48 protein-coding genes (1 of these 48 cut by a window edge) are annotated in these 57,671 nt (G+C 73.0%); 28 read left to right on the top strand and 20 right to left on the bottom strand.

All coding sequences use genetic code 11. From position 1 onward, the window contains the following. On the bottom strand, positions 1-1,092 hold a 1,092-nt coding region (locus ACZ42X_RS00800), incomplete at its 3' end, for a M28 family peptidase (RefSeq protein WP_468282607.1). Positions 1,093-1,153: 61 nt separating this feature from the next. Here ACZ42X_RS00800 and ACZ42X_RS00805 point away from each other — a divergent pair. The 4 genes from ACZ42X_RS00805 (at position 1,154) to ACZ42X_RS00820 (ending at position 6,460) form a co-directional block, all read left to right on the top strand. Beyond that, entirely contained in the window at positions 1,154-1,894 is a 741-nt protein-coding gene (locus ACZ42X_RS00805; RefSeq protein ID WP_468284080.1) for a PP2C family protein-serine/threonine phosphatase, read from the top strand. A 234-nt stretch (positions 1,895-2,128) separates the two neighbouring features. Then, a complete protein-coding gene (gene pgm, locus ACZ42X_RS00810) occupies positions 2,129-3,769 on the top strand; it encodes a phosphoglucomutase (alpha-D-glucose-1,6-bisphosphate-dependent) (RefSeq protein ID WP_468282610.1) in 1,641 nt (546 codons plus the stop codon). A gap of 148 nt (positions 3,770-3,917) precedes the next feature. Continuing rightward, positions 3,918-4,715, top strand: coding sequence for a VOC family protein (locus ACZ42X_RS00815; protein ID WP_468282613.1), 798 nt, complete (start codon positions 3,918-3,920; stop codon positions 4,713-4,715). A 122-nt stretch (positions 4,716-4,837) separates the two neighbouring features. Beyond that, the gene (locus ACZ42X_RS00820; protein ID WP_468282616.1) at positions 4,838-6,460 is read left to right on the top strand and encodes an adenosine deaminase family protein; all 1,623 of its coding nucleotides are present in this window, start codon (positions 4,838-4,840) and stop codon (positions 6,458-6,460) included. A 48-nt stretch (positions 6,461-6,508) separates the two neighbouring features. Here the strand turns inward: ACZ42X_RS00820 and ACZ42X_RS00825 are convergent, their stop codons facing one another. Further along, on the bottom strand, positions 6,509-7,438 hold the full coding sequence (locus tag ACZ42X_RS00825) for an anti-sigma factor RsbA family regulatory protein (protein WP_468282619.1): 930 nt from the start codon (positions 7,436-7,438) through the stop codon (positions 6,509-6,511). Next, entirely contained in the window at positions 7,435-7,800 is a 366-nt protein-coding gene (locus ACZ42X_RS00830; RefSeq protein WP_468282622.1) for an STAS domain-containing protein, read from the bottom strand. The genes ACZ42X_RS00825 and ACZ42X_RS00830 overlap by 4 nt, the downstream gene beginning before the upstream one ends. A gap of 148 nt (positions 7,801-7,948) precedes the next feature. Here ACZ42X_RS00830 and ACZ42X_RS00835 point away from each other — a divergent pair, with 148 nt between their 5' ends. Continuing rightward, complete coding sequence (locus tag ACZ42X_RS00835; protein ID WP_468282625.1) at positions 7,949-9,211, top strand: cytochrome P450; 1,263 nt, start codon at positions 7,949-7,951, stop codon at positions 9,209-9,211. A 12-nt stretch (positions 9,212-9,223) separates the two neighbouring features. Here the strand turns inward: ACZ42X_RS00835 and ACZ42X_RS00840 are convergent, their stop codons facing one another. The 5 genes from ACZ42X_RS00840 to ACZ42X_RS00860 all read right to left on the bottom strand — a co-directional run bounded on the left by ACZ42X_RS00840 (position 9,224) and on the right by ACZ42X_RS00860 (position 16,635). Next, on the bottom strand, positions 9,224-9,895 hold the full coding sequence (locus tag ACZ42X_RS00840; RefSeq protein WP_468282628.1) for a four-helix bundle copper-binding protein: 672 nt from the start codon (positions 9,893-9,895) through the stop codon (positions 9,224-9,226). Positions 9,896-10,022: 127 nt separating this feature from the next. Then, positions 10,023-10,610 (bottom strand): hemerythrin domain-containing protein, encoded by a 588-nt coding sequence (locus ACZ42X_RS00845; RefSeq protein WP_468282631.1) that lies wholly within the window; start codon positions 10,608-10,610, stop codon positions 10,023-10,025. A 10-nt stretch (positions 10,611-10,620) separates the two neighbouring features. Then, positions 10,621-11,820, bottom strand: coding sequence for a hypothetical protein (locus ACZ42X_RS00850; RefSeq protein WP_468282634.1), 1,200 nt, complete (start codon positions 11,818-11,820; stop codon positions 10,621-10,623). A gap of 283 nt (positions 11,821-12,103) precedes the next feature. Then, complete coding sequence (locus tag ACZ42X_RS00855; protein WP_468282637.1) at positions 12,104-13,243, bottom strand: lytic polysaccharide monooxygenase auxiliary activity family 9 protein; 1,140 nt, start codon at positions 13,241-13,243, stop codon at positions 12,104-12,106. Positions 13,244-13,380: 137 nt separating this feature from the next. After that, positions 13,381-16,635, bottom strand: a complete 3,255-nt coding sequence (locus tag ACZ42X_RS00860; protein ID WP_468282640.1) for an amidohydrolase family protein — start codon at positions 16,633-16,635, stop codon at positions 13,381-13,383. Between the two features lie 207 nt (positions 16,636-16,842). On the opposite strand from ACZ42X_RS00860, the gene ACZ42X_RS00865 reads away from it, so the two are divergent. Both ACZ42X_RS00865 and ACZ42X_RS00870 read left to right on the top strand, forming a co-directional pair. After that, a complete protein-coding gene (locus ACZ42X_RS00865) occupies positions 16,843-18,105 on the top strand; it encodes a cytochrome P450 (RefSeq protein WP_468282643.1) in 1,263 nt (420 codons plus the stop codon). Positions 18,106-18,261: 156 nt separating this feature from the next. Beyond that, positions 18,262-19,164, top strand: coding sequence for an NUDIX hydrolase (locus tag ACZ42X_RS00870; protein ID WP_468282646.1), 903 nt, complete (start codon positions 18,262-18,264; stop codon positions 19,162-19,164). A gap of 68 nt (positions 19,165-19,232) precedes the next feature. On the opposite strand, the gene ACZ42X_RS00875 is transcribed toward ACZ42X_RS00870, so the two are convergent. Further along, positions 19,233-19,682: a hypothetical protein gene (locus ACZ42X_RS00875; protein WP_468282649.1), complete on the bottom strand. Its 450-nt coding sequence runs from the start codon at positions 19,680-19,682 to the stop codon at positions 19,233-19,235. A 64-nt stretch (positions 19,683-19,746) separates the two neighbouring features. Between ACZ42X_RS00875 and ACZ42X_RS00880 the strand changes: the two genes are divergently transcribed. Beyond that, positions 19,747-22,596, top strand: coding sequence for a helix-turn-helix transcriptional regulator (locus tag ACZ42X_RS00880; protein WP_468284082.1), 2,850 nt, complete (start codon positions 19,747-19,749; stop codon positions 22,594-22,596). Positions 22,597-22,698: 102 nt separating this feature from the next. Next, positions 22,699-23,118 carry a DsrE family protein gene (locus tag ACZ42X_RS00885; protein ID WP_468282652.1) on the top strand — a complete coding sequence of 140 codons (420 nt, stop codon included), beginning with the start codon at positions 22,699-22,701 and terminating at the stop codon, positions 23,116-23,118. A gap of 15 nt (positions 23,119-23,133) precedes the next feature. Here the strand turns inward: ACZ42X_RS00885 and ACZ42X_RS00890 are convergent, their stop codons facing one another. Next, positions 23,134-23,925: an ABC transporter ATP-binding protein gene (locus ACZ42X_RS00890; protein ID WP_468282655.1), complete on the bottom strand. Its 792-nt coding sequence runs from the start codon at positions 23,923-23,925 to the stop codon at positions 23,134-23,136. A gap of 153 nt (positions 23,926-24,078) precedes the next feature. Here ACZ42X_RS00890 and ACZ42X_RS00895 point away from each other — a divergent pair, with 153 nt between their 5' ends. Further along, positions 24,079-24,429 carry a cupin domain-containing protein gene (locus ACZ42X_RS00895; RefSeq protein WP_468282658.1) on the top strand — a complete coding sequence of 117 codons (351 nt, stop codon included), beginning with the start codon at positions 24,079-24,081 and terminating at the stop codon, positions 24,427-24,429. Between the two features lie 52 nt (positions 24,430-24,481). Here the strand turns inward: ACZ42X_RS00895 and ACZ42X_RS00900 are convergent, their stop codons facing one another. Then, positions 24,482-25,456: a Rieske (2Fe-2S) protein gene (locus tag ACZ42X_RS00900; RefSeq protein WP_468284084.1), complete on the bottom strand. Its 975-nt coding sequence runs from the start codon at positions 25,454-25,456 to the stop codon at positions 24,482-24,484. 124 nt (positions 25,457-25,580) lie between these two features. On the opposite strand from ACZ42X_RS00900, the gene ACZ42X_RS00905 reads away from it, so the two are divergent. The 5 genes from ACZ42X_RS00905 (at position 25,581) to ACZ42X_RS00925 (ending at position 31,019) form a co-directional block, all read left to right on the top strand. Then, entirely contained in the window at positions 25,581-26,249 is a 669-nt protein-coding gene (locus ACZ42X_RS00905; RefSeq protein WP_468282661.1) for a PadR family transcriptional regulator, read from the top strand. Between the two features lie 62 nt (positions 26,250-26,311). Continuing rightward, on the top strand, positions 26,312-28,033 hold the full coding sequence (locus ACZ42X_RS00910; RefSeq protein ID WP_468282664.1) for an acyl-CoA dehydrogenase family protein: 1,722 nt from the start codon (positions 26,312-26,314) through the stop codon (positions 28,031-28,033). 346 nt (positions 28,034-28,379) lie between these two features. After that, positions 28,380-28,712 (top strand): alpha-amylase, encoded by a 333-nt coding sequence (locus ACZ42X_RS00915; RefSeq protein ID WP_468282667.1) that lies wholly within the window; start codon positions 28,380-28,382, stop codon positions 28,710-28,712. Positions 28,713-28,760: 48 nt separating this feature from the next. Then, complete coding sequence (locus ACZ42X_RS00920) at positions 28,761-29,126, top strand: MmcQ/YjbR family DNA-binding protein (protein WP_468282670.1); 366 nt, start codon at positions 28,761-28,763, stop codon at positions 29,124-29,126. Positions 29,127-29,351: 225 nt separating this feature from the next. After that, positions 29,352-31,019 carry a carboxylesterase/lipase family protein gene (locus ACZ42X_RS00925; RefSeq protein ID WP_468282673.1) on the top strand — a complete coding sequence of 556 codons (1,668 nt, stop codon included), beginning with the start codon at positions 29,352-29,354 and terminating at the stop codon, positions 31,017-31,019. On the opposite strand, the gene ACZ42X_RS00930 is transcribed toward ACZ42X_RS00925, so the two are convergent. Then, the gene (locus ACZ42X_RS00930) at positions 30,942-31,703 is read right to left on the bottom strand and encodes an alpha/beta fold hydrolase (protein WP_468282676.1); all 762 of its coding nucleotides are present in this window, start codon (positions 31,701-31,703) and stop codon (positions 30,942-30,944) included. The genes ACZ42X_RS00925 and ACZ42X_RS00930 overlap by 78 nt on opposite strands. A 36-nt stretch (positions 31,704-31,739) precedes the next feature. Beyond that, positions 31,740-32,672, bottom strand: coding sequence for an NADP-dependent oxidoreductase (locus ACZ42X_RS00935; protein ID WP_468282679.1), 933 nt, complete (start codon positions 32,670-32,672; stop codon positions 31,740-31,742). 115 nt (positions 32,673-32,787) lie between these two features. Between ACZ42X_RS00935 and ACZ42X_RS00940 the strand changes: the two genes are divergently transcribed. Then, positions 32,788-33,768 (top strand): GlxA family transcriptional regulator, encoded by a 981-nt coding sequence (locus ACZ42X_RS00940; protein WP_468282682.1) that lies wholly within the window; start codon positions 32,788-32,790, stop codon positions 33,766-33,768. A gap of 21 nt (positions 33,769-33,789) precedes the next feature. Here ACZ42X_RS00940 and ACZ42X_RS00945 read toward each other — a convergent pair whose 3' ends face one another. Beyond that, the gene (locus ACZ42X_RS00945; RefSeq protein ID WP_468282685.1) at positions 33,790-38,931 is read right to left on the bottom strand and encodes a tetratricopeptide repeat protein; all 5,142 of its coding nucleotides are present in this window, start codon (positions 38,929-38,931) and stop codon (positions 33,790-33,792) included. After that, positions 38,928-39,431, bottom strand: coding sequence for a hypothetical protein (locus tag ACZ42X_RS00950; RefSeq protein ID WP_468282688.1), 504 nt, complete (start codon positions 39,429-39,431; stop codon positions 38,928-38,930). Before ACZ42X_RS00950 ends, ACZ42X_RS00945 begins: the two co-directional genes overlap by 4 nt. Before the next feature lie 398 nt (positions 39,432-39,829). On the opposite strand from ACZ42X_RS00950, the gene ACZ42X_RS00955 reads away from it, so the two are divergent. From ACZ42X_RS00955 to ACZ42X_RS00975, 5 genes are all read left to right on the top strand, one after another. Continuing rightward, complete coding sequence (locus ACZ42X_RS00955) at positions 39,830-40,456, top strand: hypothetical protein (RefSeq protein ID WP_468282691.1); 627 nt, start codon at positions 39,830-39,832, stop codon at positions 40,454-40,456. Between the two features lie 316 nt (positions 40,457-40,772). Then, positions 40,773-41,489, top strand: a complete 717-nt coding sequence (gene uppS / locus ACZ42X_RS00960) for a polyprenyl diphosphate synthase (RefSeq protein WP_468282694.1) — start codon at positions 40,773-40,775, stop codon at positions 41,487-41,489. Continuing rightward, a complete protein-coding gene (locus ACZ42X_RS00965) occupies positions 41,490-42,353 on the top strand; it encodes a phytoene/squalene synthase family protein (protein ID WP_468282697.1) in 864 nt (287 codons plus the stop codon). It begins immediately after the preceding gene. Further along, complete coding sequence (locus ACZ42X_RS00970) at positions 42,350-43,870, top strand: oxygenase MpaB family protein (RefSeq protein ID WP_468282700.1); 1,521 nt, start codon at positions 42,350-42,352, stop codon at positions 43,868-43,870. The genes ACZ42X_RS00965 and ACZ42X_RS00970 overlap by 4 nt, the downstream gene beginning before the upstream one ends. Before the next feature lie 35 nt (positions 43,871-43,905). Then, the gene (locus tag ACZ42X_RS00975) at positions 43,906-45,417 is read left to right on the top strand and encodes an ABC1 kinase family protein (RefSeq protein ID WP_468282703.1); all 1,512 of its coding nucleotides are present in this window, start codon (positions 43,906-43,908) and stop codon (positions 45,415-45,417) included. Here ACZ42X_RS00975 and ACZ42X_RS00980 read toward each other — a convergent pair. From ACZ42X_RS00980 to ACZ42X_RS01000, 5 genes are all read right to left on the bottom strand, one after another. Further along, positions 45,414-46,049 carry a hypothetical protein gene (locus ACZ42X_RS00980; RefSeq protein ID WP_468282706.1) on the bottom strand — a complete coding sequence of 212 codons (636 nt, stop codon included), beginning with the start codon at positions 46,047-46,049 and terminating at the stop codon, positions 45,414-45,416. The genes ACZ42X_RS00975 and ACZ42X_RS00980 overlap by 4 nt on opposite strands. 575 nt (positions 46,050-46,624) lie before the next feature. Beyond that, positions 46,625-47,302: a restriction endonuclease gene (locus ACZ42X_RS00985; protein WP_468282709.1), complete on the bottom strand. Its 678-nt coding sequence runs from the start codon at positions 47,300-47,302 to the stop codon at positions 46,625-46,627. A gap of 47 nt (positions 47,303-47,349) precedes the next feature. Further along, complete coding sequence (locus ACZ42X_RS00990) at positions 47,350-47,559, bottom strand: hypothetical protein (RefSeq protein WP_468282712.1); 210 nt, start codon at positions 47,557-47,559, stop codon at positions 47,350-47,352. An 834-nt stretch (positions 47,560-48,393) separates the two neighbouring features. Beyond that, the gene (locus tag ACZ42X_RS00995) at positions 48,394-49,770 is read right to left on the bottom strand and encodes a S41 family peptidase (RefSeq protein ID WP_468282715.1); all 1,377 of its coding nucleotides are present in this window, start codon (positions 49,768-49,770) and stop codon (positions 48,394-48,396) included. 381 nt (positions 49,771-50,151) lie between these two features. After that, complete coding sequence (locus ACZ42X_RS01000) at positions 50,152-51,066, bottom strand: LysR family transcriptional regulator (protein WP_468282718.1); 915 nt, start codon at positions 51,064-51,066, stop codon at positions 50,152-50,154. A gap of 127 nt (positions 51,067-51,193) precedes the next feature. On the opposite strand from ACZ42X_RS01000, the gene ACZ42X_RS01005 reads away from it, so the two are divergent. The 7 genes from ACZ42X_RS01005 to ACZ42X_RS01035 all read left to right on the top strand — a co-directional run. Beyond that, positions 51,194-52,192: a fumarylacetoacetate hydrolase family protein gene (locus ACZ42X_RS01005; protein WP_468282721.1), complete on the top strand. Its 999-nt coding sequence runs from the start codon at positions 51,194-51,196 to the stop codon at positions 52,190-52,192. After that, on the top strand, positions 52,171-53,145 hold the full coding sequence (locus ACZ42X_RS01010; RefSeq protein ID WP_468282724.1) for a cyclase family protein: 975 nt from the start codon (positions 52,171-52,173) through the stop codon (positions 53,143-53,145). Before ACZ42X_RS01005 ends, ACZ42X_RS01010 begins: the two co-directional genes overlap by 22 nt. Positions 53,146-53,185: 40 nt before the next feature. Continuing rightward, positions 53,186-54,319 carry an FAD-dependent oxidoreductase gene (locus ACZ42X_RS01015; RefSeq protein ID WP_468282728.1) on the top strand — a complete coding sequence of 378 codons (1,134 nt, stop codon included), beginning with the start codon at positions 53,186-53,188 and terminating at the stop codon, positions 54,317-54,319. Beyond that, a complete protein-coding gene (locus tag ACZ42X_RS01020; protein WP_468282731.1) occupies positions 54,319-55,320 on the top strand; it encodes an amidohydrolase family protein in 1,002 nt (333 codons plus the stop codon). Before ACZ42X_RS01015 ends, ACZ42X_RS01020 begins: the two co-directional genes overlap by 1 nt. An 11-nt stretch (positions 55,321-55,331) precedes the next feature. Then, complete coding sequence (locus tag ACZ42X_RS01025; protein ID WP_468282734.1) at positions 55,332-56,273, top strand: VOC family protein; 942 nt, start codon at positions 55,332-55,334, stop codon at positions 56,271-56,273. A 37-nt stretch (positions 56,274-56,310) separates the two neighbouring features. Beyond that, complete coding sequence (locus tag ACZ42X_RS01030) at positions 56,311-57,285, top strand: fumarylacetoacetate hydrolase family protein (RefSeq protein ID WP_468282736.1); 975 nt, start codon at positions 56,311-56,313, stop codon at positions 57,283-57,285. Positions 57,286-57,363: 78 nt separating this feature from the next. Further along, on the top strand, positions 57,364-57,671 hold the 5' end (the start) of the coding sequence (locus ACZ42X_RS01035; protein ID WP_468282739.1) for an NAD(P)-dependent oxidoreductase. 574 nt of this gene lie beyond the right edge of the window; only the first 308 of its 882 coding nucleotides appear in the window; the start codon lies at positions 57,364-57,366; its stop codon lies off the right edge, out of view.

A 57,671-nucleotide genomic window follows, 5' to 3' on the forward strand; every position in this document is an offset into this window, starting at 1 on the left:
TGGGGGCAGGTGAATAGCAAGTCCGTGGGAGGGAAGTGGAGCCGAGCGTTCGGGGGGGGGGAGGGGCCGGGACGTGGGGGTGTGGATGTTCTCGGTGCCCCCCCCCGCCAGGCGCGGGTAGTCGAGGGTGTCCGGGGTGTCGGTGGGCTGGTGGTAGTGGGGGTTACGGAAGTTCGCCGTACCGGTGAGCATCAGGGCCGGGATGCCGACGTTCCAGAAGGCCGCGTGGTCGCTGCGGTCGAGGTGGGCCAGCGGGGGCACCGCGAGCCCGGCGAGCGCGCCCAGCGGGCCGAGCGGCCGCGGGTCGCGCAGGGTGACGCAGGGCAGCGGCGGCCGCGCGGCCCCGGCCGCCTGGCGCCACAGCCGGGCCGCCGCGTCCGTCGCGCGGCGGTGCACCACGAGCGTGAAGTCGCCGCGCAGCCCGCCCGCACGGACCTCGGCGGCCACATCGGGGAACGCCGCCTCGAAGCCCAGCGGCATCAGCTGGCTGCCCGGCTCGTCCGTGAAGTACCCGACCGACTCCAGGCACATCATGCCGACGGCCCGGCGGCCGCGCCGCAGCCGCCGGGCCGCGTACCGGGCGCCGATCAGCCCGAGCTCCTCCATGTCGAGGACCGCGAGCGTGACCGGGGGCGGCTGCGGCAGCCCGGCGAGCAGCCGTGCGGTCTCCAGCAGTACGGCGACGCCGGAGGCGTTGTCGTCGGCGCCCGGGCTCGCCTCGACGGTGTCCAGGTGGGCGCCGACGACCACGGTCCCGCGGCTCGGGGCGCCCGGCAGCCGGGCCAGCAGATTGGCACCGGCCAGCCGCCGGTGCAGCCGGAACTCGAGCGGCAGCGCCTGGTGGCCCCGGCGGTCGGTGGAGCCCAGGCGGCACCGGACGTCGAACGGCTGCCGCTCGGTGCGCCAGCCCGCGGCGGCGAGCCGGCCCGCCACGTACGCCTCGGCCCGCCGCATGGCCTCCGGCGCGCGCGTCCGGCTGCGCGGCCCCTCGGCGAGGACCTCCACGTCGTGCCGCAGGCGCGCCGGGTCAGCCCGCGCGCCGAGCTCCCGTACGAGCCCGGCGACGTCCGCGGCCGCGGAGGTACCGCCCATGGCACCACGGTGCTCCCGTTCGCGCGGCGCCACAATGGGAGGGGAAGGGAGGGTGATGCCGGTGGCGTACGCGGCGGTGACCGCCCTGAGCCATGTCGGGCTGGTCCGGGAGCACAACGAGGACAGCCTGGTCGTCGGGCCGTGGACGCTGTGCGGCACGGTGACGGAGAGCCCCCAGACGCTGGTCTTCCCGCTCGGCACGCCGCTCGTCGTCGCGGTCGCCGACGGCCTCGGCGGCCAGCCGGCCGGCGAGGTCGCGAGCGCCCTGGTGGTGCGGCGGCTCTCCGCGCTCGGGCCCACGCTGGCCGGCGAGGACGCCGTCCGCGACGCCGTGGGCCACTGCAACCGCGCGGTGTACGCGGCGGCCGGCGCCGACCCGGAGCTGCTGACCATGGGCACCACGGTGGCGGGCGCCGTCGTGCTGGCGGAGTCGCTGCTGGTGTTCAACGTCGGTGACAGCAAGGTGTACGCCGTGTCCGGGGACGGTCTGCGCCAGGTCAGCGTCGACGACAGCCCGCCCCCGCCACCGGGGCGGCGCACCACGTCGGCCGTCACCCAGACGCTCGGCGGCGGCACCGCGTTCACCGCCGTCACCCCGCATGTGACGGCCTGCGCCCTCTCCCCCGGCGACCGGTTCCTGATCTGCAGCGACGGCCTGACCGACCCCGTACCGGACGACGACCTCGCGGCCCTGCTGCGCGTGCACGACGACGGCCGGGCCGCCTTCGAGCTGTGGAAGGCCGCCATCGACGCGGGCGGCCCCGACAACATCACCCTCGCCCTCCTCCGCGTCGGCGCGTGACCCGCGGGGGCCCAAAGTCCCGCTTGCCGGTGCGCGGGCCGGGGAACCCTCCCGCGGGCGGCGGACTTCCCGGAATCGTCCCGCGCCGCGCGGGCCCGTACCCGCCTCCGGTGCGCCTGATGGCACCGTCCGGGGGGAACGTCCGTACGGGGGGGGGATCCGCCCCCGAAGAGGACAGACAGCGATCATGGTCCGTGTACTGCTCACACGGGACCGATGCGGAGGAGTGGACAGATGCCGAACGAGCGCGCGGGACAGCAGGCGCGGCCGGAGGAGCTCGTCGACGTGGCCCGGCTGGTGACCGCGTACTACACCGTGCACCCCGATCCGGCGGAGGCGGCCCAGCGGGTGGCCTTCGGTACGTCGGGGCATCGCGGGTCGTCCCTCGCGGCGGCGTTCAACGAGGACCACATCGCGGCGACGAGCCAGGCGATCTGCGAGTACCGGGCCCGGCAGGGCACCGACGGGCCGCTGTTCCTGGGGGCGGACACCCACGCCCTGTCGGAGCCCGCGCGGGTGACGGCCGTCGAGGTGTTCGCGGCCAACGGCGTGACCGTGCTCATCGACGCGGGCGACGGCTACACCCCGACGCCCGCGGTGTCGCACGCGATCCTCACCCACAACCGCGGGCGGGCCTCGGGCCTGGCCGACGGTGTGGTGGTCACCCCCTCGCACAACCCCCCGGCGGACGGCGGGTTCAAGTACAACCCGCCGAGCGGCGGCCCGGCCGGCTCCGAGGCGACCGGGTGGATCCAGGAGCGGGCCAACGAGATCATCACCGGCGGGCTGAAGGAGGTGCGCCGGCTGCCCTACGCCCGCGCGCTGGCGGCGTCCACCACGGGCCGGTACGACTTCCTCGGCGCGTACGTGCGCGACCTGCCGTCGGTCCTGGACCTGGACGCCGTGCGCGCCGCGGGCGTACGGATCGGCGCGGACCCGCTCGGCGGGGCGTCGGTGGCGTACTGGGGGCGGATCGCCGAGGAGCACCGGCTCGACCTGACGGTGGTGAACCCGCACACGGATCCGACGTGGCGGTTCATGACGCTGGACTGGGACGGCAAGATCCGGATGGACTGCTCGTCGCCGTACGCCATGGCGTCGCTGATCGAGGGCCGCGACCGGTTCGCCATCGCCACCGGCAACGACGCGGACGCCGACCGGCACGGCATCGTGACCCCGGACGGCGGGCTGATGAACCCGAACCACTACCTGGCCGCGGCGATCGACCACCTCTTCCGCCACCGCGAGCGGTGGCCGGCGGGCGCGCGGGTCGGCAAGACGCTGGTGTCGTCCGGCATGATCGACCGCGTCGCCGCCGACCTCGGCCGCGAGCTGGTCGAAGTACCGGTCGGCTTCAAGTGGTTCGTCGACGGGCTGGCCGACGGCTCGCTGGGCTTCGGCGGCGAGGAGTCCGCCGGGGCGTCGTTCCTGCGCCGTGACGGCTCGGTGTGGACCACCGACAAGGACGGCATCGTGCTCGCGCTGCTCGCCTCCGAGATGCTGGCGGTGACGGGCCGCACGCCCAGCGAGCGGTACGCCGCGCTGACGGCCCGGTTCGGCGAACCGGCGTACGCGCGCGTCGACGCGCCCGCCACCCGCGAGGAGAAGGCCGCGCTGGGCCGCCTCTCCCCCGCCCAGGTGACCGCCGGCACCCTCGCCGGCGAGCCGATCACCGCCGTCCTCACCGAGGCCCCCGGCAACGGCGCGCCCATCGGCGGCATCAAGGTGTGCACCGCCAACGCCTGGTTCGCCGCACGCCCTTCGGGCACCGAGGACGTCTACAAGGTGTACGCCGAGTCGTTCCAGGGCCCCGAGCACCTGGCGCGCGTGCAGGAGGAGGCCCAGGCCGTCGTGTCGGCGGCCCTGCGGGGCTGACGGACGCCGCGCCGTCCCGCGTCACCGGTTCGCCTCTCCCGGCGGGCGCGGGACGGCCCGCGGTGTCACGCTGCTGCGGTAAGCCTGCGGTAGACCGGCGGTGGGCCCGCGGTAGGGGTACGCCGCACCAGCGACGCGAGGAATCACCGTGATCACCACTGACTTCGTCCAGGGCTCCCCCTGCTGGATCGACCTCGGCGCACCCGATGTCGCGGCGGCGGCCGACTTCTACGGTTCCGTGTTCGGCTGGGAGTACCAGCCGATGGCGGCCGACGAGCCGGACTTCGGCTTCTTGGTGCTGGACGGCAAGAGGATCGGCGGTCTCGGCCGGCTCACCGAGGAAGGCGCCCGCTCCGCCTGGATGATCTACTTCCTCACGGAGGACGTCGACGCCACGACCGAGGCGGTGCGGCGGTCGTCCGGCAAGGTGCGGGTCGCCCCCATGGACGCCGACGGGGAGGGCCGGATGGCCCAGTACACCGACCCGCAGGGCGGGCAGTTCGCCGTCTGGCAGCCCAGCACGTTCAAGGGCATGGAGGCCGTGGACGAGGTGGGGGCCCTGTGCTGGACGGAGCTGATGACGACGGACGCGCCCGCGGCCAAGGAGTTCTACGGGAGCCTGTTCGGCTGGCGGACGCAGGACATGGACCTGCCCGGGGGCGGCGGGACGTACTCGCTGATCACCCCGTCGGGCCAGCCGGAGGAGCGCATGCACGGCGGGCTCATGCAGCTCCCGGCCGAGCACCTGTCGTTGAACGGTGGTCGTGCCTACTGGCACCCCGTCTTCGGGTCCGAGGACTGCGACGCGACCGTCGCGAGGGTCACCTCGAAGGGGGGCACCGTGCAGATGGGGCCGGAGGACGCGGAGGGCGTCGGACGGCTGGCGGTCTGCGTCGACCCGGCGGGCGCGGACTTCGTGGTGCTCACCCCGGTCGAGATGAGCTGACGAGCCGGCACAGCACCTCCGTGCCGTCCCTTCCCCGCTCCGTTCACCCGGACGGGTGACCGTCGGTGTGAACACCGCCGGACGGGCCGTACGCCCCGCCCTCCGGTGGCGATCATGCAACGGTGATCAACCAACGCCACCACGCCGGCCGCCGACGGGCCCTCCTCGCGGCCGGTCTCGCCGTGCTCAGCCTGTTGTCGGCGCAGTCCGCGCTGCCCGCCGCCGCCCAGGGCGCGAGCGCCCCGCCGACGCCGTCCTCGCACGCCGCCCACCCGCGCCTCGTGACCCCGGCGGAGGCGCGCGTCGACGCCCTTCTGGCGACCATCCGCCACCGGCCCGCCCGGCTCCGGGAGTTCTTCCGGAACCTGCCCAAGGGCGGTGACCTGCACAACCACCTCTCCGGCGCGGTCTCCACGGAGTATCTGATCCGGCTCGCCGGAGAGGACGGCCTGTGCGTCGACGAGTCGACGATGACCGCCGTGGAGCCGCCGTGCGGGCCGGGCAGGCGTCCGGCCGCCGACGCCGCGAGCGACCCCGCGTTCCACCGTGCGCTGGTGCGGGCGTGGTCCATGGAGGGCTTCCCCGAAGGGGAGCCGGGCCATGACCACTTCTTCGCCACCTTCGGCCGGTTCGGCGCGGTGACCTGGCGCCACCGCGGCAAGCTGCTGGCCGAGGTCGCCGACTCCGCGGCCGCGCAGAACCAGTCGTACCTGGAGACGATGGTGAGCCCCGCCTCCGACGGGGCGAAGCAGCTCGCGACGGAGGTCGGCTGGGACGCGGACCTCGCCAGGCTGCACGGCAAGCTGCTGGCGGGCGGGAAGCTCGACCGGCTGGTCGCCGAGGCGCGCGCGGAGGCCGACGAGGCGGACCGCGAGTTCCGTGAGACGGCGCGCTGCGGCACCGCGCGGTCCGCCCCGGGGTGCCGGCTGACGGTCCGCTGGATTTCGCAGGTGTCGCGGGGCAGCGCGCCGGAGCGGGTCTTCACGCAGATGGCCCTGGGGCTGCGGCTGGCGGAGCGCGACCCGCGGTTCGTGGCGGTCAACCTGGTCCAGCCGGAGGACTGGGAGAGCTCCCTGCGCGACTACCGCCTGCAGATGCGGATGCTCGCCCATCTGCACCGCGTCTACCCCCGGGCCCACATCACCCTGCACGCGGGTGAGCTGTGGCCGGGGCTGGTCAAGCCGGAGCACCTGACCTTCCACATCGGCGAGGCGGTGAACGTCGCCGGCGCCGAGCGCATCGGCCACGGCGTCGACCTGGTCCACGAGGACGACTGGCGGCGGATCGCCCGCACGATGGCCGCCCGGGAGGTGGCGGTGGAGGTGCCGTTCACCAGCAACGCCCAGATCCTCGGCGTGAAGGGCGCGGACCACCCGTTCTCCACCTACCGGGAGTACGGCGTGCCGGTCGTGCTCTCCACCGACGACCCCGGTGTCTCGCGCATCGACATCAGCCACGAGTACCAGTACGCCGCCACCACGTACGGCCTCGGCTACCCGGAGCTGAAGGACCTGGCGCGGGCGTCCCTGGAGTACGCCTTCCTGCCGGGCCGGAGCCTGTGGCGGGGCAACCCCACCCGGGAAGGCTACCGGCCCGTCGCGGAGTGCCGTCCGGAACCGTCCACGCTCCGGGCGCCGGGGTCCGCTTGCCAGGAGCTGCTGGCCACCAGCCCGAAGGCGGCCGTCCAGTGGCGGCAGGAGGTGGCCTTCGCCGCCTTCGAGCGGAGGTTCCGCGCCGGGGCGTGAGCCCCCCTGGCACAGCGGGGGCCACGACGGCAGAGGTTGAGCCCGGGTTCAGCTCAGGTAGAAGCGGATCGTGGTGCCCGTGTCGCCGGTGTGGAGCCGTACGAGGTCCGACAGGTGGTGGACGAGGAGGAGCCCGCGCCCGCCCGGCTGGTGCGGCGGCGGGGGGCGCCGCCCGGCCAGCGGGTCGGTCAGCCGCCCGCCGTCGTGGACCTCGCAGACGACCTGTCCGCCCTCGGCCCAGATCCGCAGGACCCCCTCCCCGGCGCCGTGCACCACGCTGTTGGTGGTGAGCTCGGCGACGGCGAGGGCCAGGTCCTGCGACCGCGGCTCGGTGAGGCCGAGCCGCCGGCCCTGCTCGACGGCGAAGTGCCGTACGCCGGGCAGTAGGCCGGCGGCGAAGGCGTACGACGCGGCGCCGGGCGGGGCGGGCAGCGCCGTGTTGTAGCGGGCGATGACCCGCTCGGGGTCGTAGGCGGCCGAGACCGCCTCACCGGAGTCGTCGAGGACGACGGGGTGGGTCTCCAGCGCGTCGGCCAGCACCTGGGGGTCCAGTCCGTCCGCGTCGTACGGACACAGGATCGTCACGTCACGTCCGGCGAACGCGTGGTTGATCAGCGCCTCGTGCTGCACGCAGGCCGGGTACTCCACCTCCGTGCGGCCCGGCCAGATCGGCTCCCCGATGATGCGGATCCGTCCCGGTCCCCGGCTGTCGGCGAACGCCCGCAGCACGCCCGGGATGATGCGGCCGGGATTGCGGCCCGCCTGGGTCATGTCGACGAAGTGGACCTCGCTCGCGCGGTCGCCCAGCTCCGCCTGGATCAGCTCCAGGCGGGCTGGAGGGGCTGCGACGGCCACGGGTTCGCCGCCGGCCAGCCCGTCCAGGATGAAGGGGACCGTGCCCGCCACGTACTGCGCTGCGCCACGGTAGAACAGCGCCGGATGCACGAAGGGGTCCCCGACGGTGACCTCGCTCGTCACGATGCCACCTCGATCTCGGTCACTTCCGGCCAGAAGAGCTCCAGTATGCGGGGCAATTGTGGCGGAGGGCTGTGCAGGACGATCCTTCGCCCCCGCGGCATCGCCTGGGCGGTGAGTACCAGATCGGTGGCGCCGGCGACGTCGATGAACGACACCTGCGCCAGATCGGCATGACAGGCGTCCCCTGGCTGCCGCACTAGCTCCTCCAGCACCGTGCGCCAAGCCAAGCGCGTGGTCACACTGATCTCCCCGTTCACCCGCAGGCCGGACAGGTCCCCCAACGGATACGCCTCGAGGGAAGGCTCTTCCCCCGGGTCCGCGTCGAAGCCCGCCCGGCCGCCAGGTCGGCCCTTCATGCTCATTTTCCGTACCGTACCCGCCGCGGCCGTCGGCATGTCACCTCGGGGCGGCCGGAACAGACGACAGCGGTTGGCGTACGAGCTCCGCGGCGAGGGGCCCCGCCCGCCCGGCGCGGTTTCCGTTCGTGCGGTATGGGGCATTTGTGGGGCTATGTCTGCACACCGAACTCCCCTCGCCGACCGGACCGCGTCCCTGTTCCTGAAGGGCTACGCCTGGCTGCCCAACCGGATGCGGCGCGCCCCGGACGGCGTCGTCCGGGTCCGGCTGCTCGGGCGGCACGCGGTGGCTCTCCGGGGGCCCGACGCCGTGCGGTTCTTCTACGACGAGGCCAACGTCCGCCGCGGCGGGGTCCTTCCGGAACCGGTACGCGCCACCCTCTTCGGTGACGGCGCGGTGCACACGCTTGACGGGGAGGGCCACCGGGTCCGCAAGGCGATGTTCCTCTCCCTGCTGACACCCCCGGCGCGCGTCGCGGACCTGGTGGAGCTCGTCGGCGACGCGTGGGACGGTGCCGTGCGGCAGTGGGGCCGGCAGCCGGAGGTCGTGCTGTTCGACGAGGCGGCGGAGGTGCTGACGGCGGGGGTGTGCCGCTGGGCCGGGGTGCCCCTGGAGGTCGCGCGCACCGGCGCGGTGGCGCGCGACATGGTGGCGATGGTCGACGGTTTCGCCACCCCGGGACCGCGCCACTGGCGCGCCCGCGCGGCACGCCGCCGGTGCGAGGCCTGGCTGGGCGGGCTGGTGGAGGACGTACGCGCCGGGGCGGTGGAGGTGCCGGAGGGTTCGGTCGTCGACGTGGTGGCCCGGCACCGCGACTCCGACGGGCGGGCCCTGGACGCGCGCACCGCCGCCGTGGAGCTGCTCAACGTCATCCGGCCGACGGTCGCGGTGGCCTGGTTCGTCGCCTTCGCCGCGCACGCCCTGCACCGTTGGCCGGAGCACCGCAAGCGGCTCCAGGACGACGACGCGGCGTACGCGGCGGCGTTCGCGCACGAGGTCCGCCGCTTCTACCCCTTCGCGCCGTTCCTCGCGGGCCGGGCGGCCAACGACCTGGACTGGCGGGGCCACCCGGTCCCCCGGGGCGCGCTCGTCGTGCTGGACGTGTACGGCCAGAACCACGACGCCGCGCTGTGGGGCGATCCGTACACCTTCCGCCCCGAACGCTTCCTGCAGCACCCGGTGGACCGGGACGAGCTCGTCCCGCAGGGCGGGGGCGACCCGTCCACGGGGCACCGGTGCCCCGGCGAGGCCGTCACGATCGCGCTGCTGGAGGCCCTCTCCATCCGGCTGGCGCGGCTGCGGTACGACGTGCCCGACCAGAACCTCGCCATTCCCCTGGAGCGCATCCCCACCCGGCCGCGGGACGGCCTGCGGATCGCGGCCGTACGGCACGACGCCGACGGGAACGCCGGGTGACCGTTCGGGCCGTCAGCCGCCGACGCCGCTGATCGCGTCGACGAGCTCCCGCTTGCGCAGGGAGCTGACCCTGCCGACTCCGCGCTCGCGGGCGAGACCGCGCAGCTCCTCCATGTGCATGCGTTCCAGCTCCTCCATGGAGGTGCCGGACCGCTGCTGCTTTGCCTTCTTGCTCCGGCCGCCTCCGCCGCCGGCGCCGGCTCCGCCGCGTGCCGCGCCCGCCGGGGTGGTGGCGCTCGGCGGGGACTCGGGGTAGTCGCCGGATCCACCGGTGGCCCGGATCCGCTCCATCATCTTGTCGAGGAGCTTCTCCGTCTCACGGCAGGCCCGGGCGGACAGCTCGCAGTACTTCGCGTCCCCGAGCTCCTCGCACGCCTGGCCGCTGGCCCGCAGGACGGTGCGGGTGGCGTCGAGGACGGCCATCGTCGTCGGCGCGTCGTAGCCGGTCTGCCGGGTCAGGACCCGGGCGGCGACGGTGCACAGGTCCGCGCAGTCGTTGCTGCTGCGCATGCACTTCACGGCCATCGCGATCTTCTCCGGGTCCTGCTCCGCGGCGGCGGAGTCCGCACAGGACAGACACGCGGCAGCGCACTCGTACAGCTTGTCCACCGCCTGGGAGAGGACCTTGGGCGGCAGCCCCGTCTCCGCCGGGTAGGCGTCGAGCAGCTTCTCGGCCAACGACATGACGTCCTCCTGCCTGGTCACCACAGCCCATTACCGCCCTTCCACCGTCGCACGCGACCGCCGCCCCCGCCAGCGCGTCCGGCGGGGGCGGAAGGGGGTGTACGGCGGCCGACGCCCGGCGGTCCGGTCAGTGACCCATGGCCTTGCGCACGGCGTCCTTGGTGCGGTCCATCAGCGCGGCGACCGGGCCCAGCGCGACGTTGGCCGCGGCCGACTCGACACCGGGGTGCGGCCGGGTCGGGGCCATGGCCTCGGCGGCCTTGACGCCCCGCGCCATCGCCGCGAGCCGCGCGCCGTCCGTGCTGCGCCGGATGTGGGTGAACTCGTAGCGCTCCTCGGCTCGGGCGTGCGCCTGTACGTCGGCGCGCAGCGCGAGCAGCTGCGGCATGAACTCGGGGTCGTCGGTGTCCATGCCGTCGAGGGCGGCCAGCGCCTTCTTGGCGGCGTGCTCCTCGGCGAGACGGTCCTCGACCACGTCGTCGCCGCCCGGCATCGAACGGCGGGCGAAGGGGTGGACGACCTCCTCCTCCGCCGTCTCGTGGACGGCGAGGAGGCGCACCAGGCGGCGGAACGCCTCCCGGCGCTCGTCTCCGGTGCACCGCTCGACCTCGTCGAAGAGGTTGCGGATGTCTCCGTGCTGGCGCATCAGCAGCGAGACGACGTCGTCGTCCGGGGCGTTGTCGTCGCCGGCGTGCGGGGTGTCGATCGGGGACACGGCGGGCCTCCTACTTCTCCTGCAGGGCGGGGTCGGGGTGCGGTCCTTCGGTCTCGACGCGGTACTCGCGGCCGAACATGTCCTGGTGCTGGGCCATGACGCGCTCGCTGGGCGGCTCCTCGCCGCCGTTGATCGCGGCCTGCATCTTCTCGAACCGCTCGTGGGCCTCGCGTACGTAGCCGGCGCCCAGGGTGGTGAGGTCGATCTGGGTGGCGAGCAGGTCGCGTACGTACGCCTTGTTGGGCTCGAAGGTGAGCACGTTGGGCAGCTCGGGCGCGAGCACCGACTCGGGGTCGCGGCCGTCGTGCCGCCGCATCAGGTCGCACGCGATGCGCAGGTGCTCCAGCTCCATGTTGAGGTGCAGCTCCCAGACGGCCTTGACCTTGGGGTCGCTCTCCTGCTCCATGAAGGAGTAGTACAGGTAGCACTCGTTGTACTCATGGTTCACGAGCTGCTCCCACCACGTCTCGCCCGGGTCGACCAGCGACTCGTAGTGGGTGACGTGCTCCTCCTCGATGAGCCCGATCTCCTGGTAGAGCTGGCGGGCGATGGGCTCCATGTAGGTGGAGCCGGTGTTCATGTAGAAGTTCATCGTCTGCTGCTCCGCCGACATGACGGTCAGGGCGTGCAGCTTCGACAGCGGGTTGGTCTGCTCGCGGTCGTAGGGGTCGCGGACGTTGTCGGCGGGGTGGCGGTGGTGGTACTTCGTCGGGCGGCCCGGGATGATCTCGGTGAGGTTGTCGACGATCGACTCCGCCTTGCGGTGCTCGATCATCTCGTACAGGTTCGCGTACCGGTACAGGTGGTCGAAGTCCTCCAGGACGCCGAACTGGTACGCCTGCTTCAGGTACGGGTCGGGCTCCATGCGGGCCACCCAGGCGGTGAGGTCGACGGCGACCTGCTCGTACGCGATCGTCGTCTCCAGGACCGACGAGACGCCGGGCAGCAGCCAGTTCACCACCTTCTGCTGCTGGGCCTCGATGTAGCGGGTCTCGGCCAGCTGCCGCTTCACCTCGGGGTCGATGGTGTTCCGGGCGAGCTGGTGGCTGAAGAGGATCGCCTCGACCTCGATGCCGTTCATCGTGATGATGCGGCAGCGGGTGTACGGGTCGCAGTGGTCGGGGTCGATGGGCTCGACGTTCAGCTCGCGCCAGTTCCTGAGCTGACGGTCCAGCGGGATTCCGCGTTGCTCCAGCGGGTTGAAGGACATGGGGCCTCCTGTGGGCGGTGGCAGTCGACTGCACGGCTGGGTACCCCGAAAGGCACACGGGGAACGATGCGTTTCGGCCGGGGCGAGAGACATGCTTAACCGCTTCCGGATTCCGCCTACCGCCCGCGCCCTCGCGCGTTGCTCCCTCCGGGGTAATCACCGGGGCCATCGGCCCGCACTTCCTTGACCTCGCGGTGGACACCGCACTCGGGGCGACGTCGATCACGCATGCGTCCCCCGCCGGGCGCGCGGGGCTCGGCGGGGGACGGGGAGAGCGACGGGCCTACGGGGTGACGCAGCCGATCATGCCGACCGGGTAATCGTTGCCCGTCGAGGTGGCGGTGAAGCCGAAGGTGACGCTGCTGTCGGCGCCGATCGTCCGGTTGTAGTCCACGTTCCGCACGGTGACCGTGCCGTCCGCGCCGTTCGTCAGGGCTCCGCCCCAGATGCTGCTGATCTTCGTGCCGGTGCCGGGCTTCCAGCTGACGCCCCAGCCACTGGTCGGCGTGGTGCTGTGGTTCATCACCTCCACGGAGGCCTGGAAGCCGCCGCTCCAGGAGTTGACCACGTTGTAGACCGCCATGCAGGAGCCGGTGTGGGGGTCGGTCGGCGTGGGGGTGGGCGTAGGTGTCGGTGTCGGGGTCGGGGTGGGCGTCGGCGTCGGCGTCGGCGTCGGCGTCGGCGTCGGGGTGGGCGTCGGCGTCGGGTTCGAGCCGCGGATGCCGGTGACCTCGCCGTTGCCGCCGTCGAAGACCACGTCGGAGCAGGAGAAGAAGTTCTCCTGGCTGTCGGAACGCACCCACTGGATGAAGATCATCGCGTCGCCGGAGCGGCCGGAGGGCAGCTTCAGATCCCAGTGGTAGTGGCCGCCGTTGGAGCCCGCGGAGCCCTGCTGGGGCGGGTTGGTCACCGTCTGGATCAGGTCGAGGTCGCCCCAGGCCAGCGGCTTCGTGGGCGACCAGCCGGGCTTGGTGAGGTAGACCCGGAAGTCACCCGGGTGCGCCGCCCAGTTGCTGTACTTCACCCGCATCGTCGCCCCGGACGTCAGGTGCGTCTTGGGCCAGTCGGCGCGGGCCGCGTTGTAGGCGGAGAAGTTGTACGGGGAGCGGTCGCCGGCGCTGCACAGCTTGCCGTCCGGGACGTAGCCGGCGCCTCGTCCGCCGGCGTTGGAGTCGAGCACGGCGAACCAGTTGTACAGGGCGCTGCCGCCGCTCTGCGCGAGCGCGTCCTTGCACGCCGGGTTGGTGGGGTCCAGCCCGCCGGTGCCCGTGACGGCGTCCAGCTGGCACAGGTACGTACGCGAGCCGGGCATCATGGCGACGCCGTGCGCCTGCGCCGTGTTCTGCCCGAGGAGCAGCAGCCCTAACGCGGACAGGAGCGTGGCGAAGGCGGTCGCCAGGGAGTACGTCTTACGTCGTGACACAAGGCCTCACCCTTCGAGCCTTTCGAGTGGCAATGGTGATCGATGCATGACAATGCTGTGCCCCGCCACTTGGGAGCGCTCCCACCGCTACGGTACCCAGACGTAAAGAGCGTGTAAACGGGACCGCGCCCAGAAGCTCAGCCGAGCCCGCCGTCCGCGCCGCAACAGCCGTCCCGCCGCAGCTGCCGCCCGACGGCCGACCAGTCCGCCTCGGAAGGCTCTGGGGAGCGCCCGGTACCGGTGCCCCTACCGGTGTCCGCGAACGCGGCGACGAGCGCCGCCTGTTCGTACAGCACCCCGCCCCGCAGCACCGAGACCGTACGCACCAGCGTGTCGAAGTCCGCGAACGGATCCCCGTCCACCACCGTCACGTCCGCCACCTTGCCGACCTCCAGGGTCCCCAGGTCGCGCTCGGCCCCGAAGGCACGGGCGGGCAGCAGGGTCGCCGTGCGCAGGGCCTCGGCCGGGGACAGGCCGCCCAGGCGGTGCAGCGCCCGCAGGTTCATGTGCAGCGAGAGGCCCACCGGCACGATCGGCGCGTCGGTGCCCAGGGCGACCAGTCCGCCCGCCGCGAGCACCCGCCGGTACAGCCCCGTCTCGGTGCGCAGCGCGGCCAGTTGCGCTGCGCTCGGCGGGCGCGCGGCCAGCTCCCGTACGGCTGCGGTGTCCCAGGGCGCCATGACGGCCGTGACGCGGGGATCGCGGGCGAGCCCGGGGTCGGCGCCCACCAGGCTCATCGCCGAGAAGGGCGTGGCGATCAGCGTGAAGTCCACGCCCCGCGCGGTGTAGATCTCCTCGACGTCCTGGTAGGACCGCCCGGACGCCGTCGTCGCGTGCCCGAACTCGGCGCGCTGCGTCGCCTGGAGATGGGTGGTCAGGTCCTGCCCGGTCTGTACGCCCGGCGAGCAGAAGTGGCTGCCCGCGGGGACGCCGAGCCGCTCGTGGGCGAAGCGGGCGGCCTCCTCCATCACCCAGGCCGGGGCGCGTACGTACGTCTTGACGACGTCCCAGTCGAGCGCGGCCCCGCGCTCCAGGGACCGCCGCAGGCCAGCACGCGTGTGGTGCGCCCTGCCCATGCTGTACGCCACGCGGGTGCCGTCGAGCAGTTCGCCGCAGGTCAGCAGGCGCGGCCCGGCCAGCTGCCCGGCGGTGATCGCCTCGCGGAGGCGGGCCTGTTCGTAGGCGAACCCGCCGAGCGAGACGGCCGTGGTGATGCCGTACGACAGCTGGGCGGCCGTCTGACGGCCGCCGTAGGTGCTCTGCCAGGGGTGGGTGTGCGTGTCCCACAGCCCGGGCAGCACCGTGCCGTGCCCGGCGTCGACACGCCGCAGCGCCGGCCGGGCGCGGGCCGGCCGGTGCGGCTCGATCGACGCGACGCGTCCGCGGCGTACGACGATGTCGACGTCCTCCCGTACCGAGGTGTCGCCGCCCGTGCCGTCCCACAGCCGGCCCGCGTGTACGACCGTGTCGGCCGGTGCCGGGCGCCGGTGGTCCAGGGGGACGCGTACGGTGCGGGGCCGGCCGTCGTCCCGGCCGGTGAGCCGCAGCAGCTTCAGCCGGTCCCCGGAGAGGTACAGCAGGGTGCGGGAGTCGCCCGACCAGGAGGGGTGGTCGGCCGCTTCGTCGCCGAGCCGGCGCAGCGGGCCGCGGGGCGTGCCGTCCGGCGCCACCGGCAGCAGGCACAGCGCCGATTCGACGATCAGCGCCATCCAGCGTCCGTCGGGCGACCAGACCGGGCCGGAGTCGTAGCGGTCGGAGATGGAGGCGTGCGGCTGGACGGCGTGCAGGCGGGTGGCGCCGGTTTCGGTGTCGGCGACCCGGATGAGGTTGTAGCCCTCGCGGAAGCGCCGGTTGAGCCGGTTGCGGTCGCACCACGCGAGATGGCGGCCGTCCGGGGACCAGCTCGGCCGGCCCGGCAGCCCTCCGCCGCCGAGGGGCGCGGCGAGGACGCGTTCGGCTCCCGTGGACAGGTCGCGGAGGATGACGTTGCCCGCCATGTCGAGGCAGGCCAGCCGGGTGCCGTCGGGCGACGGGGCCGGGAGGACCCGGCCGCCGGTGGCGAGCGCCGTCCGCGTACCGGAGCCGAGGTCGAGCCGGTACACGCCCAGCAGGCCGTCGCTGTCGTCGCAGTACACCAGGGACCGGCCGTCCGGCGCCCAGACGGGTCCGAGGACATAGCGGGTGGCGTCGGCGCGCAGCAGCCGGCGGGGTGGCCGGCCGCCGGTCGTGCCGGCCACCCAGAGGGAGTTGAGCGCGGCGAAGGCGACGCTCCGGCCGTCGGGTGACAGCGCCGGGAGGTGGATTCCGCGCACCGGGCGCAGCCGGTCGCCGTCGAAGTCGTGCTCCTTGGCGCGGTAGCGCGGCCGTTCCACGGGCAGCGCCGCCCGGAACGGGACCGGTTCGGCGCTGTGGGGCGCCTCGGGGCGTACGAGCGTGAAGCGGCCGTCGACGGTGAGCAGCAGCTCTCCGGCGGCCGTCCAGCGCGGCGGTACGGGCGCGATGTCGCCGTCGACCGCCACCGGCGCGCCGTCGACCACGAGGGTGCAGGAGCCCTGGGGCGCGGGCGTGGTCCGGAGGTACGCCAGCCGCTCCCCGTCCGGTGCGACGGCCGGGGCCATGACCTGGGCGGTGGCGCGCTCGGTGTGTACGACGTCGACCGCGCCCCTCCCGTCGGCGGGCACGGCCGCCACCGTCCGGGCCTCCAGGGTCACCGTGCCGGTGGGGCTCGTCAGGGCCCGGGCCCGTACGAACAGGATCCGTTCGCCGTCCGGGGACCAGGTGGGGTCGAAGTCCTCCCAGGCGCCGTCCTGCGACGGGCCGTCCTGGCCGGGCAGTCCGGTCACCCGGGTGAGCGCTCCGCCCCTCAGGTCGAGTACCCAGATCCGGTACGGCGCGCCCGTCACCGGATCGCCGCCGCGCTCGGACGCGAACGCGATCCGGGTGCCGTCCGGGGACCAGGCCGGACCCCGGTCGTCCCAGGGCCCTTCGGTGCGCCGGCGGAGCTCCGATCCGTCGGGGCGCACGGTCCACACGTGGAACCCGCCGTCCCGGTACGCGCAGAAGGCGACGAGCGCGCCGTCGGGCGAGACGGCCGGCCGGTTCGGCTCCAGGTCGGGTGGGGTGAGCGGGACGGCCCGGCCACCCGCGCGGGGCACCGACCACAGGGTGTGCTGCACCTCGGCGATGAGCCGGTCGCCCGCGGGCAGGAGGTCGGCGGAGCCGTTGGTGGCGGCGGTGAACTCCAGGCGCGGGCCGGCGGGCCGCGGCGGGGCCTTGGCGTTGGCGGCGTCGGCGGTTCCGGCCCCGGTCCCCGTGGCGACGAGCACGGTGCCGGCCGCCGCCCCGGCTCCCGCGAGGAATCCGCGGCGGGAGAGTCCCTCAGCCCCGGACATCGGCTGCCCTGCGTCCAACGGTCCTCCCGGTCGAAGCGCTCGGCGGATCACCACGCGCCCGCGCGCGCAGGAGCATCCTTCCGCGCGGGCCCCTCACGTATGCACGGCCTCGCCGGTGCCGCCCGGGTGCCGCGTTTGCGCCAGGCGCACGCATGAGCCGCGGCGAGGTCCACGCGGCACACGTACCGGCGGGGCAGGATCTCCGGCATGCCGACTCCCTCCCTCGAGCAGTTCAGCCTCTACGACGAGCGCTTCCAGGACGGCCGCTACGAGATCTACGACGCGCTCCGCACCAGAGAGCCGGTGTTCTGGCACGAGGAGACCCGGTCCTGGTTCATCACGCGCTACGCGGACGTCTCCGCCCACCTGGTGGGGGACGATTTCCTCACCGGTCCGCTGGTGAGGAACAAGATGAGGAACGTTCCACCGGGCGAGGAGGGGCGGTTCCAGGACATCGTCGACATCGTCTCGGCCTGGATGGTCTACAACGACCGTCCGGTCCACACCCGGCTGCGGAGCCACATGAACCGCGCGTTCTGGAGCAGGGAGATCGACCTCATCCGTCCCGAGATCCGGCGCATCGTCTCGGAACAGCTCGATCTCGTCCTCGAACGGACCGGCGGCTCCTTCGACTTCGTGGAGGCGGTCGCCCATCCGGTCCCCGCCATGGTGCTGGGCCGGATGCTCGGCATCCCGGCGGAGGAGGTCGAGCGGTTCATCGGATGGTCCGACGACATCGCCGCCTTCATGCAGGACTTCGTCGTCAAGGCCGCGCCCGACCGCGAGACCGGGGCGCGGACCCGGCGCAGCCTGCGCGAGATCGTCGGGTTCCTGACCCGCGCGATCGAGGAGCGGCGCCGGAGCCCGAGGAACGACCTGCTCACCCGGCTCGTCGTGAGGGACGCCGACGACTCCGGTGGGCCCGGGGCGCTGACGGACGCCGAGGTGATCCATCAGACCATCCACCTCGTCTTCGGCGGGCACAAGATCCCGCAGTACCTGCTGAGCAACTGCCTGCACCTGCTCCTCGCGCACCCGCGGGAGTTCGCGGCGCTGAAGGCGGACCGCACCCGCGTGAGCGCGACGGTGGAGGAGTGCATCCGGATCGAGGCACCGCTGCAGTACGTCACCCGGCACGCGAAGGACGACATCGAACTGCACGGCAGGAGGATCCGCGGCGACGACTCCGTCTACTTCTTCCTCGGCGCCGCCGGCCGCGACCCGGAGGCCTTCGAGGACCCCGCGGTCTTCCGCCCCGGCCGCACCGGCCGCCGGCACCTCGGGTTCGGCGGCGGGTACCACGCCTGCATCGCGGCGGCGTTCGCCCGGGCGGAGGTCGAGGAGGTGCTGCTGGGCATGCTCGACCGGATGCCGGGGGTGGCCGCGCGCTACGACCTCTCCAGGCCGCGCTGGACGCCGAACCCGACCTTCCACGGCATCGTCACGATGCCGGTGGAGGCCGAGGGCTGACCGCGGTCGTCCGGGTGCGCTCACCCCGCACAGCCGTGCACCACGTGCCCCGGACACGGCCGTGACGCCCGGCGGGCGAAGGCGTTCTCCCTCATCGGTACGGTCACGGGTGGCGGGCCCGTCCGGCCCGCCGCCCCCTTCAGGAAGGTGGCACCCATGCGACGCACCGGCCCCGGCACCGCCACGAGTACCGCCGTGATCCTCATCAACGCGCGCGGCCAGTACCTGCTGCACCTGCGCGACGCCCACGAACCCCTCTGCGATCCGGGCACCTGGTCGCTGATCGGCGGCGCGCCCGAGGGGGCGGAGACGCTCGACGAGGCGATCGCCCGCGAGCTGCGCGAGGAGGCCGGACTCGCCCTCCCCGGCCTCACGCCCTTCACGACGGTGCGCGCCGAAGGCCCCCGGGTGACGGAGGGTCACGTCCGGGTGTACACGGGCCGGTGGGACGGCGACGCCGACCGGCTGCCGGTCGGCGAGGGCATCATGTTCCGCTGGTTCGACGTGGCGGCCATGGCGCACCTGACGATGTGCCCGTGGGCGTACGAAGCGATCCTCGCCCACCACCGGCAGGCGCCCGTTCCCGCGCCCGCGCTCACGGCGGTGCCGCAACAGCGCGTCGGCGCCGTGCGGAACGTGATCGGCGCGCACCTCTACCTGGAGCGCGACGGGCGCACGCTCCTCGGACTGCGCCACCCCGAGGTCGCGTACGCGGCCGAGCACTGGCACGCGCTCGCGGGACACGTCGAGTACGAGTCCGTCCGGTCGGCCCTGGTGAGGGAGGCCGCCGAGGAGGCGGGTCTCCTCCTGCGGCCGGAGGACCTGCACCTGGTGCACACCGTCCACGTGCTCGACCGGGCCTCCGCGGAACCGCGCGTCCAGCTGTTCTTCCGCGCCACCGCCTGGTCCGGTGAACCCGAGGTGCGCGAACCGGACCGGTGCATCCGCTGGGAGTGGTGGCCGCTCGACGGCCTGCCGGAGCCGATGGTGCCCTACACCCGCACGGCCATCGACGGCATCCGCGCCGGCCGCGCCTACTCCGAGCTGGGCTGGCCGTGACGGCCCTGGCCGCCCCTATGACGTGGCAGGAGCCGCCGGACAAGGGCCAGGTGGGAGGTGCCGGACCGTCACAGCTTCAGCAGCACCCCGCGCCACGTCCACCCCGCGGCGAGGACCGCCACCCGGAGGGGGTCCCTCATCCGCGCCGGGTCGAAGCCGGACGTCTCCGTCATGCGCAGGCGGCCGTCGGCGCCCCGGTCGAGGGCCCAGGTCCGGGAGTACCGGGTCACCTGGCCGCGGGAGTACTCACGGGTCCGCGCCTCCCGGTGTTCGTCGAGGGCGCGCACCTCGCGGTCTGCCGGGACCAGGCGCAGGCGGGTGCGGAGGAAGTCGCCCGGGCCCGGATCGCGCCACTCCGCCACGAGGTCGGCCTTCTCCGCGGGGGTGGCGGCCCGGACGCGGTACGGCGCGTCCGGGGTGGCGAGGGCGAGCAGCGCGGCGCGGACGTCGGCGGCGGAGCGAGGGGTGACGCCGTCGGCGGGGTGGCGGGTGCCGGTCAGTCGGTCGAGGAGACGCATCTGATCATCGTACGGAGGGCGCCGGTCGGGACAGAACGGGCGAACTAGACTTTCCGGTGTGGTGATGCGGTCGCCCCTGGTCGGCCGGGCAGCCGAGTACGCCGGGCTGCTCGACGCGCTCGCGCGGTGCCGGTCGGGTGAGGGCGGCCTCGTCCTGGTGAGCGGCGACGCGGGGGCCGGCAAGAGCCGGCTCGTCGCGGAGGTCCTGGACGGGTGGGACGGGCGCGTACTACGCGCCGCCGCCGCACCCGGGGCGGGGGCGTACGCGCCCCTGGCCGATGTAGTGCGCGCCGTGTCGGACGGCGCCGGCGGGATGCCGTCGTACGGCGAAGTCGAGCAGTCCGCCCTCTTCGACGCCGTCCTGCGCGTCTTCCGGGACCTCGGGCGTGAGCGGCCGGCGGTGGTCGTGCTGGAGGACCTGCACTGGGCCGGCGCCGCGGCCCTCGACCTGCTGCCGCCGCTCGCGGAGGCGATGGCGCGCGAGCCGCTGCTGCTGCTCGGCACGTACCGCGGCGAAGAGCTCCCGCGTGCGCACCCCGTCCGGCGCCTGCGGACCGCGCTGCGCCGCGGCGGCCGCTTCATGGAGGTCGCGCTGCGCCCGCTGACCGCCGAGCAGACCGGTGAGCTGCTGACCGGGCTCCTCGGCGGCGCTCCTTCGCCCAGGCTCGTCACGGCGGTGCACGGCAGGGCGGAGGGGCTGCCGTTCTATGTCGAGGAGCTCACCGCCGCCCTCGTCGAGGCCGGTGGCGTGCGGCGTGAGCGCGACGGCGGCCTCGACCTGGTCCGGGACGCGGAACTGCCCGTGCCGGAGAGCGTGCTGGACGCCGTGCTGGTCCGTACGGCGGGCCTGCGGCAGCGGTGCGCGGACGCAGTGGAGCTCGCCGCCGTCCTCGGCGTGCGGGTCGACCTCGTGGCGCTCTCCGGGCTCGTGGAGCCGCAGGACATCGACCGGCTGCTCGACAGCGGGCTGCTCACGGAGCGCGAACGGGAGCCGGGGTGGGCGGAGTTCCGCCACGCACTCGTACGGGACGCGCTGTACCGCGGCATCCCGTGGGCCCGGCGGCGCCGCCACCACCGCCTCGTCGTGGAGCACCTCACCGCGCGCGGCGCACCGCCCGAGGCCGTCGCCGAGCACTGGATCGCCGCGCACGAACACGAGCGGGCACGGCCCTTGCTGCTCGCCGCGGCCGAACGGCACTGCGGTGTGCACGCCTACCGGGACGCGGCCGCGCTGGCGCGGCGGGCGCTCGCGCTCTGGCCGGAGGACACCGACCCGGAAGGCCGGCTCACCGCGCTGGAGCACCTGGCCGACTGCGCCGAGCTGTGCGGGGAGCTGGAGGCCGCCCTGTCGGTGTGGGCCGACGTCGCACGGCTGCGGCGCTCCCGGGGCGACCTCCCGCGCGCCGCGTCGGCCCATCGGCGCGGGGCCAACGCCGCCGGGCTGCTGGGCGACTGGTCCCGCTCGGTCGCCGAGCGCGGCGACGCGGCCGACGCGTACACGGCGGCGGGCCTGCCGGCCGAAGCGGCGGCGGAGCGGCTGGCGCTGGCCGACGAGCTGAAGTCCGCGGCGCGGCTCACGGAGGGCCTGGAGCAGGCGGTGGCCGCGGCCGAGGACGCGGAGGCGGCGGGCCGTACGGACCTGCGGGCCCGCGCGCTGGCGATGCAGGGCTCCCTCCGCTCCGCCCTCGGTGACGGAGTCCGGGGAGTCGCCCTCGCGCGGTCCGGGCTGGAGCTCGCCCTCTCCGTACGGCTGCCGGAGGCGACCGGCGAGGCGTACTACGAGTTGGGCGAGGCCCTCGGGTACGCGGCCGACTACGCCGCGGCCGCCGACGCCATCGACTCGGCGATCGAACTGTGCCGGGCCCACGGGGTCACCGAGCTGGGGCGGGTGTGCTTCACCTGCCTGTCACCCGTGGTGCGGCTCATGGGCGACTGGGACCGCTCCCTCGCCATCTGCGGCGAGGTGCTCGCCGACGCGCACACGCCCGAGATCCTGCGCAGGGTCGCGGAGGAGGAGTCGGGGCTGATCACCGTGCTCCGCGGGGACCGCCGGCACGCGCGGGCGCCGCTGCGGCGCTCCGCCGGTTTCGGCCGCGCCCACGAGGTCTTCGGCATGGAGGTGGGTGCGACCTGGGGCCTGGCCATGGTCGCCGCCCTCGACGGCGACGAGGACGCGGCCGTGCGGACCGTATCGGCCCTGCTGGAGCGCTGTCTCGTGAAGGGGGAAGGGCACTACGCGCTGCCGGCGCTGCGCTGGGCGGCGAGCTTCCTGGCGGAGCGCGGCGACGAGGACGGGGTGGCGCGGTGCCACCGGGTGCTCGCCGCGGCCGCGGCGCGGAACAGCGCGCCCAAGGTGCTGTCGGCCCTCGCCCACGCGAGTGGCGAACTGGCCCTGGCCGAGGGCGACCCGGCGCGCGCCTCGGCGCACTTCGGCCGGTCGCTCGACCTGCTGCGGGGGATCTCGGCGCCGTACGAGCGGGCCCTCACCCAGCTGCGCCGGGGCGCCGCGCTGGCGGGCGAGGGCGACCGGGACGCCGCGGTGGCCGTGGTGACCAGCGCCTACCGGACCGCGCGCCACCTCGGCGCCAGGCCGCTGACCCGCGGCTGCGCGACGACGCTGGCCGCCATGGGCGAGCGGATCGACCGGCGGCTGGGCCGCCTCGCGGCCCGCTCCCTGGAGCCGGCCGGGCTCACCCGCCGGGAGCGGGAGGTGCTGCATCTGCTGGCCGACGGCCGGACGAACCGCGAGATCGCCGGCGAGTTCTTCGTGAGCACACGCACCGTCGACATGCACGTACGCCATGTACTCGACAAACTCGGCTGCCCGTCGCGGGCGGCGGCCGCCCGTCGCGCGGTGGAGCTCGGCCTGACCGGGGCCGGGGCCCAGCAGCAGCCGCGGAAAGTACGGCGATAGCCGGCCCGGAACACGGCAGGACGACGGATGTTCCTCCCTCCGCCGCTTCCTAGCGTGGGGTGCGAGCCATCGAGGACAAGCACCCGCCACCGGGAGGAAGCCATGGAGAAGCTCGCCATCGTCGTCCGGGACGACGCCTACGACAAGCTGCTCACGCCGCTGACGTTCGCCTGGCTGTACGCGGAGAAGGGCGTGCAGGTGGACATGCTGTTCGTGCTCTGGGCCGTCCGCGTCCTGACCAAGGACGGCGCCGGGTCGGTGGAGGTGGAGGGCCGGCACAGCGGCGCGGACGCGGAGGAGCTGCGGCGGAAGATGACCGAGGACGGGGAGCCGACCGAGATCCTGGACTACCTCACCCACCTCAAGAGCACCGGCCACGTGAACCTCTACGCCTGCCGTCTCGCCGCCGAGAGTTTCGGGGTGGACGAGACGAACCTGATCCCCGAGTCGGCGGGCATCGTCGACGCCACGTGGTTCCTGGAGGAGAAGGCCGCCCCTGCGGACCACTGCCAGTACTTCTGACGGCGGGAGCGTCCCTCATGGGCGCCGCCGGGCCCGCGCGCTCCACCGCCCGTCCCTGCGCTCCAGCTGGACGGGGTGGCCGAAGCAGGTGCTGACCAGGTCACTGGTCAGCACCTCGGCGACGGGACCGGAGGCCAGGGCGCGTCCGGCCCGCAGCAGCAGCGCGTGGGTCGTACCGGCCGGGAGCTCCTCCAGGTGGTGGGTCACCAGCAGGGAGGCGAGTCCGGGGTGTGCCTCGCGCAGGGCGTCCAGCCGGTCGAGCAGCAGCTCACGGCCGCCCACGTCGAGCCCCGTGGCCGGTTCGTCGAGGAGCAGGAGCCGCGGCCGCGGCATCAGCGCACGGGCGATGAGGGTCCGGCAGCGCTCCCCCTGGGAGAGCGTCGGCCAGCGGGCTTCGCGCCGGCCCGCCAGCCCGAGCATCGCCGTCAGCCGGTCGGCCCGCTCCTCCTCGTCGGCGGACGGCAGCCGGCGCGGTGGGCGCTCGATGGAGTTGGTGAGGCCGGTCAGGACGACATCGCGTACGCGCAGCGCCGAGCGGAGGGGGTGGCGGGGGTTCACGTGTCCGATGAGGGCCCGCAGTTCCCGCAGGTCGACCCGGCCGAGCCGGTGGCCCAGCACCTCCACCGTGCCGCTGGTCGGGTGGGTGAGCGCACCGAGCAGGCCGAGCAGCGTCGACTTGCCCGCGCCGTTGGCGCCGAGCAGCGCCCAGTGCTCACCCGCGCGGACGGTGAGCGAGATGTCACGGAGGAGGGGGACGCCGTCGCGGACGACCTCGACGTCGTGGGCTTCGAGGGCGGTGGCGGTCATCGGTGGGGGGAGGTAGCGGTGAAGATCACGGACGGAAGCCTAACCACTCCTCAGCTCCTCAGACAAGTTGGAGGACTGGACCGGTTCCGACCCCTCCCCCGGTTCCGACCCCTCCCCGTACGCTCCGACCTTGAGTGCGTACAGTCAGGGCCCATGACGAACCAGTCCTCCTTCGTGGTGCACGTCCCCGACGCCGAGCTGGAGCCCGAGCCCCTGGACCCCGAGCAGATCGCCTCCGGCGATCCGGTGGTGACCGGGAAGGTGCTGTGGGAGTCCGCCGACGGCAAACAGGTGCGCGGCATCTGGCAGATCACGCCCGGCGTGGTGACGGACACGGAGGCGAACGAGCTGTTCGTCGTCGTCAGCGGGCGCGCCACCGTGGCCGTCGAGGGCGGGGACACCCTGGAACTCGGGCCGGGTGACGCGTGTGTCCTGCGCGAAGGGGACCGGACGACCTGGACGGTGCACGAGACCCTGCGCAAGGCGTACCACATGTGCCTCTGAGGCCATCGGCGTCACGGAGGCCCGGCCGTCCGTCGCCCGGCGTCGCCCGGCGTCACCCCGCGCGGGTCGCGCGGGTGGCCGCCGCCGCGCCCGCCGTGACGTCCGCGAGGTGCCGCAGCCGTACTTCCAGGCGCCCGTCGGTCACCCGGGTGTCGAACGACGGCTGAGGCGCCGTCGCGGGTCCCCGGACGTTCCAGCCGTCGGCGAGCCGGAAGACGCTGCCGTGCCACGGACAGCGCACGCAGCCGTCGCGGATCTCGCCCTCCGACAGCGGCCCGGCCATGTGGCTGCACCGGTCGGCCAGCACATGGACGGCTCCGCCCGGCTCGCGGAACACCATGACCGCCACCTCGCCGACATGGCTCCGTACCGCCCTGCCGACCGGGAAGTCGGCGAGGTCGCCGAGGACGTGCCAGCCGGGCTCCGTCATGTTCGGCACCTGCTCGGCGTGGTTCGCGCCGGACGCCTGGCGGTAGGCGAGGTGGCCGCCCAGGGCGCCGCCCACCATGACCGCCGACAGCCCGGCCAGCCCCAGCGCCTTGCCCCGCCACACGCGGCCGCGGCGCCTGGCCGCGTACGAGGCCGCGTACAGAGCGACGGCGGTGATGTTGCCGGCGGCGTGGACGAGCCCGACGCGCTGCTGCTGCTTGGGCAGGTCGGCCCAGTCGACCCAGCCGGCCACCGCGGCGGGCCCGGCCGTCGCGAGACCCACGCCGATCAGGGCCCGGGAGGCCCGGCGGTTGCCGGGCAGGGCGTCGAGCACCGCCGCCGACAGCCACGTCCCGATGGGCACCTGCACCATCAGCGGGTGCAGGGGGTGCCCGAGCCAGCGCCCGTGCAGCACGTCCCGTGCGGCGCCCAGCGGGGCGGCCTGGACCGCGGACCGCACCGCGCCGATCAACCAGTCGGCTCCGGACCACCGCTCCAGCCCGTCCACGCCCCGGAGGACGCGGCCGGGCCCTTCGGCCGACGGCAGGAGCCGCCGCACGACCGCGGTCCCGCTCTGAAGCTTGCCCGTTCGTTTCATCCCGGTCATGCCGTTCCGGGTAGCCGCTCACGCCCCGGATGAAACGGCGGGCCGCCGAGTGAGCCGGGTCTCACCCGGGCGCCACGACTTGTCTATGCAACAAGTTGCATAGCAGGATCACGGCATGGCGCTCGAGCACGCGATCCTCGTCTCCCTGCTGGAGAAGCCCGGCTCCGGCTATGAGCTGGCCCGGCGCTTCGAGCGGTCCATCGGCTACTTCTGGACCGCCACCCACCAGCAGATCTACCGCGTCCTCAAGCGCATGGAGACCGACGGCTGGATCGACGTGCGCGAAGTGGCGCAGCAGACCCGGCCGGACAAGAAGGAGTACTCGGTCGCCGCCTCCGGCCGGGCGGCCCTCTCCCGGTGGCTGCACGATCCGATCGAGCCCGAGAGCGTCCGGCACGACCTCGCCGTGAAGATCCGGGGCGCCGCCTTCGACGACCCGGCCGCGCTGATCGCGGAGGTGGAGCGCCACCAGGGCCTGCACCGCGACCGGCTCGCGCACTATCTCGCCGGAGAGCAGCGGGACTTCGGCGCGGACCGGGCTTCCGGAAGGCCGGTCGACGCGGACGGTTCCGCCGACACGCTCGGTTCCGCCGACACGCTCGGTTTCGGCGACGCGGACGGGTCCGTCGACACGTCCTGTTCCGGCGACGCGGGTGGCGCGCTCGATGCCGGGCGGGAGCTCCAACACGCGGTGCTGCGGGGTGGAATCGCGTACGAGCGGATGATGATCGCCTGGCTCGACGACGTGCTCGCCACCCTCCACCGGCTCCGTCCCGGCCACTGAACCCCGTCGGCTCTCCCTGTCGCTTCCCCTCCCCTGTCCCCAAGCCGGAAAGGCGAACATCCATGGCTGACCCGCTGCTGTTCAACCCGCGCACCTACGACCCCGCGCACTTCGACCCCGAGACCCGCAGGCTGCTGCGCGCCACCGTCGACTGGTTCGAGGAGCGCGGCAAGCGCAAGCTGATCGAGGAGTACCGCTCCCGCGCCTGGCTGGCGGACTTCCTCGCGTTCTCGGCGAAGGAGCGGCTGTTCGAGACCTTCCTCACGCCCGCGTCCGCCGCCGAGGGACAGCCGGACAAGCGCTGGGACACCGCGCGGATCGCCGCCCTCAACGAGATCCTCGGCTTCTACGGCCTCGACTACTGGTACGCGTGGCAGGTCACGATCCTCGGCCTCGGACCGGTCTGGCAGAGCGACAACGCCGCGGCCCGCGCCCGCGCCGCCGAACTGCTCGCGCAGGGCGAGGTGTTCGCCTTCGGCCTGTCCGAGAAGACCCACGGCGCCGACATCTACTCCACCGACATGCTGCTGGAGCCCGACGGCGACGGCGGCTTCCGGGCCAGCGGCTCGAAGTACTACATCGGCAACGGCAACGCCGCCGGGCTCGTCTCCGTCTTCGGCCGCCGCACCGACGTCGAGGGCCCGGACGGGTACGTCTTCTTCGCCGCGGACAGCCGCCACCCGGCGTACCACCTGGTGAAGAACGTCGTCGACTCGTCGAAGTACGTCAGCGAGTTCCGGCTCGACGGCTACCCGGTGCGCGCCGAGGACGTCCTGCACACCGGGCGCGCCGCGTTCGACGCCGCGCTCAACACCGTCAACGTCGGCAAGTTCAACCTCTGCACGGCCTCCATCGGCATCTGCGAGCACGCGATGTACGAGGCGGTCACGCACGCGCAGAACCGCATTCTGTACGGCCGCCCGGTCACCGCCTTCCCGCACGTGCGCCGCGAGCTGACGGACGCGTACGTCCGGCTCGTCGGCATGAAGCTGTTCAGCGACCGCGCCGTCGACTACTTCCGCTCGGCGGGCCCGGACGACCGGCGGTACCTGCTGTTCAACCCGATGACCAAGATGAAGGTGACCACCGAGGGCGAGAAGGTCATCGACCTCATGTGGGACGTCATCGCCGCCAAGGGGTTCGAGAAGGACACGTACTTCGCGCAGGCGGCCGTGGAGATCCGCAGCCTGCCGAAGCTGGAGGGCACGGTCCACGTCAACCTGGCGCTGATCCTGAAGTTCATGCGCAACCACCTGCTGGACCCGGCCGATTACGCCCCCGTGCCGACGCGCCGGGACGCCGCCGACGACGCGTTCCTCTTCCAGCAGGGGCCGGCCCGCGGTCTGGGCTCCATCCGCTTCCACGACTGGCGCCCCGCCTTCGACGCGTACGCGCACCTGCCGAACGTGGCCCGCTTCCGGGAGCAGGCGGACGCCCTGTGCACGTTCGTCACCACCGCCGCGCCGAACGAGGAGCAGAGCCGCGACCTGGACCTCCTCCTCGCCGTCGGCCAGCTCTTCGCCCTGGTCGTGCACAGCCAGCTGATCCTGGAGCAGGCCCGCCCGACCGGCTTGGACGAGGACGTCCTGGACGAGCTGTTCGCCGTCCTCGTACGCGACTTCTCCGCGTACGCCGTCGAGCTGTACGGCAAGGACTCCGCCACGCCCGAGCAGCAGCGCTGGGCCCTGGACGCGGTCCGGCGCCCGGTCGTCGACGACAGCCGTTCGGCGCGTGTCTGGGAGCGCGTCGAGGCGCTGTCCGGGGCCTACGAGATGGCGCCGTAGACCCGGAACCGGCGAACCCGGTGTGCGGGAGCGGCCGCGAGCATGCGCGATTTCCGGCCGAAGTGTTCGGTCGCTCGGACAGGTTGCGCCCGTTCCGGGGCGGCGGTGCAGGTGGGCGCCCTGTGACCGGTGCGGGCGGCGGCTCCCGCCATGTGCTGCGGCGCGCCGGGCGACGTGGCGGTGGGTGGAACGCCGCAGGTCGGTGGAGACGTCGTCCCGAGGACGTCATCCGGCGGAAATCCCAGCGTCACACGGCCTTCGGACAGGTCGGCGCGAACCTTGTCCACCCGCGCCGACGGCGACGCACACTAACCCTGTCGTTCAACTCATGAAGACAGGAGTGGCAGTGAAGCGGATTTTCCGTTCAACTTTCAGCGTTGCTGCGCTGGTGGCCCTCGGTGCGCTCGGTCCCGTACCCGCCGCGACGGCGGCGTCGGCCGGTTCCTTCGCACCGGCTCCGGCGTGCCTGGAACTGGCCGCCGGCTGGCGGTACACGCTCGTCGGCAACCACTGTGGCACGCCGCACCGGGTGACGGTGGAGTACCGCGACGGCACCGTCGCACCCTGCCGCGAGGCCGCCGCCGGTGACACGGTGACGTTCGCGGGCTACGGCCCGCAGGGCAACGACGCCCTCGGCGTCCGCCTCTGCACAGAGGCGGACGCACCTGCAAGCGCCTGACCGGCTGCGGAAGGTGGGCTGTCAGTGGTGCTCGCTACCGTGATGGCCATGATCGATGCCGAGCAGGTCCGCCGTATCGCCCTGTCCTTCCCGGAGACGGTGGAGAAGGAGGCATGGAGCATGCCCACCTTCCGTGTGGCCGGGAAGATGTACGTCACCATCCCCGACGACCAGACGTCGTTCGCCGTGCGCTGCCCCAAGCACGAGCGCGCCGAACTGATCGCCGCCGAGCCGGGGAAGTTCTGGGTCCCACCGCACGAGGCGAGCTCCGCATGGGTCCGCGTGCGGCTCGCCGCCTTGGAGGACCTCGACGAACTGCGGGACATCCTCGTCGACTCCTGGAGACAGGCAGCGCCGGACCGGCTGGTCGAGGCCCACCCCAGCCTGCGACCCGGCGGGGCGGCCGACCGCTGAGCGCGGGGCCGGCCCACCCGGCCCGGAACAGCGGCGCCTGCAACGGCCGTCACGGTACGGAACGGCGCACGGGCGCTTGACCCACGCTCGGTCGCTCGCGGCCAGACGGGTTCGGGGGCCGCGGAGCGCAGAACGACGGGGCCGCTGCGAGCAGAGCCGCGTCCGATCAGGTCACTCCGGTGCGTCCGTGCGCGGCGGCCCGCGCCCACAGGGAAGGCTTCCGTCGTGACGCATCGCACCCATCGCACGTATCGCAGCACCTCCCCTCGCACGTCCGTCGTGGTGGCCGCCTGCGCCCTGGCGCTCGCCGCCGCGCTCGTCTCCGCCGCGCGCCCCGCTCCAGCCGCCACCAGCAGCGCCGCGACCGGCGAGACGGTCCGGACGGAGGCGGGCCTGGTCCGCGGGGCCCGGTCGGGCGCGTACCGGATCTTCCACGGCATCCCGTACGCGGGTGCCCCCAAGGGGCGGTACCGGTGGGCCCCGCCCCGCCCCGTGCAGCCCTGGAAGGGGGTCCGGGACGCGACCAAGCCGGGGCCGCTGTGCCCGCAGGTGCCTTCGCAGTACGCGCAGATCTCCAGCACCGAGGAGGACTGCCTGGTCCTGAACGTCACGGCACCACCCGGAGCCGACCGGCGGCGGCCCGCCCCCGTACTCGTGTGGATCCACGGGGACGGCTCCGTGGGCGGCGGCGCCTTCTTCGACGGGCGCCGACTGGCCCGGCGGGGACTGGTGGTCGTCACCGTCAACTACCGGCTCGGCGTCTTCGGCGGCCTGGCCCTGCCCGGACTGGACGGGTCCGGCACCTTCGGCCTCCAGGACCAACGGGCGGCACTGACCTGGGTGCGGAACAACGCACGCGCCTTCGGCGGCGACCCCGGCAACGTCACCGTGGCCGGCGTGTCGTTCGGCGCGTCCGCCATCGCCGGGCACCTGACGTCTCCCGCGTCCAAGGGCCTTTTCCACCGGGCCGTGATGGCCAGCGGCGAGGGCATGATGGACATGCCGGCCGGCGCGATGGGACCGGGCGTACCGGGATACCCGTGGTACGTCTGGCGGACGGGGCGCGAGATGGAGGACGTCACCACCGAGATGACCTCGTCCCTCGGCTGCCGCGACGACCGTCCCGAACGCACCCTCGCCTGCCTGCGCGCCCTGCCCGTGAAGACGATCCTGGAGGTGCCGTACATCATGAACGCCTTCCAGGCCTTCGGTCACGGCAACCCCACGCTGCCCGAACTGCCGCCCACGGCCCTGCGTGCGGGACGTTTCCACCAGGTGCCCGTCCTGTCGGGCGCGACCCTCGACGAGCACCGCACCTTCGTGGGGATGCAGTACGACGCCGCGGGCAAGCCGTTCACCGAGGCCGACTACGACACCGCGCTGCGCACCGCCTTCGGTGAACCGTGGGCCGGGCGCGTACGGGACGAGTACCCCACGAGTGCCTTCCCCTCCCCCGCGCTGGCGTGGGCCACCGTCATCACCGACCGCATGTGGGCGCGGGGCACCCAGGCCATGCACAGCGCGCTGGCACGGCATGTGCCGGTGTACGCGTACGAGTTCGCCGACCGGGAGGCGCCGATGTTCCTGCCGCTGCCCGGTGAGTTCGACTTCGGCGCCTTCCACGCGGCTGACATCCCGTACCTGTTCGAGGACGAGGTGGCCGAGCCCCTCTTCACCCCGGCGCAGCGCCGCCTGTCGGCGACGATGACCGGGTACTGGGCCGCCTTCGCCCGCACCGGCGCGCCGCACGGCCCCGGGCTGCCCGCCTGGCTCCCCCACCGCCCGGGGGTCGCGGGCGGCCCGCCGTACACGCAGTCACTGGCGCCGCGGCGCATCGGCCCCGTCGACTACCACCGCACTCACAACCTCGGTTTCTGGAGCCGCATGCCCTGACGCGCCGGATGGGGGCCGTGCCGCCGCCAGCAGGATCTCGAGCAGGTCGTCGGGGGCGTCCCGCATCACGTTGTGCCCTGAGGGCACTGCGTGCGTGCGCCAGGAGGGATCGTCGCGGAGGCGCTCGTGGAGTGCGGTGAAGGGCGACTGCCCCTCCCACCCGGTGGCGTAGACGTAGTCCCTGCCGCGGAAGCGGTCGAGCCCGCCCTCCAGCCGGATCGCCTGGAGCAGGGACGCCAGGGGGTGCGGTGTCGCCCGGGGGTCGAAGAACGGCAGCGGTGCGCTGGTGTAGCCGGTCTCGCCCACGCCCTGCAGGTACCAGGCGCGTTCCTGCTCGGTGACCAGCGACCAGCAGGAGTCGCCGTTCTCGGGCACCATCGCGTCGACGTAGACGAGTCCGGCCACGCGCTCGGGTGCGCGGTCGGCGGCGCCCGTGATCACCATGCCGCCGTAGCTGTGGCCGACCAGTACGGCGTCGGTGATCTGCTCGTCCTCCAGGAGGTTGACGACGTCGGCGATGTGGGTGTCGAGGTTGACCGTGGCGGTGAGCAGGTGCCTGCGGTCCCCCACGCCGGTGAGGGTGAGGGGGTAGGCGTGGTGTCCGTGTTCCCGCAGCCCGCGTGCCAGCGGTTCGAAGGTCCAGGCGCCGTGCCAGGCGCCGGGTATGAGGACGAAGGTGGTCATCGGGGTGTTTCCTTGTCTCGGTGCGCGTCGGGGCGGTCAGTCCGCGACGGTGAGCACGATCTTGCCGGAGGTGCGGCGGCTGTCGCCGAGCTCGTGCGCCTTGGCGGCCTGGTCGAGCGGGAGCACCGTGTCGATCTCCGGGCGCAGTTGACCCTTCTCCACCAGGGCGGCGATCTCCCGCATGCCCGCCTGGTCGGCTTCCACGATCATGAAGGCGGCGCGCCGGCCGACGGCGGCGGCGTCGTCGGCCAGATACGCCTCGGCCGGGGAAGCGAGGGAGACCAGGACGCCGCCCGGGCGCAGGGTGCGCAGCGAGCGCGGCCCGTAGGCGCCGCCGATGGTGTCGATGACGACGTCGACGGGCGCGACGGCCGTCTCGAAGTCGGTTTCGGTGTAGTCAACGAGCTCATCCGCGCCGAGGCCGCGCAGGAACGCGTGCTTGGCCGCGCGGGCCGTCCCGGTCACGTGCGCACCGCGGGCCTTGGCGATCTGGACGGCGAGGTGCCCGACGCCGCCCGCCGCCGCGTGGACCAGCACGCGCTGGCCCTCCTGTACGTGGGCCACGTCGACCAGGGCCTGCCAGGCGGTGAGCGCGGCCAGCGGCAGCGCCGCGGCCTGTATGTGGGTCAGCGCCCCGGGCTTGCGGACGAGGTGCCGGGCCGGGGAGGTCACGTACTCGGCGTACGTGCCCGCCGGGAGCGGGTGGCGCGGCAGACCGAACACCTCGTCGCCGGGGGCGAGCGTGGTCACGCCGGGGCCGACCGCCTCGACCACGCCGGAGACGTCCCAGCCGAGCCGTACCACCGTGCCGGCCAGGCCGCCGGAGGCGCGGTGCCAGGAGTCCGTCGGGTTCACCCCGGCGGCGTGGACCCGCACCAGCACCTCGGCCGGACCGGGCTGCGGGCGCTCCACCTCCGTGACCTTCAGAACCTCGGGCCCACCGAATCCGTCCTGGCCGATCGCACGCATCGTCAACTCCCGTTCCCCGTCGTGGCGGGCCACCGCGGCCCGTCGTGATCAAGCTTTTCGTACGCGGTGGAGAGGAGCGAGTGGCAAGCTTGCCAACACCTGAAAGGATCTTGCCATGCATCGTGTTCTCGTCCTCGCCCTCGACGGTGTCTATCCCTTCGAACTCAGCATCCCGGTGCGGATCTTCGGCACGGCGGCCGGACGGGACGGGAAGCCGCTGTACGAGGTGGCGACGTGCAGTCTGGACGGCGGGCCGGTCACCACGAGCGCCGACTTCACCATCGCCGTGGCCCACGGCAGCGAGGCGTTGCGGACGGCGGACACGGTCGTCATCCCGCCCTTCACCTGCGGCCCGGCCGGGGGCTCCGCAGAGGGCTCCGCCACCGAACGGGAGTGGCTGCCGGACGCGTTGCGCCGGGCCCTGACGCTGGTTCCGGCGGGCGCCCGCATCGTCTCGATCTGCACGGCGTCGTACGTCCTCGCCGCCGCGGGCCTGCTCGACGGCCGTCCCGCCACCACGCACTGGAACGAGGCCGAACACTTCCAGCGGTCCTTCCCGCGGGTCCGGGTGGACGCCAACGTGCTCTTCGTCGACGACGGTCAGGTCCTCACCGCCGCCGGGGTGGCCTCCGGCATCGACCTCTGCCTGCACCTGGTGCGGCGCGACCACGGCAGCGAGATCGCCAACCGGGTGGCCCGGCTGTGCGTGGTGCCCCCGTGGCGGGAGGGCGGCCAGGGGCAGTACATCGACCGCCCGGTGCCGGAGCCCTCGGACGCCACGACGGCCCCCACCCGCGACTTCGCCGTGGGGCGGTTGCACCAGCCGCTCAGCCTGGCCGAACTGGCGGAGCACGCCGGCATGAGCGTCCGGACGTTCTGCCGGAGGTTCCGCGAGGAGACGGGCATGCCGCCCGGCAAGTGGCTCACCCGGCAGCGCGTCGAGCACGCGCGGCGCCTGCTGGAGACCACCGACCTGCCGGTCGACCAGGTCGCCGCCCACGCGGGCTTCGGCACCGCCGCCTCGCTCCGCCAGCACCTCTCCGGCGCCATCGGGGTCTCGCCGTCGTCGTACCGCCGGGCGTTCCGGTCGGTGTGAGCGCCGGGGGCCCCGGACCGCTCAGCGGCCCAGGGCGCGCAGTGCCTTCTGGCGATGGCTCAGCGCCAGCTGCTCCGACTCCCGGTGGCCGGAGCGGCGAAAGTGGTCGGCCGCCCGCTGGTTGACGGTGACGGCTTCCTCGTACCGCCCCACGTCCACCAGGAGGCCGCCGAGGAGGAGCAGACCCATGCCCTCTCCCCGGCTGTCGGCGGTCTCCCGGCAGACCTCCAGGTACCGCTCGAACGCGGGGACGGAGTCCTCGTACCGCTGGAGTCCTACGGCCACGACGCCGAGCCGGAAGAGCGCCTGCCCTTCGTTGGCGCGGTCCTCCCGGGCCCGGAACAGCTCCGCGGCACGCCGGTAGGACGGGATGGCCTCACCGTTCCGGCCCATCTGCTCCAGGAGCTGGGCGAGGTGGAAGTGGACCTGGCACTCCCGCTCGCGGTCGGCCGTTCGCGGGTAGACGGTGGCGGCCCGCCGGTAGGCGGTGACGGCTTCGTCGTTCCGGCCCAGTGCCCGCAGGGCGTTGCACAGGTTGAGGAGCGCGGACCCCTCCATGGCGGGGAGGTCCTTCTCCCCGAAGCAAGCGGCGGCGCGCACGTACGTGGGGACGGCCTCCTCGTACCGGCGCGCGCCCATGAGGGCCTCACCCAGGCGGTACAGGGCCATGCCCTCGCCCCGGGGGTCGCCCGACGCACGGTACCGGTCGACGGCCTGCCGTACGACGGCCAGGGATTCCTCCTCGCGGCCCGCCGCCGTGAGGGCGTCGCCGAGATGGAGCAGCGCTTGGGCCTCCCCGGAGCCGTTGCCGGTCCCGCGGAAGAGCTCGACGGCCTGCCTGCAGACGGTGATGGCCTTCTTCGGCTTTCCCTGCCCGGTCAGGCCGCGCCCGACGACGGTCAGCGCGTGCGCCTCCCGGGCGCGGTCACCGGACCGGCGGTGCGTCTCGGCGGCGTGCCGGCCGGCGGTGACGGCTTCCGCGTGCCGGCCCAACCGGTACAGGGATTCCCCGAGTTCGCCGTACGCCGCTCCTTCGCCACGTGCGTCGCCCGCGGCGCGGAACGCGACGATGGCCCGCTCGCGGGCGGCGACGGACTCCGCGACGCGCCCCAGCTCCATGAGCGCGGATGCGAGCCGGTCGAGCAGTTCGGCCTCGTGCGCCGGGTCGCCGGCCTCGCGGTAACCGGAGGCCGCCTGCTCGCAGACCGGCACGGCCTCGGCGTGCCGGCCCTCGTAGACGAGGACGAGGGAAAGGTTGAACAGCACCGTCAGCTCGCTGTCGCGGTCGCCCAGTTCCCGGCAGAGCCCCAGCGCCCGCTGGTACACCGTGATCGCTTCGGCTGACCGGTGCACCTGGCAGAGACGGATGCCGAGCGCGTGCAGCACCATGGCCTCACGCTCGCGGTTGCCGACCTTGCGATAACCGGCGGCGGCCTCCTCACCGGCGGTGACGGCCTCCTCGAACCGCCCCGCTCTGGTCAGGGCCTCGTGGCGGACGGCCTGTGCGTGGGCTTCGAGCTCCTGGTCCCCGGTCTCCCGCAGGAGTGCGGCGGCCTTCCCGCTGGCGGTGGCGGACTCCGCGTAACGGCCCAGCTCCGTACAGGCGTTTGCGAGGTTGATCAGCTCCGACGCCTCGCCGGTGCGGTCGCCGAGCTCGCGGAAGACCGCGGCGCCCCGCTGCGTGGCGGCGACGGCCTCGTCGTAGCGCCGCGTGTGCAGCAGGGCGGTGCCGAGCCGGCTGAGCACCCGGCCTTCCTTGCCGCGGTCGTCGTTCTCGTGGAAGAGCGCGGCCGAACGCTGGTAGGCGGTGATCGCCTCGTCGAGCCGGCCGGTCTCGTACAGGGCGTCGCCCAGGTTGCTGAGGGAGTCCGCCTCGCGGCGGTGGTCGCCGTGCTCGCGGTAGACGGCCGCGGCCTGCCGCGAGGGGGCGATGGACTCCTCGTGGCGCCCCTGGCTGAGGAGGGCGTTGCCGAGGTTGTGCAACGGCAGACCCTCATGGCGGCCGTCGCCGGTCTCGTCGGAGAGGGCGGCGGCACGCCGGCTGACCTCGGCGGCCTCGGCGAACCGCTTCGCGGCCGTCAGGGCGTTGCTCAGGTTGGTGAGCGCCGCCACCTCGAAGATCCGCGGCCTGGCGCCCCGGAAGGTGGCCGCGGCCCGTTCGGCGGCGGCGACGGCCTCGTCGTGGCGGCCGCCGTCGGCCAGGGCGGTGCCGAGGTTGGTCAGCGCGGTGCTTTCCAGGATGCGGTCACCGGTCCGGCGGAAATGGCCGGCGGCCCCGTCGAAGAAGGCGGCCGCGTCCTCGGAGCGCCGCATGCCCATCAGAGCGTGGCCCGCTTCGAGGAGCAGCTCGGCGGCGCGGCGGCGGTCACCGGTCTCGATGTGGACGGCCGCGGCCCGCTCCACGGCGGTGACGGCCTCCTCGAAACGTCCCAGGCGGGCCAGGGTCTGGCCGAGCTTTCCCAGCGACGTGGCGAGGTCCGCCCGTTCGGCCCCGGAGAACGTCTCGTCCAGCTGCCGGTACAGCTCGGTCGCCGCACGCGTGGCGGCCAGCGCCTCCTCCCGGACGCTGCTCGGGGTGCGGGCCAGCCGGCCGCGTACGTCCGCGTGCTCGGGGAGGTCGACCGTGGGGTGGGCGAGCGTCAGCCGCCGGAAGAGGTCGTCGGCTTCCCGGGTGACGGCCAGGGCCCGCTCCTCGTGGCCCAGGGCGAGGAGCCGGGTACCGAGGTCGTTCAGGACCTTGGCCAGACCGAGGCTGTGGGCGGCGGCGTCGGTGTCGGCCAGCTGCCGCTGGATCGCCACGGCCTCCTCGGCCGGGGCGAGGGCCTCCTCCCCGCGGTCCAGGTCCGCGAGGAACGCCGACAGGCTGATCAGCGCGGTCGTCAGGTCGGGCTGGTGGGCGGCGGGATTGGCGTCGGCCAGCTGACGGTACAGGTCGGTGGCCACCTCGGTGATCTCCAGCCCTTCCTCGGGGCGGCCGGCGGCACGCAGCGCGGCCCCGAGGTGGGTGAGCGACATGGCGAAGTGGTGCCGCTCGCCGTCGGGGTCGGCGTCCGCGAGGCGCCGGTACAGCTCGACCGCCTCTTCGGCGGCGGCCAGGCCCTCCTCGGTGCGGCCCGCGTCGACCAGGCGCAGACCCAGGTTGTTGAGCAGCCCCGCCAGGTCGGGCCGGTACACGGGGTCGGCGTCGGCCAGGCCCCGGTACAGCTCGGCCGCCTCCTGGGTGGCGGCCAGGGCCTCCTCGGACCGGCCGTGCCGGGCGAGCCGGCTGCCGAGCCCCGCCAGCGAGTCCGCCAGGCGGTCCTGGTGAGCGGCGCGGTCGGCGGCGGCCAGGCTGCGGCTGATCGCCACGGATTCCTCGGCGGTGAACAGCGCCTCCTCCCAGCGGCCGGCGGCGGACAGCCGGTCGCCGAGGACGCTGAGGGCGTTCGCCAGCTGCGGCAGGTGGCCGGGGTCGCTCCCGGCGAGCTCCCGGTGCAGGCGTACGGCCTCCTCGGCGGGGGCGACCGCCTGCTCCCGGCGGCCGGCGTTGGCCCGGCGCCAGGCCAGGGTGCCGTACAGCCAGGCGCGTTGGCCGAGGTCCGTGGTCGTGGCCAGACGGTGCGCGATCAGGGTCTCGACGACGGCGAGGATGCCGCTGTCCAGGTCCGCGTGGCGGCCCGAGGGCAGTTCCGATTCGACGGCCTCCAGGACCGCGAGCAGGGAGGGGTCGACGCCCTTCTCGGCCGGGCCGCTCGTGGCACTCGTGTCGCTGGTGGCGCTCGTGTCGGCGAGGGCGGCGAGCGCGGTCAGGGCGGGGCTGCCGGCCGCGATCGCGAGGCCGGGTTCGGCGCGCAGCAAGGGGTAGAGCACCCGCTCGCCGAGATGGGCCCAGCGGTCGGCCGCGGAGGCGAGGAACGTCACGGCCCGCGGGGCCACGGTGGGCCTCAGCTCGCCGTCCAGAAGGACCGCCGGGACACCGCTCGCCCACGGGTCGGGGTCGTAGGCGCTGATGTCGTGCCCTGGCGTGAGCAGGGCGAGGAAGTCCTCGGCAAGCCGGTCGGGGTAGAGCGGCTCCAGGACCAGCTCGCGGTCGGCGGGCGGGTAGCAGAACCGGTGGTCGAGGAGGAGGTCCTGCGGGTGGCCCGGCAGGTCGAGGGCGCGCAGTGCCCGCGCCCCGGCGTCGTGGCTCACGGCACCGGTGAGGGCGGCCGTGAACACCGTCTTGGCCATGACCGCGGGCCGCGTCCGGTAGTCCTGCCCGTGCCCGCCGGCGTCGAACAGCCTCTGCCACGCCCGGTATTCGCGGTCCAGGAGGTACGCCGACAGCTCGTGCGGCTCCGCGAGGGGGGGCCGTTCGCCGCGCGTGTGGGCGTCGACGGAGACCAGGGCGGCCATGTGCAGGTTCAGCGTCAGGCCGAAGCCACGGCGGTTCAGGGAAACGGGCGGCCCGACGGCTGCCGTGTCCGGCAGGTCGTACAGGTCGTGTGCGGCGAAGCGGTCCCGGGCGGCGGTGAACATCCGCAGCCGGTCCGCGTCCAGGGAGGGGAGCAGCAGGTCGCCGGTGGCGGCGCGGCGGTCGGCGAGCTCACCGCGCAGGGCCGCGAACCAGCGGACGGTGCGGCCGATCAGGAGGACGCGCGTGGGCCGCTGCCGGTGCAGGACGGGGTCGGACAGCAGGCGCTCCAGCTCGCTGTGCGCCCAGCGGTCGGCGTAGTCGACCACGAGCAGCACACCGGCCCCGTCCGCGGGGGATGCGCCCACGTCACCCGCGGGCGGGCCTGCGCTCCGGAAGCCCGCCTGCAGGACCTGCCAGCGTTCGGCCGCCGGCAGGTCCGGACTCCGGGACTGCTCGGCGAACTCCGTGGCGAGCCGCGTCTTGCCCTCCCCGCCGGGAGCGTGGAGCAGGAGCACCGAAAGCCGCGTCTCCCGCGCGTCCCGCCACTGCCGCAGCCGTTCCAGCTCGGCCTCCCGGCCGGTGAAGGGGACGACGTGGCTCCGCGCGTCGAGCAGGCGGCTGGGCTGCGCCATCAGCCATGCGGTGTCCGGGGCGGCCGGGGCGGGTAACACCTCGATCGCCGGCAGCCGTGCCCCGTAGTAGTGGTGGTGGACGGTCGCCGTCGCGTTCGGTCCCTGTGCCGCCACCGCGCCGGCGGCGACGTGCTGTTCGTAGCGCGGCTCGGTCAAGATTCACCGAGGGGCGCCTGAGCCGGTGCACCGCCGGCTGCGTAATGGTGGTGGTTGATGGTGACGGCCGCGCCCGGACCCTGTGCGCCCGCGCCGCCGTTCTGGATCACCTGGCTGTAGACGCCACCGGCTGCCGTTCCGCGCAGCGCCGCCCCGAGGGCGCGGATCTCGCCGTCGGCGCCGGGCTGCCCGGCGAGCAGCTCGCGCAGCAGCCTCTCGTGTTCGGCCGAACGGTCGGCGTTGTCCAGGGCCGCGCCGAGCCGGGCCGCCCAGTCGTCGTGCGCGGCGCCCAGGGCCGACTCGTCGCCGCGCTCGTAGGCGGTGAGGACGGTCTCGCGGGCCTGCTCCAACTCCGCCTCGGCGGCCGCTGCTTCGTCGTCCTGGCCGCGCCCGAGCAGCCGGACGAAACCCCGCTTGGTGTGGTCCCACGCGTCCGTCGTCATCGCGGTGACGAGCGTGGTCGCGGCGGTGGCGGCGACGGCCGCGACAGCAGGGTCCAAGACGATCTCCTCCAGAGGCACTTGACCACTCCGAGGGCACAAGTGTGCCATCGGGTCGCTGCGGACGGCTTGGTTCACCTGATGCGGTTCCGGCCAACTTCCCGTTCCGTTCGTTCGAGGGAGGGCCCGGTCGGTCCCGTACCTGCACCGTCCACACCCACTTCGCCCAAAGGAACCCGCTCGTGTCCAGGCCTGCGCACCTCCGCGCCGTCACGACCGGGGCAGCCCGACCGCCCCCGTCAAGGCCCACTCCCGCGCCATCCGCGTCGCATGACGCAGGCACGGCCGCCGCGCGAGAACCCCGCACCGCCGCGTCGGGCACAATCACCCAGGGCTACCGCGCCACCCCTCCCGCCCCGCCCAGAAACCCGACACCGCACAGCACAGGAGCACACCCGTTGACCGAGGAAACACGCGAACGAGCCCGGCAGGCCCTGGAGAGCGGGGAGCGGCTCGTCGACGCGTGCTCGTACGAACTCGCACCCGGCGTGCCCACCCCGCCCGAACCGCTGGTCGCCCGCCCCGAGCCGTCGGCACTCCACCGGCGCGTCGAGGAGAAACTGCCCCGGCCCCTGCGGAAGTTGCTCACCTCCGCCGCCCTCGACCCCCGCCGCTCACGACCGGCCGCCGCGGCCGACGCGCTGGACCGCCTGCCCGACGCGGTCGAGAACGTCGGTACGCGACTGATGCACGGCAAGAGCATGGAAGGCGGCTGGCAGAGCGCGGCCGGGCACTTCCTCATCCGCCTCGCCGAGACACGCGGCTCGGTCACGGGCATCCTGGCCGTCACCGACAGGCGCTGGTTCGCGCTGAGCGACGTCTCCCCGTTGTGGCAGCTGACGCCGCAGATGCGGCAGTGCTGGGAGGCGCCCCGTTCCGCGATCGCCGCCCTGCACGTCAACCCCATGGGCGTCCTGCAAAGGGGCCGGATGGACCTCCGGTTCACGGACGGCTCCTGGGTCGCCCTCCTCGCGTCCGTCCCCGCGCACGCGACGCCCTTCGCCACGGCGGTCACGCGCCCCTGACCGGGTCGCAGCCCCCGGTTCCCTTCCGCTCGGCAGCACGGGACGGGGACCGGCACCTCACCGCTTACACCGCAAAAACGCATTCTGCCTTCTCCTTTGACCCCCGCGCTCATTCTCCTTTTCGCGCTTTCACCTCATCGAATAAAGACATCCATTCTGCCGTCGCACAACGGTGCGACAGAAAAGCCGGAACGATTCAGGCTGTTGGGGGTGGGGTACGAACGACGCCGTGAGCACGTTCATGGGAGGGTGGAATTAAATGGCCGGTACCCCGTTGTCGTCGGAGTCGCATTCGTTCAGAGGCCGGGCGCCTGTGGTGCCGCCGGAACGACTGCCCGCACACGTCGCGCTGATCGTCGACGGCAACGGCCGGTGGGCCGCTCGTCGCGGCCTGGCCCGCAACGCCGGGCACGCCGCCGCCGTGCCGCGCCTGCTCGACACCATCGACGGCGCCGTGGAGGCGGGGATCCGGTACCTGTCGTTCTACCTGTTCTCCACCGAGAACTGGCGACGCGAGCCGGAGGAGGTCGCGAGGACCCTGGAGATCATCGGCGATTTCGTCACCGACAACCGTGCCGAACTGCACGCCAAGGGCGTACGGGCCCTGTGGTGCGGCCGGCGCGACCGGGTGCCGCCCGCACTGGGCCGTACCCTCGCCGACTTCGAACAGCTCACCCGCGGCAACCGGACGCTGGACCTGGTCTTCTGTGTCGACTACGGGGCCCGCGACGAACTGCTGCGGGCAGCCGCCGAGTTGGCTCGGGACGCCGCCGACGGACGGCTGAGCCCCGACCGCATCGACGTCGCGTCGCTGACCAGCCGGCTGTACCAGCCCGGCGTACCGGACGTGGACCTGCTCATCCGCACCTCGGGCGAGCACCGGATCAGCAATTTCCTGCTGTGGCAGTGCGCTTATGCGGAGCTTTACTTCACCGACGTGCTCTTCCCCGACTTCGACCGCTACGCCCTCTGGCAGGCGGTGGCCGACTATGCCGGCCGGGAACGCCGTTTCGGAAAGGCAGGGGCGGCCTGAATGAACCTGGTGCCGCCCGTCTCGTACCGGGTCGTGCTGGACCGTGCCGGAATTCACGAGCCTTCGGCGCGGAACACGTACCGCGATATCGCCCGCGAAGTTCGCCGACTCGAGCCTCCCTACTATGCGGCCACTCGGCTGCTCGCTCCACTGTGGCTGCAGCCGCACATCCTGTGCGTGTACGCGTTCGCTCACGCCACGGACACCGCTGCCGACAGCGGGCCGGTCGGCCGGCGGCCGCAGCGCTTCCGTACATGGGAGGCCACCGTACGGGCGGCTCTCACCGACCGTCGTGCGGACGATCCCCGGCTGGCCGCGCTGCTGCTCACCCTGGAACGCACCGGGCTCCCCGAGGCGTGGGTGGGCGACTTCATGGACGGCATGGCCGGTGACCTCGACTACCGTCACTTCGGCTCGGAGGCCGGCTTCCAGGCGTACGTGGACCGCGTCTCACATCCGCTGATGCTCCTGCTCAGCGGGGTCCACCCCGGGTGCCGCACAGAGCAGGTGGTCCGCGCGCTGCGCGACGCGGCCGAGGCGGCACAGCGCATCGACTGCCTCGGTGACCTCGCCGACGACCTGCGGGCCGGGCTGCCCTGCCTGCCGCACACCGGTCGGCAGCTGCCCGAGCAGATCGAGCTCGCCGGCGCGGCCCTCGACCGGGCCCGCGCCGTCCTGACGCTCCTGCCACCGGAGTTCACCCCCGTCATGACGGCGTTCCTCGACGTGCACCGGATCCAGCTGCGGGCCGTCGAACGAGCCGGACCCCACCTGACGCGCAAGACCGTCCGAACCCCCCTGATGCCCTCGCTCAAGGTCCTCTTCGCCGCGCGGCGACAGCACATGGAAGGCGCCCCGACATGACCGCACCCCTGTCGGCCTCCGAGCCCGAAGTCTCCATCGACTGGACGGGTTTCCCCGGCCCCGGGTCCGTGACCTGGAGTCTGCTGGGCCAGTGGCGGATGGCACTGGTGATGCCCCGCCTGCTGGTCCTGCAAGCGGCGCACCCGGTGGTCGGCGCCGGCCTGGCGAAGCACTCCACCTATCGCACCCACCCCTGGCGACGAGTCGATCACACCCTGATCAGTCTGCAGCGCTTCGTCTACGCCCCGCCCGAGCAGCGGCACAAGGAGGTGCACCGGATCCTGCGCGCCCACCGGCGCATCAAGGGCACCGATGAGCGGGGCCGCGCCTACACCGCCGAGCAGCCGGAGGTACGAGCCTGGGTGCTCGGCACCGTGTTCGAGGCGATGAGCAGCATGGAGCGGCTCGCCGGCCGGCCGCTCTCGGCCGCCTCCGAGGCGAGGCTGTACGACGAGTGGCGTGCCACTCTCGGGGCCTTCGGCCTGGACCGCGACCTGCTGCCGCCCGATCTCGACGGGTTCTGGGACTACTTCGAGCGGATGCAGCGCGAGGTGCTGGAGGACAACACCGAAGTGCGTTTCCTGATGCGGGACATGTACCGGGGTGCCGCGACGCCGTCGGTGCTGGAGTGGTGCCCGCCGCTGTGGGCGATGATGCGTTCCTCGGCCGCGATGCTGATGCCCGGCGCGGTGGCCGCGCAGCTGCCGCGGACGTACCGGGAGCGCCTCCATCTGCACGTGGGGCAGGCCGACCGTACGCTGTCGCGCACCGTGCACCACACCGCGCGCGCCGCGATGGAGCCGCTGCCCGTAGGCGGCCGGTACATGCCCATCGCCGCCGCCGCGCTGGCAGGCCGGGACCTGGACGAGGCGGACGAGGTGCGCCCCGGCGGCTTCACGCTTCCCGGCGCCGGTCTCCTGTCCCGGCCCCTGGGGCTGGTCAGAGCGGTGGCGTCCGCGGCCGTCCGAGGGCGGGAGCGCGACTCCAGGGAGGACCGGCTGGGTCGTTTCTTCTCCCAGGTGCTCGACCAGACCGGCGACGGCAGGATCGACGCCCCCGACCTCCAGGCCATGGCCCGCGCCCTGTGCTGGCAGCTGGAACTCTCCCCGGAGCAGGAGGACAGGGTGTACGCCGGATTCACCACGTGGTGGGAGCACATGCGCTCCACCATGGATACGGACGGGGACGGAAGCATCGGCAAGGAGGAGTGGATCACGGCGATGCTCCGCAACTGCGACGCGGACCCCGCGTACGTGCGCGACGGTGTGCACCACGCTGTGCGCGCCATGTTCGAGGCGGTGGACACCGACGGTAGCGGGGCGATCGACCGGCATGAGTACCGCACGGTGTTCGCGGGAGGACGGATCGATCCGGGCGACCTCGACCGCGGCTTCGACGAACTCGACGTCGACAAGGACGGCACCATCAGCCTGCCCGAACTTCTGGACGGTTTCACGGCGTTCTTCATGGCCCGGGAAGCACACGTGTCCGGAACGCAGCTGCTGGGACGGGCCTGAGACCGGTGGCCGTGGGAAGGGAAGGCGTTCGGGGCGTGGCCGTGGCCCGGCTGGCCGGGCTGCTCGCGCAGGATGTGCTCACGGCCCAGGAGAACGCCGATGCGCCTGAGGGCAAGGCGGCCGCGCAGCGCTGCCGGGCGCGGCGGATCCGGGAGGCGTTGGAGGCGCTGGGGCCTTTCTACATCAAGGTCGGGCAGGTACTGGCCACCCGGCCGGATCTGGTCTCCGGCGCCTTGGTGACGGAACTGGAACGGTTGCAAGGCGCGGTGACGGTGGCGCCGTTCGCCGCTTTCGAGCCGGTACTCGAGGAGGAGCTGGGGCGCGACTGGCGGCGGCTGTTCCGCGAGGTCGACACCGGCCGGCCCTGCGGTTCGGCGTCGCTGGCCCAGGTGTATCCCGTGGTGCTGCACGACGGCAGCCGCGCCGTGCTCAAGGTGCAGCGGCCCGGGGCCGCGGGCCGGATGCGGGCGGACATGGCGGCGCTGGGCCGAGCGGCCCGGATGACGGGGCGGGCGGCTCCCCGGCTCGCGGAGGTGCTGGACCTCGACGCCGTCCTGCAGGGGATCTTCGACTACATGCGCCCGGAGCTCGACTTCACCGCCGAGGCCGCGCACATGGAGGCCGGCCGCCGGGCGGCCGCGGGCTTCCGCCACCTCACGGTGCCCGCGGTACGGCAGGCCGGGCGGCGGGTGCTGATCCAGAGCGTCGCGCCCGGACGGGCGCTCAGCGCCGGGGCGGCGGACGACCTGTGCGAGGAGCAGCGCGAACGGGTGGGCGCCGAACTCCTCAGGTACATGTACCGGGGCTACTTCGTCGAGCACTTCTTCCACGCCGATCCGCATCCGGGAAACGTCTTTCTGCACCCCGAGACGGGGGCGACCCTGATCGACTGGGGGATGGCCGGGCGCGTCGACCGGCACACCGGGACGGTGGGAGCGCTCGCGTTCACCAGCATCGCCCAGAACGACGCGCGCGGGCTGGCCGCTGCCTGGCTCGAACTGGGCCGGTCGACGCCGCGCACGGACCTGCCGGGGTTCCGGGATGATCTGACGCGCGTGGTGCCCCAGTTGGCGATGAGCCGGCTCGACGGCATGAACCTCGGCTCGGCCCTGTCCACGATCCTGCGGTGCGCCGCCCGGCGCGGGATCCGTACCAGCCCCATGATCGGCATGTTGGGCAAGTCCATGGCCAACGTCGAGTGCACGGTGCGCGGCATGGCCCCGGGTCTGTCGGCCGCGGAAGTGTTCCGGGAAGCGCTGATGGACGTCATGGGTGAGCTCGCGCGCAGGCACCTGTCACAGGAGCAGGTGGCACGGCGGGGGCTGGAGCTTCTGGCGGCCGGTGACAGCGCCGTGGACGAGGCACGCGCCGTACTGCGCGGTCTGGCCAGCCAGGAGGGCACGGCGCGCACGGGGTTGTCACCCGGTCACGGCATCGGTGGTGGCGAAGGACGGGGTCCGCTGGCACGCTACGGCGGTGCCGCAGCGGGGTGGGCGCTCGCCGCGTGGGCGGTGCACCGGGTGACGCGCCACGGGCCGCGGCGTTAGGGAGCGTCTCGCCGTTCCCCGCCGGGCTTTGGCCCGCGCCCCACCGCCCACCGCATGCTCGAAGTGGCCCGCGCGGTCTCGTCACCGGCGGGCCACCGGCCACTCGACCGATGACGTCGCTCAGACCTGGCTGGCGAGCGGTCGCCGTAGTAGTGCTCGCCGTAGTAGTGCTCGCCGCCGACCAGGACCGAGGTGACGTACAGGGGTAGACCGCCTCGCGTTCGGGGGACCTCCTGGGAGGTCTGGCGGGTGAAGCCCAGGGAGACGCCGGGGATGAACGGGTACGCGTGATCCGTCCGGTCGACCGTCCACCCACGCTCCTCCGCCCGCCGGAAGAGGTCCTCGGCCGGTGTCGTGAAGACGTCGTCGCCGTCGAGGAGCACGCGGACGTCGGTGTGGCGGCCTTCGCCCGGCCACCACAGCTCCACCGCGGTAACGGACTTCCCGGCGTCTTCCAGCAGCACGTTGACCCCGATTACGTCGCACGCCGTGGAGATCGTCGTCGACGGATCGTCCTCGTCGTAGTCGATCTCAGGTGTCCCCCAGGAGGCGACCGCCTCGACGGCCTCATCGAGCGTCATGCCCAGCCGTACGGGGCCGGCGCCGCGGGGCGGATCCAGGACGAGGTCCATGGGAACGTCTGCCTTTCCTCCTACCTGCGTCCGCTTCCGGGAAGGTGGCCCCGGCCACCAGTCACCAGTCAGGTTCGCTGGTTGCGTCTGCCGGTGCCGACGGTAGCCGAGCCCACCAGCCTCACGTACGCAGGGTCCAAACGGCCGCCCGGAGCGCGGCGGCGCGGCGTGAAGTGGCATACGGGGGCGACAAGAGCGTCGAGCGCCGCCGTCCGTGGTCGGCGGATGTGCAAGCCTTCCCCTTCCAGATGCCGACGGAGAAGCGCAGCGGCAGGGGTAGGTGGAGCTGCTCACGAAGAGCTGCGAAAGGGCTGGGCGCTTGGGCGCGGTTCGGTTGCACACGGCGGAAGCGGTGGCCCGGGGTTCTTGGCCCGCGTCCTGGGCACCGAGTTCGCCGGTGACATCTCGGCTCAGAACCAGGCCGATGGCCGGCAGCGGAGGCCGGCTGCCCCCGCTGCCTCGGCGGTTGACACGACTGTGCGTGGCGCGAGTGCCGTAGCCTTCCGGCGCCAGCGGGTGGCGGTCCTCGGACGCGTACTCCTCCGGAGCGTGGGATCGTGGGGAGACGGGCAACTTCAGGAGAAGGCAGTCGGCCTGCGGGGCGGCGGGACGGCGCGGAGCAGCTGCCAGAGCGGGCGTGAGCCGGATGCCCACGTTGCGAGCGTGTCGCGGTCGACCACGTAGAGGTGCTGCTGCTTGGCGAAGGCCACGGCCGGCTTGGTGACCCGGCCGTTCGTGACGATGACCGCGACGTCCGCGCCGTGGACCTGGCGGGCGGTGCCGTTGAGCACCTGGAGGTCAGGGGTACCCACCGCTGAGCCGGCGAGGCCGTTGCGGCGGTGTTTGCACTGGATCACCCAGCGCCGTCCATAGGGGTCGGTGGCCTTCACGTCGGCGCCCAGGTCGCCGCCGCCCCCGACACGGGCCGCGTCCTGGCAGCCGTCGCGGCGCATCAGATCCCGCACCGCGTCCTCGAACTGGGAGTGGTGCAGGGCGTCCAGCTGGGACAGTGCGTAGCGCAGACCCTGCGCGCGGACCGCTTCCCACCGCGCTTGCTGCTGTTTGTGGTGGAGCCAGGCGCCGCCGGCCAGCAGCGCCAGCGTGCCGATGACGATCAGGACCCACCAGTGGGTCAGCAGCCAGTTGACCACGGCCACCACCAGGCCGACGGCCAGGGCTGTGGCCACGAGGATGCCGATCAGCCGGTCCTCTGCATGCCGCTGCTTGCTGGTCCTGCGGGTGCGACGCCGCACCGGCGGACGCCTGCCGGCCGGCCTCCGGCCCTTGCTCGCGCGGGAGCTCACCGGCTGGCCTGTGTGACGCCGGTCGCGAGCTGTCCCAGGAGGTCCATGATTCCCTGGCCGACCGGGGTGGGCGCCAGCAGGACACCCAGCGCCAGGACGAGGATTGCAGTATTCCTTTCCTCGACGCGGCTGCGGGCTTGCGTACGGCGGCGCAGCCGGAAGAAGACGATGACTGCGAGCAGCACCGCCACGTTAATGGTCAGCAACCGTCCAGACCTCCCCCAACGATCGGCCCTCAGGCGGGGCGGCAGTGCGCCACCCCAGCGTCCTTGTGTAGCCGGGCGTCAGTGATGTTGGAGGCGGGTTGCCGACGAATGGCACAAAGGCATCGGACCTGGCCGGATATCGCGCGGCGGGTCGGTCGTCGACGTGCACGGTGACGTACAGGTCCGGGCGGGGTGAGAGGCGCAGCGCGCGCGGAGGCCGACCGGGAGGTCCCGTGAGCGACGCAACCGTCCTCCCAGGAATACGCCGTCGTACGCAGCGCAGCAGGCTGCTGCGAAACCGCGGCCTCTCCGGCCCGGTCTGCCGGGCGGCGCGCTCGGCGCGGCGGACCTGACGCGCCGCCGCCTCCTCGCGCGCCGCGGCCTCCCGACAGCGCTGGGCACGGACGTGCCGGTCGAAGCCGCCGAACGTTGCCACCGCGCGCGACATCCTCCTCGGCCCAGGTTGCACGGCCAGCCGCATCGCCGCCGAGCTCCGCGCATGGCCAACCACCACCCGATGGCCTCTTCGGCCGCCGTCGTCCCGCCGAGTTCACTCATCTCCTGGTTCTCGCAGATGGACGGTGATCTAGCCGCTCATGACACCAGCAGGCCACAAAACGAGCCCTCTCCGAATTGACAACCCAACACAAAGAACGCCGCTCTGCCAGATTGCGCAGCGATTTCTATTCGCCTGGGACCGCACGCCAGCGGTACAGCGGTACTGCTAGTGGGGGGCTCACCGCATTCAACTGCCGCGAGTTGTCGGTGCGGCTGAGCGGGGTAGTGACTTTCCGCGATCCCCAGCGGGTTGCCCCCTGTCGCGCTGCTCTTGCGTCAGCTCCTGGTGCCGCCGTAGTTCCGCAGGACGTTCAGAGCCCTGTCGAGAGCCGAGTCCCTCTTCTTGTCGAACTCCTCCTTCGTGAAGACCGGCTCTGTGAGGTGCGGTGGAATGCCCGTACCGTCGAAGGTCTTGCCCGACCGGGTCAGGAACTCCTCGTTCGGCAGCCAGGCCGACATGCCGTTGGGGAGCTTGCGCAGCATGACGTCCGAGAAGACGCCCTGTGTGGGCTGCCCGATCCGGACCGTCTTGCCGGGCCGGTCCATGAGGGCCTGGGCGAAGGACTCCCCCGCGCTGACGGTCGAACCGCCGGTCAGCACGGCGATCGGCCCGGTGTAACGGGGGCCTTGGGCGGGCGTGACGTACGCGGGCTGGGGGCGAGTGTGCCGGGTGGGGTCGGCGGGGTCGTTGCGGGCCCGCTTGGAGTAGGCGACGTAGGGGATGTCGGTGAGGCGCTCGGCGATATGGATCCCCAGGGCGTCGGAGCCGCCGCCATTGATCCGCAGGTCGATGATCAGGCCCTTCAGGCGCTGGGTGCGCTCCTGGCTGAGGACCGTATCCAGCGCCCTGTCGAGCTCTGCCAGCTGGGCGGCGTAGGGGGCGCCACCGCCCGCGTATCCGCCGAAGCCGGAGATCCGCACATAGCCCTGCCCGCCGGGTAGGTCGGCGTAGGTGATCCGCCCGTTGGCGAAGTCCTGGAGGTTCCGGGCGTCCTTGAGGTCGCGCTCCACGATGAACTTCTTGACCTTGGTGTCCAACTCCCCGGTCGGCAGGACGGTGCCGGGGCGAACCTGCGCGAAGATGCGGTCACCGTCCTGAACGGCGACATGGGAGTCGTACAACGGCTTCACCATCTCGCTGAAGACGGCGAAGAGCTCGTCCTTGGTCGTCTTCGCGTGCACCTTGGGCCGGTATCGGTCGCGTACAGCGTGCCAGTCGATGCCCTTGGCGGAGAAGAAGGGGTAGTTCTCCTCGAAGGACTGCCAGAAGACGTCGAAGGCAGCGAGCGGCCCCTCGGGGGCTGGACGCGTGCAGGCGTCGGGCAACTCCTGGATCCGGCGCAGGTTCCGGTCGCCGACGGAGCCGTCCACCCGCATGGACCCGCGGTCGCGGCCTCCTTGGGTACGCACCGTGAGGACAGTGCCGTCAGGCTTGGTGTAGACGCCGGGGCCGGTCCGCTGCGCGGAGTCGCCCTTGAGGCAGCTGACGGCGGTGGTCTGGTACTCCTGGAAAGTTCCGTTCCGGATGGACAGCACTGTGCCGTAGCCGTCCATGCGCCAGATTCCGTCGATGGTCGGTTGTTGGGCGGTGGCTGCCGGCGCGGCTGCGCCGACGAGGGCCAATGCGACGGCGGTGGCCGTGACAATGCGCACGATCTTGCCTTCTCTGTAGGCGACTTGCTCGGTACAGCCCACGATCGCCGACACGGCGTTCTCCCGGCCATCCGGCTGTCCGGTTGATCTAGGGTGGGGCCAGCCCCCATTACCGGCAGTACGCGGGGGGCCATCGCTTGGGAAGTGCAGGCAGATACTCGGCCGGCACGTCGAGCTCCGGCACGTGCGTACGCGGTGTCGGCTCGCACCCCGCCTGGAGCAGCGTCAGAGTGGCCGGAGGGCGTGGCGTCCGGTGGGTCCACGATGTCCGGCCGGCCCTTGATTCCCGTCGCGGATCGGACTGATGCCTTGGCGAGCAGCATGAGTGTCTCGGCGCCGCCGGGAGTGATCGCCGCTTCACTCGTGGCGCGTGGGAAGACCTCAGGATGACGCGTCGGCGAGTCGGCGGCCGACCCTCGCCGCGGTCTCCCTGAGCCAGATGTGGGCGGCGTCGTGGCTGTGGACGGGGTGCCACCACAGGGCTTCTCGCAGCGGGACGGCTTCATAGGGCGGTTCGAGGACGCGTACGGCCGCGAGGGGAGAGAGCAGGCGCGCGAGACGGGCCTGGACGAGGGCGATGCGGCGGGTGCCGGCCACGAGGGCGGGAAGCGCGTGGAAGCTGTCGACGGAGACCTCCACGCGGGGCTCGATGCCGAGCATGCCCAGCTGGCGCACGGCGGGGGCGTCGTAGGTCCGCTGGTAGGTGGCCCAGGGCAGGCGGGCGAGGTCGTGCAGGGTGAGACGGTCCTCGACGCCGGGGTGGTCCTCGGCGACGACGAAGACCCAGCCGTCCTCGTAGAGGTCGGTGGCGGGGAAGCCGCTGATGACACCGTGGGGCATCAGGAGGCCGTCGGTGGCGCTGAGCAGGCTCGCGGTGTCGTCGACGACGGTGACCGGGGTACGGGTGAAGCGCAGACGGATGCCGGGGGCCTCCTCGTGGACGACGCGGGCGAGCGCGACCCCGAAGACGGAGACGGCGTAGTCGGAGGCGAGGATGCTGAACTCACGGGTCTCCGTGGCCGGGTCGAAGGTGGCCTGACTGGTGAAGAGGCGCTCCAGGACGTCGTACGCGGTGGCCGTTCGGTCCAGGAGGACCTGGCCGAGCGCGGTGAGTTCGTACTGGCTCCCGACGCGGGAGAGGAGCTCGTCACCGAAGTGACGGCGCAGGCGGGCCAGGGCCGCGCTCATGGCGGGCTGGCTGAGGCCCACACGCTGCCCGGCCCGGGTCACGTTGCGTTCTTCGAGCAGGGCCCGGAGCGCGACGACGAGGTTGAGGTCGAGGCGGGCCAGGTTCACGAGGCGGTATCCCTTCCGGAACGACACTGCCTGCGGCTATTCACCTGAGCGATAGTACAGATCCATGGAATCGATTTCCCTGATTGCTTGATGCGGTCCAGATTGGTCCCATCGCAGTCAGGAGGACATGTCGGTGAAACCCCCATCCACCTCTGATCTCTTCGCCGGGCCCTTCGCCCTCGGCACTCTCTCCGCGGACGACCACCCCGCTTTCCCCGCCCTCGTCGACGGCGAGGGGCAGGTGCTGGACCTTCGATCGGCCTTGGCCGACCCGGCGCTGACGATGCGGATCCTGCTGGAGCAGTGGCCGACCGTGCTCCCGCGCCTCCGCGCACTCGCCGTCGAGCCGGGACATGTACGACGCCGCCTGTCCGAGTTCCGCGTCCTCGCGCCGGTCGAACCACGGCAGGTCTTCCAGTCGGGTGCCAACTACCGTCAGCACGTCATCGATCTGCATGTCGCACACCGGGCACCCGACGACGAGCGGTCCGAGGAGGAGCGTCGGGCCGAGGCGGCCGAAATCATGGATCGGCGGGCTGCCGAGGACCTGCCGTACGTCTTCATCGGCCTCCCCAGCTCGATCACGGGCCCGTATGACGACGTGACGCTTCCGGCCTGGGCGGCGAAGCCGGACTGGGAGCTGGAACTGGCGGCGGTGATCGGCCGGCCCGCGTACCGGGTTTCGCCCGGGGAAGCGCTGGAGTGCGTCGCGGGCTACACCATCGCCAACGACCTGACCGACCGGGCGACGGTGTTCCGGCGGGACATGCCGCGGATCGGCACGGACTGGCTGCGCAGCAAGAACGCGCCCGGTTTCACCCCGCTGGGCCCGTGGATCGTGCCGGCCGAGTCCGTCGGCGACACCGGCGGCCTGCGGCTGACCCTGAAGCTCAACGGCGAGGTCATGCAGGACGAGTCCACCAAGGACATGATCTTCGGCGTGGCCCGCATGGTCGCGTACGCCTCGCAGACGGCGCGGCTCCTGCCCGGTGACCTCGTACTCACCGGCTCCCCGGCGGGCAACGGCATGCACCGGGGCAGGCTGTTGCGCGACGGCGACGTCATGGAGTGCTCCATCACCGGTCTGGGCGCGCAACGCACCCGATGTGTCGCGGAGGACGTGTGAACCGCACCGACCCCGAGGCTGCGATCGCCCGGGCCGCCAAGGAGTGCTCCAACTGGGGCCGTTGGGGTGAGGACGACCGTCTCGGCACCGTGAACTTCCTCGACGACGCCAAGCGCCGCGAAGGCGCCGCGCTCGTCCGGCGGGGCGTCAGCTTCTCGCTCTCCCAGCGCTTCGACATCAACGGCCCCCAGAAGGGCTGGCGGCGCCGGACCAACCCCGTCCACACCATGCTGGACACCGGCACGGACGCGGCCCTGGGCAACCAGGGGCTCCCCCACGGCATCGGCGGCGCCGACGACGTGATCGCGATGCCGCTGCAGTGCTCCACCCAGTGGGACGGGCTGGGCCACATCTTCGACCACGGCAGGGCCTGGAACGGCCGGCCCGCCGAGCAGGTCGTCACCTCCGACGGCGACCAGGTCACCGGCATCGAGCACCTGGCCCCGCACATCGCGGGACGCGCCGTGCTCCTCGACGTCGGCCGCACCGCGGGCGAGAACGGCGAGCTGCCCGACGGGTTCGCCATCACCGAGGAGCACCTGACGGCCGCCGCCGAGGGCCACGGCGTCACCGTCGGCCGCGGCGACATCGTCCTCGTACGGACCGGGCAGCTCGCCCGGGTCCGCCGGGACGGGTGGGGCGACTACGCGGGCGGCGCCGCCCCCGGCCTGTCCTTCGCCACGGCGTCCTGGCTGCACGGCAGTGAGATCGCCGCGATCGCGACCGACACCTGGGGCTTCGAGGTGCGGCCCAACGAGTTCGACCACGCCTTCCAGCCCCTGCACCAGGTCGTCATCCCGCACATCGGTCTCCTCATCGGCGAGATGTGGGACTTCGAGGCCCTCGCCGAGGACTGCGCGGCCGACGGCGTGTACGCGTTCTGGCTCACCGCGGCCCCCCTGCCCATCACCGGCGCCGTCGGGTCCCCCGTCAACCCCGTCGCCGTCAAGTAGCCCCGGGGCCCACCCAGCCCGAGGAACAAGGGAGTTCCCCATGAGCAGCACACCCCGCAGAGTCCTGGTCGTGGGCGGCGGAGCGGCCGGCAACGCCGCCGCGATCCTGCTGCGCCGCGGCGGGATCGACGTCGACCTCGTCGAGGCGAAGGACGACTGGAACGCCACCGCAGGATCCGGCATCACCCTCCAGGGCAACGCCCTGCGCGTCCTGCGCGAACTCGGCGTCTGGGAAGAGGTGACGGCGTCCGGCTTCCCCTTCGGGTCGGTCGGCATCACCGCTCCCGACGGCACCGTCCTGCACGTCCAGCGCGACCTGCGCACCGGCGGCGACGACCTGCCCGCCACCGTCGGCATGCAGCGCCCCCGGCTCCAGCAGATCCTCATCGACGCCGTCCGAGCCAGCGGCGCGACCGTCCGCCTGGGCACCACCGCCGCGATCGTGGACCAGGACGCCACCGGTGTCTCGGTCCGCTTCGGCGACGGCGGCGAGCACCGCTACGGTGTCGTGATCGCCGCCGACGGCCTCGGCTCCGCCACCCGCGCGCAGATCGGGATCACCGACAAGCCCGAACCGACCGGCATGGCCATCTGGCGCGTCGCCGCCCCGCGCCCCGCCGGCGTCGAGCACACCGACCTCACTTACGGCGGCCCGGCGTTCATCGCGGGCTACTGCCCCACCAGCGCCACCACGCTGTACGCGTACGTCGTCGAGGAGAACCGCGACCGTTCCTCCATTCCGCCCGAGTCCTACGCCCAGGAGATGGTCCGCCTCACCTCCGCCTACGGCGGCGCGTGGCCGGAGATCACCGCGACGATCACCGACCCTTCGAAGGTCAACTACACCTGGTTCGACCGGCTGCTCGTCGAAGGCTCCTGGCACCGCGGGCGAGTCGTGCTCGTCGGAGACGCCGCGCACTGCTGCCCGCCCACCCTGGCGCAGGGCGCGGCGCTGTCCCTGGAAGACGCCTGGGTTCTCGCCCGGATGCTCACCGCCTCCGACACCTGGGACGAGGAGCTGCTCCAGGCCTACTACGACCGCCGGATCGCCCGGGTCCGCCCGGTCGTGGAGGCATCCGTCCGCATAGGCCGGTGGCTGCTCGACGGAGTCCGCGACGCCGATGTGCCCGGTCTCATGGCCCGCACCATGACCATGCTGCGGGAGCTGCCGTGATGGCGCCCACCGTGGACGTCCACGCCCATGTCCTGCTGCCCGAGATCGACGCGCTCGTCGCGGGTCTGCCCGGGAACGCCGAGGCCACGGCGCTCGACGCCCTCCGTAACGGCTCCGACGCGCTCGCGGTCAGCGGCCCCATGGTCCGCGACCGGATCCCGGCCCTGACGGATCCCGCCGTCCGGCTCGCCCGGATGGACGCCCAGGGCGTCGACGTACAGCTCGTGAGCCCCTCGCCCTCGCACTACCACTACTGGGCGGACGCGCCCACGGCCGAGAAGGTCTGGCGGCTGGCCAACGAGGCCACGGCCGCGCACTGCGCCGCGGCGCCGGACCGGCTTCGCGGCCTGGGGCTCGCTCCCCTGCAGCACCCCGGACTGCTCGCACCGGCCCTGGACCACGCCCTGGAGCACGGGCTCGTCGGGGTGGAGATCTCCAGCCACGCGCCCGGCCGGGAGCTGTCCGACCCGGCCTACGAGCCGCTGTGGGCGCGCGCCGAGGAGACGGGGGCGGTCGTGTTCCTGCACCCGTTCGGCTGCACGCTCGACGAGCGACTCGACCGGTGGTACCTGTCCAACACCGTGGGTCAGCCCACCGAGAACGCGGTCGCGCTGTCGCACCTGATCTTCTCCGGCGTCCTCGACCGGCACCCCGGGCTGAAGATCGTCACGGCCCACGGCGGCGGCTACCTGCCCACCCACATCGGGCGCAGCGACCACGCCTGGCGGGCCCGCAGCGATGCGTCCGCAGGCTGCGCCCAGCCGCCCAGCAGCTATCTGCGGCGCCTGTACTTCGACTCGCTCGTGCACGACCCGCGGGTGCTGCGGGCCCTGGTGGAAGCGGTGGGAGCGGACCGGGTGCTGCTCGGCTCGGACTTCCCCTTCGACATGGGATCCGACGACCCGGTCGGCGCGCTCCGCGCGGCGGACCTGCCCGAGGCCGACTTCCACGCCGTCCGCGGCGCCAACGCCACCGCCCTGCTCACCCTCTCCCCCGCCTGAGGAGGCACCCCGTGACGAACGACCGGTTGCTCACCCACCTGCGGCACGTCGACCTCGCCGTGCCCGACTACGACAAGCAACTCGACTTCTACGCCGGTGTGTGGGGGCTCACCAAGGTCGCCGAGGACTCCGGCATCGCCTTCCTCGCCGCCGAGGGCAGCCCGGAGCAGTACGTCGTCCGGCTCCGCAAGGCCGAGGAGAAGCGCCTCGACCTCGTCTCGTACGGCGCGGCGACCCCGGCCGACGTGGACACGCTGGCCGAGCAGCTCCTGGCCGGCGGCGTGCGGCTGATCTCGCAGCCCGGAGCCGTCGAGACCCCCGGCGGCGGCTACGGCTTCCGCTTCTTCGACGTCGACGGCCGCACCATCGAGGTCTCCGCCGACGTCGGGGTCCGCAAGCACCGGAAGATCGAGGAGAAGGAGGCGATCCCGGTCAAGCTCTCGCACGTCGTCCTCAACTCCCCCGACCTGGGGCGCACCCGGGCCTGGTACGAGCGTCACCTCGGCTTCCGCCTGTCCGACACGCTCAGCTCGCCTCACGTGGGCGAGGTCATGCACTTCATGCGGATCAGCAGCCGGCACCACTCCATGGCCCTTGCCAAGGGCCCGCACACCTCGCTACACCACATCTCCTTCGAGATGCGCGGCATCGACGAGTACATGCGCGGCTCGGGCCGGGTCCTGCGGGCCGGCCACACGAAGATCTGGGGTCCGGGCCGGCACATGGCCGGCGACAACACCTTCACCTACTTCCTCGACCCGCACGGCAACACCGTCGAGTACACCACCGAGTTGGAGAACCTCGACGAGGACACCTGGCACCCCCACGTCTACGACTTCTCCCGGCCCGAGGTCACCGACCAGTGGGGCACCGCCAACCCGATGAACGAGCTCGTCGCCAGGGAGTCGTTCAACGACCCCGACCGCGGCTGCTTCGTCGCCCCGCCGGTCTGATCCTCCCGACCGCCCGATCCCCGCCTGGAGCCGCATCATGCGCTTCGCCGCTTTCGTACACCGGCACCGGTGCCGTGTCGCCGTCGTCGAGGACGACGGCACGCTGTTCCCCCTGCCCGGCGTCACCTCGCTCACCGATCTGATCCGTGACACCGACGGCCTTCCCGGCCTTCTCGCCGCCGGCGCCGCGGCCCTCAACGTGCCGCCCGGGCCGCACGTCTCCGAGGTGCGGCTGCTCTCCCCGCTCCAGCCGTCCTCCATCAGGGACTTCGTCACCTTCGAGGAGCACGTCGAGGGCGTGCGCCGCTCCGTGAGCGGCGCATCCGGGGTACCCGCCCAGTGGTACGAGGCGCCGACCTACTACTTCACCAACCCCCACGCCGTCTCCGGCCCCCACGACGACGTCCCCGTACCTCCCGGATCGTCCGTGTTCGACTTCGAACTCGAGGTGGCGGCGGTCATCGGCCGGGACGGCCGCGACCTCACACCGGAGCAGGCGCGGGACCACATCGTCGGGTACACGATCTTCAACGACTGGTCCGCGCGCGACCTGCAGTCCGCCGAGATGAAGGTGGGGCTCGGCCCGTGCAAGGGCAAGGACACCGCCACCACCCTGGGCCCCTATCTGGTGACCGCCGACGAACTGGAGCCCTACCGCGACGGCGGCGGGTTCCTGCGCCTGGCCCTGACGGCCGACGTCAACGGCGAGGAGGTCGGCAGCGACCTCCTGTCCAACATGAGCTGGACGTTCGAGGAGATGACCGCCTACGCCTCGCGCGGCACCCGGGTCGTCGCCGGCGACGTCCTGGGCTCCGGCACCTGCGGCAACGGCGGCTGCCTCGCCGAGCTGTGGGGCCGGAACGGCGAACGGGTCCCGCCGCCGCTCACGCCGGGAGACACCGTGACCCTCACCGTGGAAGCCCTCGGTTCCCTCGTGACCCGGGTGGTCCCCGGCACCGAGCCGGTCGCCCTGCCCAAGGGGCGGCGCCGCAACCGGGAGCGGCCGTGTTGAGGGCGCGGACGTCCTTGGAATCCGGCCCGTGACATCCTTGAACAAACTTGGTGGTTCAGCAGAAGGGGCATGCTCTCCATGTGCAGCATCGCGGTCATCGGTCTGGGAGCGATGGGCAGGCCCATCGCACGCAACCTCTTGAAGGCCGGCCACGACGTCGTGGTGTGGAACCGCTCCGACGCACCTGCGGAGCAACTCGTCGCAGAAGGTGCCCGTCGTGCCGCCTCCGTCTCGGAGGCCATGCACGCGCCGGTGGTCTTCTCGGTCCTGTCCGATGACCGGGCCGTCGCCGAGACGTTCATCGACTCCGGCGTCCTCTCGCAGACTCCGGGCGGGACTGTTCACGTCAACCTCGCCACGGTGAGCGCCGGCCTGGCTCGCCGGGT

It is taken from the genome of Streptomyces sp. NPDC030862 (assembly GCF_055571835.1).

Coding starts and splice junctions, on each gene's coding strand:
- ACZ42X_RS00895 (WP_468282658.1), top strand. CDS start 24,079: ATGACGAACCAGTCCTCCTTCGTGGTGCACGTCCCCGACGCCGAGCTG.
- ACZ42X_RS00830 (WP_468282622.1), bottom strand. CDS start 7,800: ATGAGCATGAAGGGCCGACCTGGCGGCCGGGCGGGCTTCGACGCGGAC.
- ACZ42X_RS00900 (WP_468284084.1), bottom strand. CDS start 25,456: ATGAAACGAACGGGCAAGCTTCAGAGCGGGACCGCGGTCGTGCGGCGG.
- ACZ42X_RS00980 (WP_468282706.1), bottom strand. CDS start 46,049: ATGGACCTCGTCCTGGATCCGCCCCGCGGCGCCGGCCCCGTACGGCTG.
- pgm (WP_468282610.1), top strand. CDS start 2,129: ATGCCGAACGAGCGCGCGGGACAGCAGGCGCGGCCGGAGGAGCTCGTC.
- ACZ42X_RS00840 (WP_468282628.1), bottom strand. CDS start 9,895: ATGTCGTTGGCCGAGAAGCTGCTCGACGCCTACCCGGCGGAGACGGGG.
- ACZ42X_RS00930 (WP_468282676.1), bottom strand. CDS start 31,703: ATGACCACCTTCGTCCTCATACCCGGCGCCTGGCACGGCGCCTGGACC.
- ACZ42X_RS00910 (WP_468282664.1), top strand. CDS start 26,312: ATGGCTGACCCGCTGCTGTTCAACCCGCGCACCTACGACCCCGCGCAC.
- ACZ42X_RS00865 (WP_468282643.1), top strand. CDS start 16,843: ATGCCGACTCCCTCCCTCGAGCAGTTCAGCCTCTACGACGAGCGCTTC.
- ACZ42X_RS00835 (WP_468282625.1), top strand. CDS start 7,949: ATGTCTGCACACCGAACTCCCCTCGCCGACCGGACCGCGTCCCTGTTC.
- ACZ42X_RS00905 (WP_468282661.1), top strand. CDS start 25,581: ATGGCGCTCGAGCACGCGATCCTCGTCTCCCTGCTGGAGAAGCCCGGC.
- ACZ42X_RS00860 (WP_468282640.1), bottom strand. CDS start 16,635: ATGTCCGGGGCTGAGGGACTCTCCCGCCGCGGATTCCTCGCGGGAGCC.
- ACZ42X_RS01010 (WP_468282724.1), top strand. CDS start 52,171: ATGTGTCGCGGAGGACGTGTGAACCGCACCGACCCCGAGGCTGCGATC.
- ACZ42X_RS00940 (WP_468282682.1), top strand. CDS start 32,788: ATGCATCGTGTTCTCGTCCTCGCCCTCGACGGTGTCTATCCCTTCGAA.
- ACZ42X_RS01020 (WP_468282731.1), top strand. CDS start 54,319: ATGGCGCCCACCGTGGACGTCCACGCCCATGTCCTGCTGCCCGAGATC.
- ACZ42X_RS00880 (WP_468284082.1), top strand. CDS start 19,747: ATGCGGTCGCCCCTGGTCGGCCGGGCAGCCGAGTACGCCGGGCTGCTC.
- ACZ42X_RS01005 (WP_468282721.1), top strand. CDS start 51,194: ATGTCGGTGAAACCCCCATCCACCTCTGATCTCTTCGCCGGGCCCTTC.
- ACZ42X_RS00875 (WP_468282649.1), bottom strand. CDS start 19,682: ATGCGTCTCCTCGACCGACTGACCGGCACCCGCCACCCCGCCGACGGC.
- ACZ42X_RS01030 (WP_468282736.1), top strand. CDS start 56,311: ATGCGCTTCGCCGCTTTCGTACACCGGCACCGGTGCCGTGTCGCCGTC.
- ACZ42X_RS01015 (WP_468282728.1), top strand. CDS start 53,186: ATGAGCAGCACACCCCGCAGAGTCCTGGTCGTGGGCGGCGGAGCGGCC.
- ACZ42X_RS00935 (WP_468282679.1), bottom strand. CDS start 32,672: ATGCGTGCGATCGGCCAGGACGGATTCGGTGGGCCCGAGGTTCTGAAG.
- ACZ42X_RS00970 (WP_468282700.1), top strand. CDS start 42,350: ATGACCGCACCCCTGTCGGCCTCCGAGCCCGAAGTCTCCATCGACTGG.
- ACZ42X_RS00850 (WP_468282634.1), bottom strand. CDS start 11,820: ATGTCCTTCAACCCGCTGGAGCAACGCGGAATCCCGCTGGACCGTCAG.
- ACZ42X_RS00870 (WP_468282646.1), top strand. CDS start 18,262: ATGCGACGCACCGGCCCCGGCACCGCCACGAGTACCGCCGTGATCCTC.
- ACZ42X_RS00920 (WP_468282670.1), top strand. CDS start 28,761: ATGATCGATGCCGAGCAGGTCCGCCGTATCGCCCTGTCCTTCCCGGAG.
- ACZ42X_RS00965 (WP_468282697.1), top strand. CDS start 41,490: ATGAACCTGGTGCCGCCCGTCTCGTACCGGGTCGTGCTGGACCGTGCC.
- ACZ42X_RS00885 (WP_468282652.1), top strand. CDS start 22,699: ATGGAGAAGCTCGCCATCGTCGTCCGGGACGACGCCTACGACAAGCTG.
- ACZ42X_RS00890 (WP_468282655.1), bottom strand. CDS start 23,925: ATGACCGCCACCGCCCTCGAAGCCCACGACGTCGAGGTCGTCCGCGAC.